Genomic DNA, 55,852 nt, shown 5'->3' with positions numbered 1-55,852 from the left:
GCGGTGCTGCACGCCGTACGCGAGGGTGTGATCATCGTCGGCGGTGACGGCTGCCTGCTGCTGGCCAACGACGAGGCGCGCCGGCTGCTCGACCTGCCGTCCGAGGTCGAGGGGCGGCCGGTCACCGAGCTGGGACTCGACCCCGCCACCGCCCATCTGCTGGCCTCCGGCCGGGTCGTCACCGACGAGGTCCACCCGGTCGGCGACCGGCTGCTGGCCGTCAACCAGCGCTCGACGGACCAGGCCGGGGGACCGCCGGGCAGCGTCACCACGCTGCGCGACACCACCGAGCTGCGGGCGCTCACCGGCCGGGCCGACGTGGCCCGCGGCCGCCTCAAGCTGCTCTACGACGCCGGTACGGAGATCGGCACCACCCTGGACGTGGTGCGCACCTGCGAGGAGCTCGTGGAGTTCGGCTCCACCCGTTTCGCCGACATCGTCACCGTCGACCTGGCCGAGGACGTGCTGATCGGTGAGGAGCCGACCCCGCCCTCCGGCGCGGCCGTGGAGATGCGGCGCACGGCGCTCAGCGGCGCGCCGCCCGAGAGCGGCCTCTACCCCGTCGGCCGGCTGATCCGCTTCGAGCCCGCCACCGCCCTCGGCGCCAGCCTCCTGAGCGGGCAGGCGGCCCTGGAGGCGGATCTGGCGGCGTTCACCGGCTGGCATCTGCAGAGCCCCGACCGGGCCAGAAAGATAGTCCAGCACGGCATCCACTCCAGGATCGCGGTGCCGCTGCGGGCCCGCGGCGTCATCCTGGGCGTGGCCATCTTCTGGCGCTCCAACGTGCCCGAGCCGTTCGAGGACGAGGACCTGTCCGTCGCCGAGGAGCTGGTCGCGCGCGCCGCGGTGAGCATCGACAACGCCCGCCGGTACACCCGCGAGCACACCATGGCCGTCACCCTGCAGCGCAGCCTCCTGCCGCGGGCCCTGCCGGAGCAGAACGCGGTCGAGGCGGCCTACCGCTATCTGCCCGCCCAGGCGGGGCGCGGCGGACTCGGCGGCGTCGGCGGCGACTGGTTCGACATCATCCCGCTGCCCGGCGCCCGGGTGGCGCTGGTCGTCGGGGACGTCGTGGGGCACGGACTGCACGCCGCCGCCACGATGGGCCGGCTGCGCACCGCGGTCCACAACTTCGCCAATCTGGACCTGCCGCCCGACGAGATCCTCTGGCACCTCGACGAACTCGTCACCCGCATCGACCAGGACGAGGGCGCCGAGGGGTCGGTCACCGGCGCCACCTGCCTCTACGCCATCTACGACCCGGCGTCCGGGAACTGCACCATGGCGCGCGCCGGGCACGTCCAGCCCCTGCTGCTGCGGCCGGACGGCACCGCCGAGGTCGCCGACGTGCCCGGCGGCCCGCCCCTCGGGCTCGGCGGGCTGCCGTTCGAGACCTGGCACCGGCAGCTGCCCGAGGCGAGCCGTCTGGTGCTGTTCACCGACGGCCTCGTCGAGGACCGCAACCGCGACCTCGACGAGGGCATGGCCCTGCTGAGCCGCACGCTGGCCGACCATCCCGCGCGGACGCCGGAGGAGACCTGTGAGGCCGCGCTCGGCGTGCTGCTGCCGGAGCGCCCCATCGACGACATCGCCCTGCTCGTGGCCCGCACCCAGGTGCTGGACACCGCGCACGTCGCCGAGTGGGAGGTGCCGCCGGACCCCTCGGCCGTGGCCCACATACGCGCCACGGCGGTCCGCAAGCTGATCGAATGGGGCCTGGCGGACGCGGCGTTCACCGCCGAGCTGATCCTCAGCGAGCTGGTCACCAACTCCATCCGGTACGCGGCCGGCCCCATCGGGGTGCGGCTGATCCGCGACACCGCCCTGATCTGCGAGGTCTCCGACCGCAGCAGTACCTCACCGCATCTGCGGCAGGCCGCCACCACGGACGAGGGCGGCCGCGGCCTCTTCCTCGTCGCCCAATTGGCCGAACGCTGGGGGACCCGCTACACCGCGAGCGGCAAGGTGATCTGGACGGAACAGGCCCTCACCGGCGTCGATCTGGTAGCGCTGGACGTCGACCTCGACGATCCTTGACGTGAGGGACGGATGAGCTCGGGGCTACCGGCGTCACAAGGAGGCCGCGATGGACTACCCGCTGCTCAACGCGTTCTGGACGATGTGCCTGATCTTTCTGTGGATCCTCTGGCTGATCCTGCTCTTCAGGATCATCGGTGACATCTTCCGGAGCCGTGACATCAACAACTGGGCCAAGACGGGCTGGCTCGTCCTGGTGATCGTGCTGCCCTTCCTGGGCGTCTTCATCTACGTGATCGCGCGCGGCCACGGAATGAGCGAGCGGGAGTACGCGCAGGCCGAACGGCAGCAGAAGCAGCTGCAGCACTACCTCCGGGAGACCGCAGGGACCGGTGACGAGACCGCCCGGCACGCGGATTCCCTGGCGAAGCTCGCCGAGCTGAAGAACCACGGGGACATCACCGAGGAGGAGTTCCAGAAGGCCAAGGCGAAGGTACTCGCCTGACCGCCGGGCCCCGCAGGCCGAGTGCCTGCCGCCGGACTGGGCCGAACCGGCGACGGACGGGTCATCCCTTCGGGGCGAGCGGTCCGCGATGAGCGGACGCCCGCCCCGAAGGGGTGCCTGGGGCCGCGTCCGGCCGTGAACAAGCCGTCTGTGCAAGGGCGTTGGGGGTTCCGGTCCTCCGCGTGGGATCGGCGGGCCGGGAGCCGGGGCCGGACACACGCCGGGTAAAAACCAGGCAAGCCGTTACGCCGACTCGCGTAATTCAGGTTGAAGGGGGTTTTGGGAGGTTCTGCGAAGGTGATCACTGAAAAGGTCGATATACCCCTTTGATCCTCCCAAGGAGCAGACATGCGCATTCGCGCCGCGATCGCAGCCAGCGCCCTGGCCACCACCATCGTCATGGGCGGTGCGAGCGCCGCCCTGGCCTGCAACAAGGGCCACCACCACAACAACCACGGCCGCGGTCACGGCCACCACGCCGCCTGCTGGCTCTCGGCGGGCGTCCTGGACCGCGTCGGCCCCGTGTTCAGCGAAGGCTGCGAGCGCAGCGGCTGGGGCTTTGACGGCCGCCGGAGGTAATCAAAGCTGACGGCCGGCGCCGGTTTGTGTGCGCGGCCGTGCGCCGGACCGGCACGGGGCCGGGCCGTCGCTCACCCGTCGAGGAACGCCAGCAGATCGGCGTGGAAGTCGTCCTTGTACGAGCCGACGGCGAACAGGCCGTGCGGCGCACCCGGATAGACCTTCAGCGTGGCGTCCTTCACCAGCTTCGCCGACTTCTGGGCGGAGGCCACGAACGGCACGATCTGATCGTCGTCGCCGTGGATGATCAGGGTGGGGACATCGAACCGCTGGAGGTCCTCGGTGAAGTCGGTCTCCGAGAACTGCCTGACGCAGTCGTACGACGCCTTCAGCCCCACCTGCATGCTCCACAGCCAGAACGCCTCGCGCACGCCCTGGGAGACGGCGGAGCCGTGCCGGTTGGCGCCGTAGAAGGTCTCGCTGAGGTCCTTGTAGAACTGCGACCGGTCACCGGCCACACCCGCGCGGATCCCGTCGAAGATCCCCAGCGGCAGCCCCTCCGGGTTGGCCTCGGTCCTGAGCATCAGCGGCGGCACGGCACCGAGCAGGACCACCTTCGCCACCCGGCCGGTGCCGTGCCGGCCGATGTAGCGGGCCACCTCGCCGCCGCCGGTGGAGTGCCCGACCAGCACCGCCTCCCGCAGGTCCAGCGTGTCCATCAGCCGCGCCAGGTCGTCCGCGTAGGTGTCCATGTCGTTGCCCTGCCAGGGCTGGCCGGAACGGCCGTGGCCGCGGCGGTCATGGGCGACCGCGCGAAAGCCGCGGGAGGCGACGAGATGCAGCTGGTCGTCCCAGGCGTCGGCGTTGAGCGGCCAGCCGTGACTGAACACGACGGGGCGGCCCGTCCCCCAGTCCTTGTAGAAGATCTCCGTGCCGTCGGCCGTCGTGAGGGTGGGCATGGCGTGGTGGTCCTTTCTGCCGTTCGCCGGTGTACGGACAGGGGCCGCGGGCGTAGCGGGCCGGGGCGCGGCGGTCAGCAGCGGTCCGTCGGCGGGGCGGAGCCCCGGCGCCGCCGGGCGCTCGCGACCAGCGCCGCACCGGCCACCACGGTCAGCCCGGCCATCGTGCCCAGGCCCATGAAGACCAGCGGCTTGGTGGGCGTCGTCACCGGGGCGGAGCGCGCGGGGGCCGTGGCGGTGAACACCGGGGCGCCGACGGGCCGTTGACCGGCGGCCGGTACGCGTACCGCGCCCCGGTGGGCGGCGACGGCCGGTCCGGCGGCGCACCACATCGCGAGGAGGGCCACGGCGAGGGCCTGCCCGAGCCGGTACCGGTTCAGGGGGCCAGGGGCGGAACGTGCGGCCATGCGTCTCTCACTTCTCCGCCCCCGAGGAGGCGGCCGGATCGGGAACTGCCGGATCCCAGGGTTTCCGGCCACCGCCCCGGCGGCGTGCCCACAGCGGCAGGAGAGTGAAGACGGCACGCCGTACGGGTGGTGCCCGGCCGTGCCGGGTGTCCGGCGGGCGCACGGCCCCGGGGCCCGCCCCGCCCCGCGCCCGAGCGATCTGGACGGGGTCCGCCGCGCTGCCCTCGGCCGGCACTTCTGCGTGGGCGCGCTGCCGGCCGCGGCCGAGGTGGAGACCGGCGTCAACCAGCTGCTCGACGCGTTCCCCGCCATGGCATTCGCGGACGGTCCCGCCCCCGCCGACGGTCAGTCCTCGCCCGCCGGGGGCCGCCGCAGGACGTAGAGCCCGACGGCCACGGTCAGCACGATGACGCAGGCGGAGAAGGTCAGGCCGGCGCCGCGCAGGCCGAGCACGAGGGTGAGCGCGCCGACGCCGACGACCGGCAGGGAGATCCCGAGATAGGCGACGAGGAAGAAGGCCGAGATGGTGCCGCCGCGGTGCGCGGCCGGTGCCGCCCGGCCCACCGCGGTCAGCCCGGCGCGGAACGCCAGGCCCTGGCCGATGCCGCCGCAGACCGCCCCGGTGACCAGTACCGGCAGCGATTCCACGGCCAGCGAGGTGGCCACCAGCACCAGGCCGACGACCAGCACCAGGCACCCGACGGGCAGCGCCCTGCGGGTACCGATCCGCTCCGTCAGGGACTGGCCCGTGGTGGACCCCAGGAACACGGTGAAGACGATCAGTCCGTCGACGGCCAGGTTGTGCACGCCCAGGGTCTGGCCGAGGAAGCTCGGCGCCACCGCGGTGAACAGACCCAGCAGCGAGAAGCCGGCGAAGGCGGCGACGGCCGAGGGGGCGAAGACGCCCCGGACCTCCGGCGGCAGCTCCAGGCCCTGCGGCCGCAGGGACCGGGGGCGGTGCGGCCGGGCGACGGTCTCCGGGAGCAGCCAGGTGGCGACGGCCGCCAGGGCCAGCAGTGCGAGGTGCACCATGAACGGCAGCCGCAGCGGCCAGGGCGCGTACTGGGCGAGAAGACCCGACAGCAGCGGGCCGCAGCCGAGGCCGCCCATGTTCGCGGCGGTGGCGGCGAACCCCGCCCGCACCTCCTGGCCGGGCTCGGCGAGTTCCAGCACCGTCGCGGTGGCGGCGCCGCTGAACAGCCCGGCGGCGAAGCCGGACAGCACCCGTCCGAGCAGCAGCATCGGCAGCCCGCCCTCGAAGAGGAAGCACAGCGCGCTGGCCGCGGACAGCCCCAGCGCGACCAGCAGCACCGGGCGCCGCCCCACCTCGTCTGAGACGTTGCCCGCGAGCAGCAGCACCGTGATCACACCCAGCGCGTACACCGCGAAGACCACGGTCACCATCAGCTCGGAGAACCCGAGCTGCGCGCGGTAGAGCCCGTACAGCGGGGTGGGAAGGGTGGTGCCGGCCATGCCGATGGCGAACACGCCCGCCGCCACCGGGTAGCCGAGCCGCCGCCTCCCGCCCGTGCGATCAGTGATCATGGGCTTCAACCTAGCCGGACGCGGAGCGTGGTGCCCCCGCGGCGTGCGGGGGCACCACGCGTGCCCGGACCCCGGAGGATCAGTGCTGGGCGGAGGGCGAGTTGGCCGCCGTCACGTTCACCGCGGACCAGGCCTTGTTCACCGTCTTGTACTCGGTGCTGGAGGCGCCGTAGAGGTCCTTGGCCGCGTGCAGGGTGGCGACCCGCGCGTCATGGAAGTCGGTCGTGGAGACCATGTACCGGGTGAGCGCCCGGTAGAAGATCGCCGTCGCCTTGGTCCGCCCGATGCCGGTCACCTTGGAGCCGTCGTGGGTGGGGGAGTCGTAGGCGACGCCGCTGATGGTCTTCTTCCCGCTGCCCTCGGCCAGCAGGTAGAAGGCGTGCGAGGAGATGCCGGAACCGGCGTGCACCTCGGTGTCGTAGGCCGCCTTCGACCAGTAGTCGACGGTGCCCTCCAGCTTGTCCAGGGAGGGCTTGTCCAGGCGGCGCAGGAACTTCTGCTGGAGCCCGAGCTTCTCGCCCATCAGGTAATTCGGCGGGTTCTTCGGGTTGTTGGCCGAGAACTCGACCGCGCTGCCGAAGATGTCCGCCAGCGACTCGTTGAGGGCGCCCGGCTCGCCGTACTGGTTGCCCTCCTCGTCGACGCGGGTGGGCCGGAGCTTGGCCGTCGCGTCGACCACGCCGTGGGTGAGCTCATGGCCCGTGACGTCCAGGACGACCAGGGGCTTGGCGAACGTCGCGCCGTCACCGTCGCCGTAGAGCATGCAGCCGCAGTCGGACGACCAGTAGGCGTTGCCGACCTTCTTGCCGAAGTGCACCAGGGCGTGGGCCCCGCGGCCGTCGTTCTTGATGCCTTTGCGGCCGAACGTCTTCTTGTAGAAGTCGAGGGTGCTGCTGATGCCGTACTGGGCGTCCACGGCGGCGGTGGCGCGGCTGCTCGTGGTGCCGTTGCCCCAGCGGTTGGTGGTGCTGGTGAACGCCTTGCCGTCGGAGAACTTCTCCGCTTCCTTGTTGCCGGCGTCCCGGGTCTCGGTGTTGCCGCGGGTGGAGTCCTTGAGGGTGAAGGACTTCTTCGCCGTCCGGGTGGTGGACAGCGGCACCTTGCCGACGAACAGGGACGAGCCGGTGCCCTTGGCCGCGGCCGGGAACCCGGGGGTCGCCGCCGCCTCGGTGCTGACGGGCGCCGCGGGGGCGGCCAGCCCGGTCGTGGGGTTGAGGTGCTCGCCCCGTGCGCGCAGCTTCTTCTGGAGCGCGGGGGACAGGAAGGAGTCGTTGGCCGGGGTGTTGCTGAGCACCGCCCCGGTCGCCGCGTCGAGGATGACGGTACGGGCACCGTCGGCCTCGGCGGTGCGGCTGTCGTCCACCTGCACCTGGTAGGCGAGCGTGGTCCGGTCGTCGCGGGCGTCCACGATCAGTTCGGCCTCGCCGGCCTGGCCCTTGGCCACGGAGGCGGCCTTCGACTGCGCCTCCGTCGCCGACAGCTTCGGGTCCGTGTCGGCCACGTCGACCTGGTGGCGGTAGGCGCGGGTGACGCCCTCGTACGCCGACTTGGCGGTCAGGTGGACGACCAGGTCGCCGCCGAGCACCGGGAGTCCGCGGTGGGTCCGGACGAAGCGGACGTGCTGCCGGCCGTCGGGGTCCACGAGGGTGTCCGTGGCCTTGAGGGTGTCCTTCTTGCCGACGCCGGTGGCGGCGGAGTGCGCGACGGCGGCGTCGCGGGCGGCGTTCACGACCTTCTGGAGGGAGGACGTCGCGGCGGGCGCAGCGGCCGGTGCGTGCTCCGTGGTGGCGGTGGCGGCGCTCGCCACCCCCGCGGTGAGCGTCGCGGCCGTCGTCACGGCGACGGCGATCGCCAGACGGTGTCTGCGTATGTGGGGTCTACGCACAGCTTGAGGTCCTTAGCGCTGTGGGGGCGGCCGGTCGTGCCAACCGCCCGTACGCGCAGTGCTGTTGTGCACCACGGGGGCCGTGGGGCCCCGCGCAAACCCTGGTATGTCTGGCATGGGCATGTAAAGAGAAATGATCAGTATGCGAGATTCCTGGGCGAAATTTGACAATTGATCAGCTTTGAGTAGCCGCAAGGTGACCAACTGTGCTCCCTGGAGGAGACATCAGATGGCGGGAATTGGTTGCTTCCCTGTCGCAGCGATCTGCGGGCTGCTACGGGGAGGCCGCCGCTGAGGACGGCGAGCCGCGGTCGGGGAACACGCGGGAGCGGCCGGGGACTCACCCGTCGGCACCGGAGAACTCGCCTGCGGGCAGCGGGCCTTCATGGCAACGCTCCCGGCCTCAGGACGAGACGGGAGCGGAGTGCGGGGAGTGCGGGGAGTGCGCGGAACGGCCGGTGGACCCGTCACCGGCGTCGCGCGGTCACTGCTGGAAGAGCTCCTCCAGTGAGGCCTCGGCCCGTTCGCCGCCGCGGGCGGCCTCGACGACGGCCTGGTGGAAGGACCGGCTGGCTTCCTCGGATGCGCACGGGACGGGGCTGCCGGCCATGGTGTACCAGTCGGTGGCCCCGGTGTACTGCACCGCTACATGGGCCTGATTCTCCGACCAGGTCGTATGGATGGTCAGATCGCCGTTGATCACGCCGATCTCCGCGGTACGCACCGCGCCGGGTAGCGCGTGTATCCCGACAGTGGTCCAAGATGCCCAGGTCATGGTGGTCCCCTCGGCGACAAGGGCTCCGGCTGGCGGCCGGGCGCGGTGACTCAAGTTTGGCACCGGAGGTCCAGTAGCGCACCGCATGCGGTGCCACGGATTCCGCTCGGCGCACGGGAACCACGGCGCCCACGGCTCTCACCTGCCACCGGTTGCTGTGGGCACGCACAAGTCACCGTCCGTGCCCGGCTTCCGGGCGGCACGATCCGCCCGGAAACCGGGTGGCGGCGACGCCGACCGCACGGGCAGTTGCCGCGGAGCCGAGGGCGGCGCACCGGAGACCGGCCCGTGGTGCTCCGCCCGCACGAGCCGTACCGGGTCCGTGCGAAGGTCGCCGACGGCCGGGCCGCGGGCCGCGGGCGCGGGGGCGGAATCTCAGTCGATGACCGTATGGAAGAAGGTGACGGCGGCGCCGAAGGCCGCGCCGCCGACGAGCGTCGCGGAAGCCGGGGTGCCGCCGTTGACGAAGGTGAGTACTCCGGCGCCGACAGCGGTGAGGGCGCCCAGGAGAAAGATCACGGCGGCGCGCTGACTCAGCAGGGTTGATCTGTTGTCGGACACATCAACTCCGATCTGCGCGGGAGCGAGGAATCGCTCGGTGCGGATGCTGATGCTCTTACTGATCATCTCATCCTTCACCAAGGAATCCCGGCAGCACACGAGGGAATTCCGCAAAGGCCACGCAATGCAGCAACGCCGGGGTGGTGGCGGCGCGGCCGTCGTCGTGCGCCGGGATCAGGTCGCTCGTCGCGGCCTCCGGTCAGCGTCCGGGGCTGTTCCCGCCGTTGCGGAACCTCCGGCGGCCCTCCGCCTGCCGGCCGATCGCCAGCACCGCCATGTCGTCGTCGCGGGGCCCGCCGGTCCAGCGTTCGACGTCCCGCACCAGCACGTCGATCAGATCCTGCGGGCCGCGGAAGGGGCCGCGGCCCGACAGCTGTTCCGCCGGGTCGTAGAACGTGCCGGTGCGGTCGCGGGCCTCGGTCACGCCGTCGGTGACCAGCAGCAGGGTGCTGCCCGCCGGGAACGGCCAGTCGGCCGGCGCGGTCCGCGGCGCGCCCAGCGTCCCGATGCCCAGGGGCAGGCCCGGATCGCGGGCCTCCAGGGGACGCACCTCGCCGTCCTGGCAGAGGTAGGGCGCCGGGTGGCCGCAGTCCAGCAGCCGCAGCCCGCTGCCGCCCGGGAGGACCTCGCAGATCAGGGCCGTGATGAAGCCCTCCAGATGGTCCTCCTCCGAGGTCTGCTCGCTCTCCCGCAGCAGGGCGCGCTCCATCCGGTCGGCCACCGCTGTCAGGTCCGCTTCCTGCTCGGCCGCCTCGCGGAACGCGCCCAGCAGCACGGACACCGCGCTCACCGCGCCCATCCCCTTGCCCCGTACGTCGGCGATCAGCAGCCGGACGCCGAACGGGGTGCGCTGCACGGCGTAGGCGTCCCCGCCGATCCGGGCCTCGCCCTGGGCGGCCCGGTAGCGGGCGGCGATGGTCAGCGGGCCGATGCGTTTCGGGGGCGCGGGGAGCACGGCGCGCTGGGCGGCCTCCGCCACCGTGCGGACGACGTCCAGGCGGCGTCCGTAGCGGGCGACCACCCGGTTGACGCCGATGCCCATGAGCGCGGCGAAGAAGGTGTTGATCAGCTCCACATACCCCACGATGTCGCCGGCGGTGCCGTCCTTCACCGTCAGCACGAAGACACCGACGATGATCACGGCGCCGATCGTCACGGTGTGCCGCAGCGAGAGCAGCGCACCGGCCGTCACGCTCGCCGCGATGAGCATCGGGTCGCCCCAGTAGTCCGCGGGCGAGAACAGGTCCCACAGGAGTCCCGCGGCGACCAGGACGGTCGGCGCGAACTCGACGTAGCGGGGCCACTCCGGGGACGGACGGGACATGGGGATTCCTGACCAGCCCTTCCTGACGCGTGGGCGCCCGCCGTGCCGCCGATCCCGCACGCGCGGCGGCGCCCGTGGGCCTGCGGTGTCCGCCCGGCGGCCGGTGCCCCGTGCGGTGCGCTGACGGCCTTCAGCCTTCGGCCCCCGGCCCTCCCCGGCCACCCGGACGGCCCGAACGTGTGTCACCCCGTTGCTGCCGGGTCCGCCGCTCCCGCCACCCCGGCGGTCACCGTCCAGCTCAGCGAATGCGGCCGCCCGGGGTCCGTGTCGCCGGGGTGTCGGCGGTGGCTGCCGATAGCGTCGAGGCCCACCACGGCGCCACACCGCCCCGCCCGAGGACCGGCGCGGCACCTCTCCCGGTGGCCGGGTGCCCGACGAGGAGGTGGGCGCGTGGCCCCATGGCCGTCCGTGGTGTTCGCGCTGCTCGCGGCGGCCAGCAACGCGCTGGCCACGGTGCTCCAGCGGCGCGCGGCCCGTACCGTCCCGCTGTCCGCCGGGCTGCGCCTGGGGCTGCTGGTCGATCTGCTGCACCGTGCCGTCTGGATCGGCGGGATGCTCGCCGTCGTCGCCGCGGCGTGCTTCCAGGCGCTGGCGCTGTCGCAGGGGGCGCTGTCGGTGGTGCAGCCGCTCTTCGTGCTGGAACTGCCACTCGCGTTGCTGATCGGCCGGGTGCTCCTGGGCGGACGGATCCCCCGCAGCGGCTGGGTGGGGGTGGCGCTGCTCGTCGTCGGACTCGGCTCCGCCCTCGCCGCCGCCGCGCCCACCATCGGCACCGCCCACGCCCCGTTCGGCCGCTGGGTGCCCGCCCTCGTGGTCTGCGCCGGGGTGATCGCGGCGGCCGTCCTCGCCGCGCTGCGCCGGGGCGCGGGCGGGGTACGGGCTGCCTGCTTCGCCGCCGCCACGGCCGTCGCCTACGCGCTCACCGCGGCCCTGATGAAGGACGCGACCCACGCGTGGCAGGTCGGCGGCCCCGGCGCGTTCTTCACCGCGTGGCAGACCTACGGGTTCGCCGTGGTCGGCGTGATGGCCATCTTCCTCCTGGAGAACGCCATGCAGTCGGGGCCGCTGACCGCCTCGCAGCCGGTGCTCACCCTCGGGGACGCGCTGGTGAGCCTGTCGCTGGGCGTCACCCTCTACGACGAGCGGGTCCGGACCGGCTGGTGGCTGCTGCCCGAGGCGCTGGGCGTCGCCCTGGTGCTGTGGGGCGCGATGCTGCTCTCCCGCGTCGCACTGGCCCGGGATCTGACGGGTGCGCAGGACACTCCCGCCGCGGCGTCCGGCGGGGGCGCCGCCGAAACCGAGCCGCCGTGCCCCTGAGCGCCGCACCCCTGAGAGCGGGGCCTCTGAGTGCGCGGCTCCTGAGCGCGGGTCCCGGCCGCCGGCTCACAGCATGACGTGCTTGACCTGGGTGTAGTCCAGCAGCCCGGCCAGGGACAGATCGCTGCCGTAGCCGGAGTGCTTGACCCCGCCGTGCGGCATCTCCGAGACGGTGGTGCCATGGGTGTTCACCCAGACGATCCCGGTGTGCAGCGCCCGGGTGGCCCGCATGGCCCGCCCGTGGTCGCCGGTCCACACGCTCGCCGCCAGCCCGAACCGGACCCCGTTCGCCAGCCGCAGCGCCTCCTCCTCGTCGGCGAAGGACTGCACGGTGACGACCGGGCCGAAGATCTCCTCCTGCACGATCTCGTCGTCCTGCCGCACCCCGGCGACCACCGTGGGCTCGTGGAACCAGCCCGCCCGGCCCACCGCGGCCCCGCCCGTCACCACCTCGGCGTGCCCCGGCAACCGGCTCAACAAGCCCTGTACGGAGGTGAGTTGAGCCTCGCTGTTGAGCGGGCCGTAGTCCGCCGGGGCCTCGTCGGGCGGCCCGGTGCGCAGCGCGCGCGCCCGGGCCGCGAACGCGGCGACGAAGGCGTCATGGCGCCGCCGGTGGACCAGCAGCCGGGTGGGGGCGGTGCAGTCCTGCCCGGCGTTGAAGTAGGCGACGGCCGCCAGTTCGGCCGCGGCGGCCTCGACGTCCACATCGTCATGGACGATCACCGGGGCGTTCCCGCCCAGCTCCAGATGCACCCGCTTGAGGTCCGCCGCGGCGGTGGCGGCGATCTCCCGCCCCGCCCGGACGCTGCCGGTGACCGCGATCAGCCGGGGCACCGGGTGCGAGGTCAGCGACCGGCCGGTGTCACGGTCGCCGCAGACCACGTTGAGCACCCCGGGCGGCAGCCGCTCCGCCGCGATCCGGGCGAGCAGCGCGGCGGACGAGGGGGTGGTGTCGGCGGGCTTGAGCACACAGGTGTTGCCGGCCGCCAGGGCTGGGGCGATCTTCCACGCGGCCATCATCAGCGGGTAGTTCCAGGGGGTGATCTGGGCGCAGACCCCGACCGGTTCGCGCCGCAGCACCGAGGTGCGGCCCTCGGTGTACTCGGCGGCGGCCGCCCCCGGGAGATTGCGCGCCGCCCCGGCGAAGTAGCGGAAGGTGTCGGTGACCGCGGGCAGTTCCTCGGACCGGAACTGCCCGGGCGGCTTGCCGGTGTCCCCGACCTCGGCGGCCACCAGGGCGTCCGCGTGGGCCTCGATCGCCTCGGCGATGCCCAGCAGGGCCCGCTGCCGCTGGGCGGGGGTGGTCAGCGACCAGCCGTCGAGGGCGGACTGCGCCGCCGTGCAGGCCGCGTCGGTGTCGGACGGCCCGGAGCGCGGCGCGCCGCCGTGCACCGCGCCGGTGGCGGGGTCGACGAGCGGCATCGAGGCGCCGGAGGCCGACGGCCGGTCGGCTCCCGCGATGTGGTTGAGGACGGGGGAGGGGGCGGCTCGCTCAGCCATGGCGCAGCACCTCCCGCGCCGCCGCGCGCCCGGTGCGCACCGCGCCCTCCATGTAGCCGGCCACCCACTGGTCCGATCCGCAGACGTAGAAGGGCGGTTCATGGGTGCCGTGCAGCGGGCCGACCGCCATCACGTCGCCGGGGCTCCAGTGCGTGACATAGCCCTGGGTCCACGGGTCGGTGCCCCACATGCGCAGATACGAGGTGAACGGCTGGAGCGCCTCCGGTCCGTAGAGCCGGGCCACGTCGGCCAGCAGCTCCTGGTCGCGGACCGCGGCGGGCATCCCCAGCAGGACGCCGTAGCGCTCCGGGGGGATCAGCGCGGACAGGATGCCCTCGCTCTGCGGCCAGGTGCTGCCGAGCACCCCCTCGCATTCGGAGAGGCCGTTGAGGTCCAGGCTGCGCCAGAACGGCTTGTCGTAGGCCGCCGCGAACTTGGCGGCGACGGCCTGGCGCTGACGGTGCAGCGAGGAGAGGCGGGCCTCGGAGACCCCGGTGACCGCCACCGAGCGGAGCGGGCCCACCGGCAGCGCGCTGACCACCGCGTCGGCGGTCAGGGTCTCCCCGCAGGCCAGGCGTACCCGGCAGCCGCCCGGGCGGATCGCGACCTCCGCGACCGGCGCCGAGAGGCGGATGCGGTGGCCGAGTTCCGCCGCCATCCGCAGCGCCACGGTCGCCGAGCCCTCGGCCACCCGCAGCCCCTCCCAGTCCTCGTAGGCGTAGGGGTCGTCACCGGGGACGGCGGCGTGCTTGCGCAGCGCGGCCAGCAGGGAGGTGCGCTCGTAGGAGCCGCTGGCCAGGGCCAGTTGGCCGATCTCCCAGAGCCGTACGACGGCCGGGCTCGCCCCTTCGCCGCGCAGCCAGGCGCCGACCGACAGCCGGTCGAGGGCCGCGGCGTGCGGCAGCGACCAGGGGTCCTCGGGGTCGACGGTCCGGGCCAGCGCCACGAACGCCTCGGTGACCTGCTCGTGGCAGGCCTGGTCGCCGGGGCCGAACCAGTGCGGCGGGTCGCCGGCCGAGACCCCTTCCGCGGTGGCCCGCGCCATCCGGCCGGGCTCGGCGACATAGCTGGGCACGAGGGTCAGGCCGAGTTCCGCGGCCAGTTCGAGGTAGGCGGTGTGCGCCCGGCCGACCACCTCGCCGCCGAGCTGGACCAGCCGGCCGTCGGGCAGCACGGCCTGTTCGACGCGGCCGCCGACCCGGTCACGGGCCTCGACGACGAGCACATCGGCGCCCGCCGCGCTCAGGTCCCGTGCCGCGGCGAGTCCGGCGAGGCCGGCGCCGAGCACGATGACGTCGTGGTTCATCAGGGAGCGTTCCTTTGCTGTCGGTGGGGCGGCGGAGGGCGGCCGCAGCCGGCCCGGCGGACCGGGCCGGGTCGAGTCGGATGGGCCGGGTCGGACCGGCCCGGTCGGCTATTCGAGGACCAGGCAGTGCTCGGGCCGCCAGCCGATCTCCACGCTCTCGCCGCCGCACCAGCGGTCCTCCATGCGGGAGCGGTCGGTGTTCTGCTCCAGCACGGACACCGTGACGTCCGGGGCGAGTTCGATCAGATACGTGGTGGTGGGGCCGGAGTAGACGGTCTCGCGGACCACTCCCCGCACCAGCGCCATGCCGGGTTCGAAGTCGGAGAGCCAGATCTTCTCCGGCCGGACCGACAGGCTGACGGCGGCGCCGTCGGCGACGCCGTCGCGCGGGCCGACCGGCAGGGCGGGACCGCAGTCGAGGACCACCTGCCCGTCGCGGTAGGTGCCGGGGACGAGGTTGGACGTCCCCATGAAGGAGGCCACGAAGCGGCTCGCGGGGTGTTCGTAGACGTCCTCCGGTGTGCCGCACTGCTCCACCCGGCCCTCGTTCATCACCGCCACCCGGTCCGACATGGTCAGGGCCTCGTCCTGGTCATGGGTGACGAAGACGAAGGTGATGCCGACCTCGCGCTGGATCTGCTTGAGCTCGACCTGCATCCGGCGCCGCAGCTTGAGGTCGAGCGCGGCCAGCGGCTCGTCCAGCAGCAGCACCTGGGGGCGGTTGACCAGGGCGCGGGCCAGCGCCACCCGCTGCCGCTGCCCGCCGGAGAGCGTGCCGGGCTTGCGGTCGCCGAGCCCGCCGAGCTGCACCCGCTCCAGCATCGCCGCCACCCGGGTGCGGATCTCGGCCCGGGCGACGCCCTTGCGCTTGAGGCCGAAGGCCACGTTGTCGGCCACCGAGAGATGGTCGAAGAGGGCGTAACTCTGGAAGACCGTATTGACGTTGCGCTTGTCGGGCGGCAGCGCGGTGACGTCCTCGCCGCTCAGCAGGACGGTGCCGGCGCTGGGGTCGGTGAAGCCGCCGATCATCCGCAGCGAGGTGGTCTTGCCGCAGCCGGACGGGCCCAGCAGGGAGAAGAACTCACCGGGGGCGATGTCCAGACAGAGGTCGTCGACCGCGGTGGAGTTGCCGTAGGTCTTGCTGATCCGGTCGAGCCGGACCGCGGGTGGGGCGCCGGCCTCGGCCGCACCGGCTCGGGGGGTGTCGATGGAGGTCATGGGTGTCACTTCCCGGAGAGCAGATCGAGGCCACCGCGGCGGCCGAAGAGCCGCGGGATGGCCAGGGCGAGCGCGATGAGGCCGATGGAGCCGGCCAGCATCAGCGTGCCGACGGCGTTGATGGTGGGCTGCACCCCGAACCGGATGGCGGAGTAGATCCGTACCGACAGCGGCTGCGGGTCCACCCCGGTGGTGAAGTAGGCCAGCACGAAGTCGTCGAAGACCAGGGCGAAGACCAGCACCGCCGATGCCAGGATGCTGGGCAGCAGGGCGGGCAGCGTCACCAGCCGCAGGGCCTGCCAGCGGGTGGCGCCCAGATCCATCGCGGCCTCCTCGACCTCCGGGTTGAGGGCGGCGATCCGCGAGCGCAGGATCACCGTCACATAGGAGATGGAGAACGTGATCTCCGCGAGCATCACGGTGCCGGAGGACAGGGTGATGCCCATGCCCTTGAAGAGCAGCATCGCGGCGACACCGGTGACGATCTCCGGGGTGATCAGCGGCACCAGCATGATCAGACCGGCCAGCGACCCCAGCCGGGTGCGGCAGCGCACCAGCCCCAGGGCCAGCGCCACCCCCAGGAGCACCGAACCGGCCATCGCCACCAGGGAGATCCGCAGACTCATGCCGAGCGACTCGATCAGCACGTTGTCGTGGAAGAAGGCGGTGTACCAGCGCAGGCTCAGCCCCTTGAAGACGGTCAGGGACTTCTGGGCGTTGAAGGAGAAGAGGACGACCACCCCGATGGGGAGGTAGAGCAGCACGAAGAAGACGGCGGTGACCGCGAGGGCGAGCCGGGGGCGGCGGTCGGTGCCGCGGCGGTGCCGGCGGTGCAGCGGGCGGAGTGTCATCGGGCGGCCTCCGCCTCGTCCTTGCGGGTGCGCCGCAGATAGCCGAGCATCCCGACGAACAGCACCGCCATCATCAGCATGGTGAGCGCCGAGCCCAGCGGCCAGTTCTGGCCCTGGAAGAACTTGTCCTGGATCAGGTTGCCGATCATGATCTGGTCCGGTCCGCCCATCAGCTGGGCACTCACGAAGTCCCCCATCGCGGGCAGGAAGACCAGGACGGCGCCGGCGGCCGCGCCCTGCCGGGTGGCCGGGAGGGTGACGAAGAAGAAGGTCCGCAGCGGCCCGCCGTACAGGTCGCGGCCGGCCTCGATCAGCGAGAGGTCCATCCGCTCCAGTGCCGCGTACAGCGGGATGATCATGAAGACGATGAAGCCGTAGACCAGCCCGGCGATCACGCCGACGCCGCTCTGCAGGATCCTGGTGTGCCCGTCCGCCAGCCCGACGGCGCGCAGCACCTTCAGCACCGGGCCGTCGTCGGACAGCACCACCGACCAGCCGTACATCCGCACCAGGTAGTTGGCGAAGAACGGCACGACGATCGCGGCGATCAGCAGATGCTTGAACCGTCCGCCGTGCAGCGCGATGGCGTAGGCGACCGGGTAGGCCACGACGAGGCAGACGGCGCAGGCGATCAGCGCGAACACCAGCGACCGCAGCAGCACGATGCGGTAGGCGGGGTCGGCCAGCGCCGTGATGTTGTCGAAGTTGAGGCCGAACCGCGGGTTGCCGAGCGGGTCGGTGGTGCCCAGCGCCAGGGTGGCCACCAGGATCAGGGAGGCGATCAGGAACCCGGTCATCCACAGGGTTCCGGGGAGCATCAGCCAGGTCCACAGCCGGGTGCCGGACGCGGAGCGGCGGCGCGGGGGCCCGGGCGGCCCGGAGGGGGTGCGTAGTGCCATGTCAGCCGGCTTTCACGTGGGTCCAGGCGGTATCGCGGGCCTGTTCGCCCTTGGGCGAGGCATTGCGGAAGAACAGATCGGCCTTGAGGTCGTCGGGGGAGACCAGGCAGTGCGGGAACGGCCGCACCAGCGCGGCGTAGACGTCCTCGCTGCCGTGGACCGGCATGGGGTAGCCGATGTATGTGACGTTCTTGCGGACGTTCTCGGGCCGCAGCATGTAGTCGATGAAGAGCATCGCGGTGCCGGGGTGGCGGGCGTTGGCGGGGATGGCGTAGCAGTCCGAGTTGATCGGCGCGCCCTCGCGCGCCACCTCGAAGCCGAGCACGGAGGGGTCCTTCGCCTGCCCCAGCATCGCGGCCATGTCGCCGCTCCAGGCCTGGGTCATCGCGGCGTTGCCGTTGAGCAGGTTGTTGTAGCTGTCGCTGGAGAAGCCGCGCAGCCGGGGGCGGAGGTCCTTCAGCGTGTCGGTGATCCGGGCGAGGTCGCGCGCGTCGGTGGTGTCCAGGTTCAGGCCGAGCTTGAGCGCGGCCATCCCGAGTACCTCGTCGCGGTCGTCGAGGACGAAGACCTGGCGCCTGGCCCGGTCGTTCCACAGGTCGTCCCAGGAGCCGGCCAGGTCGTCGCCGATCCGGTCCTTGCGCCAGCCGATGCCGGTCTTGTACATGGTGAAGGGGACGGTGTGCGCCGAGCGGCGGTCGTACCAGGGGTCGGCGAAGTACTGGTAGTGGTCGAACACCGCCCCGCTGTTCTTCAGCCGGGAGTGGTCGATGCGGCGCAGCCGGCGTCCCTGGGTGAGGCGCTGGGCCCATTTCGCGGTGGGGAAGATGATGTCGTAGCGGTTGCCGGCGTTGAGCTTGGCGGCCATGCCCTCCATCGAGTCGAAGTTGGACTGGATGACCTTGACGCCGTATTCCTTCTCGAACCCGTCGAAGACGGCCGGGGCGACGAAATCCGCCCAGTTGAAATACACCAGGTCACCGTCGGGCTTGACGTCGATGGGCCGGTCCGGGTCGCCGAAGGCGTTGCGGTCCTCGGGCAGAAATCCGCACCCGGCCAGGCCCAGGCCGAGGCCCGCGGCGAGGCCCGAGCGCAGCACCGCACGGCGGGAGGGGGGTGGGGTTTCCTCGGGGGACATGGGGTCCTCTCCGTAGGGATGGAGCTGTTCCAGGGCACGGTCGCGAGGACACGGAGGCCCTGTCCTCCGTGCGGGACCAACAGCCGTGGCGCGTGGCGGCGCGCCGTGGGGGACGGCTGGTACAGCTGCCTCAGCCGCGGGGGTCAGCGCATCGGGCCCCCGAGGTCGGTGCGTATCCGGTCGGCGAACCAGCCGACCGCGGCCTCCCGGCGGGAGAGCGGCCCCGGCTCAAAACCCGGTGTGCCGAGGCCCTTTTGCACCCGGGCGACCAGCTCGACGTCTTCGTCATTGGTGATCCAGCCGATGTGGATGTTGAGCCGCCGGGCGAGCCGGGTGCGGGCACTCGTCCCGCGACGGGTGTAGAAGGCGCCCGGGACGGCGACCCGGTCGACCGCCGTGGGTATGGCGGTCCAGGCAAGCACATGGTCGGGGTAGAAGTCGATGAGTGTGTTGGGGTAGATCACCGCGTACCGCCAGACCCGCCTGTCCTCTTCCCGCAGGCCGGGCATGGGGGAGGCGAGGCGCTGGTAGAGCCGCTCGGCCCAGTTCGAGGAGGGTTTGTCCCGCAGCGGTGAGGCGAAGAGCGCGTAGGAACCGGCGGTCTCGCAGGTGTAGCCCTGGTAGTCGAGCAGGCGCATCAGACCGGGGTGGGCGACCGGGACGTGATAGCCCTCCAGGTAGTTGTCGACGGCGACCTTCCAGTTGGCCGGCTGCACCTCGGCGCCGGCCAGGTCGTGGATGCGGCTGCGGCCCACCGGCACCAGGTCGGCGCCCGCGTAGTGGCCGACCGCCTCGGCCAGCCCGGCGCACTGTTCGGCCAGCGGCACCGCGTCCGGGTCGAGGTTGGCGAAGACGAACCCGAGGAACGACTCGACCCGGACCGGGAAGAGACCGAGCGCCGGCTTGTCCAGGCAGGGGATCTGACGGGCCTCGGGGGCGCCGACCAGCCGTCCGTCGAGCTTGTACGTCCAGCCGTGGTAGGGGCACCGGATGGCCTTGCCGGACGGTTCGGGGGCGGAGACCAGACGGGTGCCGCGGTGCCGGCAGACGTTGAGATGTCCGGCGAGGGTGCCGTCCCCGGTGCGCACGACCAGTACCTCGCGGTCGGCGACGGTGGCGGCGAGCCGCGCGCCGGGGCCGGGGAGGTCGGATTCATGGCACACGAGCTGCCAGGACCTGGCGAAGATGTGCTGCGTCTCGGCGGCGACCAGAGCCGGGTCGGTGTAGTAGCGAGCGGCCAGGGCCTGCCCGGGGGCGTCCTGTACGGGGACCGTCGTGGTGGCTTCGGGGCGCATCGGGTCACTCCTCCATGCCGCACGGGTGAGTGGTCGAGGCGGTGGTGGCCGAGGTGAACGGCCCGTAACCGGTGTGCCGGATCCCGTGCTGACTAATTGGTCAGTCAGATTGCTGGCGAGTGTCGGCGAAGTCAAGACTTGTGTCCTGACTAATTGGTTAGTTAGTCTAGTGGAAGCGCCGCTCCGGTGCTCCGCCGCACGGATCCCGGACGCGAGCGACATCCCCCCACACCCCGATCCGCCGGCCGGCCGCCGTGAACGGCACCGCGCCACCGCACCGCCGTACCCGGCGGCGGGCACGGCGCCGGCACCCCACCCTCTCCCCGGAGGCACGCATGAGCGGTCGACGGAGCCTGGTCTGGCTAGGGCTCACCCCCGAGCCGGAGCGGGAGCTGCCCACCACCGTCGCGGCCCTGCGCACCGGCGCGGCGGATGTGACCCACACATCCGCCGAGGCGGCCACGGCCGAGCGGCTCCGCGTCGAGCGGCTGATCCTGCACGGCACCGAGCAGCGCTGGCTCCGCTACCTCGCCGAGGTGACCGGACTGGTGACGGCCGTCGCCGGCGGCAATCGGCCCGGCGACCGGCGGGCCGCGCTCCGCGCGGCCGAGGTCGTGCTCGACCACCACCGCATGCTGATCGGCCTGCCCGGAGGGGGCTACGGCCGCACGGCCACGGACCGCAGAGCCCTGGAAAGCGCGGTGCGCACCCTGCGCACCGCCCCATCGGACGGAGACCGAGGATGACCCGGATCGACTCCCTGACACCCCGGGAGACCCCCGGAGTGCTCGGCGCCGCGCCGGGCGTCACCGAGGACGCCGAGGCGTACGCGGCCACCGGCGGCTACCGCACGAGGACCGCACCGGCCGAGCTGCTCGCCCGCGTCGAGGCCGCCGGGCTGCGCGGCCGCGGCGGCGCCGGCTTCCCCACCGCGATCAAGCTGCGCGCCGTCCGCGACGCCGGCGAGCCCCCCGTCGTCGTGGCCAACGGCGAGGAGGGCGAGCCCGGCTCGGTCAAGGACCGCTGGCTGCTGCGGGCCCGGCCGCACCTGGTCCTGGACGGGCTGCTGCGGGCCGCCGAGATCACCGGTGCCCGGCGCGGCTATGTGTACCTCTCCGACGCCACGGCGGCCGGACGGGTGCGCCGCGCGCTCGACGAGCGGCCGCCGCGGCTGCCCGTGGAGGTCGTCGAGACGCCCCACACCTACGTCGCCGGGGAGGAGTCCGCGGTGGTCCGGCGGATCAACGGCGGTCCCGCCCTCCCCACCGCCAAGCCGCCCCGCGCCTACGAGGAGGGCGTCGACGGCGTCCCCACCCTCGTCGCCAACGTCGAGACGCTGGCCCGGATCGCGCTCATCGCCGCCCGGCCGGACGGCCGCCACCACACCGCGCGCAGCACCCTGGTGACGCTCGCCGGCGCCGGCACCGACCCGCTGCTCGCCGAGGTCTCCTACGGCCGCACCCTGCGCACCCTCGCCCGGGCCCAGGGCACCCCCGAGCCGGCCGGCGTCCTCATGGGCGGGATGTTCGGCGGGCTGATCGGGCCGCACTTCCTCGACCTCGCCCTGGACCCCGACACCCTCACCACCGCCGGCACGGCCCTGGGCTGCGGGGCGATCCGCTTCCTCGGGCCCGACGAGTGCCCGGTCTCGCTCGCCTCCGCCGCCCTGGCCCACCTCGCCGCCGAGAGCGCACGGCAGTGCGGCATCTGCGTCACGGGCACCGGCTCGATCCGCGACGAGGTCGGCTCCCTGACCACCGGCACGGCCGCCCCCGGGCTGGTCTCCCGGCTGCACCGCCGGGTCACCGCACTGCCCGGGCGCGGCGCCTGCGGACTGCTGGACGCCGCGGCCGGCACCGCCCGCAGCCTCCTTCAGGTCTTCCCCCACCTCGTCCGCTCCCACCTCGACACCCCCTGCCCGTCCTGCGTGGCGCCCGCCGCCCCGCTGACCGTGGCCGTCCCGCACGTCGCCGGCCGCGCCGTGCCCCGACCGCGCACCGCCCCCTGCCCCCGCTGAAAGGACGCACCCGTGAAACTCCGCCTCGACCCCACCCGCTGCCAGGGCTACGGACTGTGCCAGGAACCCGCCCCGGACCTCATCGACATCGACGACTTCGGCTATGCCTCCGTCGTCGCCGATCCCGCGCCGGGCACGTCCGAGGACGCCGCCCGGGCCGCCGTCGAAGCCTGCCCCAACTCCGCACTCCGCCTGGAGAGGTGACCATGGGACGTGATCTGTCGGCCCTGTTCGACCCGAAGTCGGTCGCAGTGGTCGGTGCCAGCAACGACCCCGCCAAGTACGGCCACGCGGTCGCCGCCCAGGCACTGCGGGCCCCCGAGCGCCGCCCCGTCCACCTCGTCAACCGGCGGGGCGGCACGGTCCTGGGGCGCACCGCGGCCACCTCCCTCGCCGAGATCGGCGAACCCGTCGAACTGGTCGTGATCTCCGTACCGGGCAGCGGCTTCGAGGCCGCCGTCGACGACGCGCTGGCCTGCGGCGCCCGCGCCATCGTCGGCATCACCGCCGGCTTCGCCGAGACCGGCCCGCCGGGGCTCGCCCGCCAGCAGGCGCTGGCCGCGAAGGTCCGCGCCGCCGGCGCCGTCCTCGTCGGTCCCAACTGCCTCGGCATCGCCGACAACACCACCCAGCTCTACCTCGCCTCGGACCGCTTCGCGCCCGGCGGGATCGCCCTGCTCAGCCAGAGCGGCAACCTCGCCCTCGAACTCCAGCTCCGCTGCGCCCCGCACGGCCTGGGCTTCTCCCGCTTCGTCTCGCTCGGCAACCAGGCCGACGTCACCCTCGTCGACCTCGTCGAGGACGCCGCCCGGCACGACGCCACCCGGGCCATCGCCGTCTACGCGGAGGACTTCGGCGACGGCCGCGCCTTCGCCGAGGCGGCCGCCACGGCCGGCAAACCGGTGGTCCTGCTCACCGCCGGGCGCGGCACCGCCTCCGCGCGCAGCGCCCAGTCGCACACCGGCGCCCTGACCACCTCGGCCGATGTCGTGGCCGCCGCCTGCCGCGACGCGGGCGTCGAACTCGTCGCCACCCCGCACGAGATGACCGTCGTGCTCGCCGCGCTGAACGGCACCCCGCGCGCCGGCCGCGGCCGCACCGCGGTCTGCACGGACGGCGGCGGCCACGGCGCCATCGCCGCCGACGCGGCCGAATCCGCCGGGCTCACCGTCCCCGAACTCGGCGCCGCCGCCCAGGAGAAGCTCTCCACCCTGCTGTGGGAGCAGTCCTCGGTGCGCAACCCCGTCGACCTGGCCGGCATGGGGGAGCAGAACCCCCACTCCTACGGCGACACCGTCGGCGCCCTGCTCGCCCTGGACGAGGTCGACGCGGTCCTGCTGACCGGGTACTTCGGCGGCTACTCCGCGGCGACCGGCGGCCTGGGCGGACCGCTCGCCGACAGCGGCACCGCCGGCGGCGGCAGCGCGCTCGCGGCCGGTGAGCTGGAGACGGCGCACCAGATGGCCGGGCACGCCGCGCGGCACGCCAAACCCCTGGTCGTGCAGTCGATGTTCCCGGACGCGCCCAGCTGCCGGACGCTGGCCGAGGCGGGCATACCGGTGTTCTCCGCCAGCGAGGACGCGGCCCGGGCGCTGGCGGCCATGTCCGAGCCCGAGGCGGACGGCCCGCGGGGCGTGCACCCGCTGCCGCCGGCCGCGCCCCCGCTGCACGACACCGGCTACCACGGCCTGCGCACCCTGCTGACCGCCGCCGGGGTGCCGTTCCCCGCGGCCCGAGAGATCACCGACGAGGCCCAACTGCTGGCCGCCGCCGAGGAGTTCGACGGCCCCTACGTCCTCAAGGCGCTGCACCTGCTGCACAAGTCCGACGCCGGCGGGGTCGCCCTGAACCTGCCCGACAAGGACGCGCTCCTCGCCGCCCACCGCGAGATGCACGCCCGGCTCGACGCCGCCTCCTACTCCGTCGAGGCGATGGCCGATCTGACGGACGGCGTCGAACTGATCGTGGGCGTCAACCGCGACCCCCGCTTCGGCCCGGTCGCCATGGTCGGGCTGGGCGGCGTACTCACCGAGGCGCTGCACGACGTCGCCTTCGCCCTGGCACCCGTGTCCGCGGCCCGCGCCGAGCAGCTGCTGGAGGGGCTGGGAACTGCCGCGCTCCTCAAGGGCGTCCGCGGCCGTCCGCCGGTCGACGTGGCCGCCGCGGCGGCCGTGATCGAGCGCATCACCACGCTCGCCGCCGCCCACCCCGAGATCGCGGAGATCGAGATCAATCCGCTGCTGGTCCGCCCGGACGGGGCCCTCGCCCTCGATGCCCGCGCCGTACCGGCCTGACGCCCCGCCCGCCGTCCCGGAGGACACCATGGACTTCCGCTACACCCCCCGACAGGCCGACCTCAAGGCCCGCGCCGCGGCCTACACCGAGCTGCTGTACCCGTACGAGGACCAGGCCGAGGAGGCCGGCGGACCGCTGCCGGCCGAGACCGTCCGCGAGCTGACCCGGGCCGCCATCGACGCCGGTGTCTATGCCCTCAACATGCCCGAGAAGTGGGGCGGCCCGGGCCTGTCCCTGCTCGACCAGGTCATCGTCGAGGAGGAATTCGGCAAGGTCACCAACTGCCTGTGGGACATCCCCTGGCGGCCCGCCAACGTCCTCGTTCACGGCACCGCGGCCCAGCGGGAGAAGTATCTGCTCCCGGTCATCCGCGGCGAGCGCTTCGACGCCTTCGCGGTGACCGAACCGGGCGCCGGCTCGGACCCCTCCTCGGGCACCAGCACCGCCACCCGCACCGACGGCGGCTGGCTGCTGAACGGTGAGAAGTGGTTCGTGACCTGCGGCGACATCGCCGACTTCCTGCTGGTGCAGGCCGACGCCGGACCGGAGCGGGCGGCCACGCTCTTCTTCGTCGACAAGCAGGCACCGGGCGTGCGGATGACCCGGGTCCCGCGGTTCATGCACTCCGCCGTCAACGGGCACCCCGAATTCACCTTCACCGATGTCTTCGTGTCCGACGACGACGTCCTCGGCGGCGTCGGCAACGGCTACGAGCTGACCAAGGAATGGTTCACCGACGAACGGCTGATGATCGCCGCCCGGACGACCGGGGCCGCCGAACGGGCCCTGCAACTCGCCCGGGACTGGGCCGTCCAGCGCCGGCAGTTCGGCTCGCCGATCGCCGACTTCCAGCTGGTGCAGGGGATGCTGGCGGACTGCGCGGTGGACATCGCGGTCAACCGGGCCTACACCCACCAGGTCGCCTGGGAGGCCGACCAGCCCGAGACCGACCGCAAGACCCTGCACGCCAAGGCCTCGACGGCCAAGCTCGCGGCGAGCGAGGCGGCCGGCCGGGTCATCGACCGCTGTGTGCAGATCTTCGGCGGCCGGGGCTATGACCGCTCTTACCCGGTCGAGCGGCTCTACCGCGAACTGCGGGTGGACCGCATCTGGGAGGGCACCTCCGAGATCCAGCGCCTGATCATCGCCAACGAGCTCATCAAGCGCGGCACCCGCGCCCTCGACCTGCCCCTGCCCTGACCCGCGGCCACCCCCGACCCGGCTCCACCGACCCCCGAGGACTGACATGGACTTCCGCCTCACCCCCCGACAGGCCGACCTCAAGCGCACCGCCCGCGAACTCACCGAGACCCTCACCGCCTACGAGACCGACTGCGAGGAGAACAACGGACTGACGGCGAAGGACCACGCCGCCATCCGCGACGCCGTCCTCGCCAGCGGCCTGCAGGCCGTCAACATGCCCCGGGAGTGGGGCGGCGCGGGCCTGACCATCCTGGAACAGGCCATCGTCCAGGAGGAGTTGGGGCAGCTGACCGGCGCCCTGTGGGACACCGTGTGGCGCCCCGCCAACGCCCTGCGCTTCTGCACCCCCGCCCAGCGCGAGCGCTACCTCGAACCGGTCATCCGCGGCGAGCGCCGCGACTGCTACGCGGTGACCGAACCCGAGGCCGGCTCCGACCCGCAGAACCTGGCGACCACCGCCACCCGGACCGACGACGGCTGGGCACTGAACGGCGAGAAGTGGTTCGTGACCGTCGGCGACCACGCCGACTTCATGATCGTCCTGGCCGCCGCGGGCGAGGACCGGGCACCGACGCTGTTCCTCGTCGACAAGGACACCCCGGGCATCGAGATGACCCGGGTGCCCCGCTTCATGCACACCTTCGTCTACGAGCACCCCGAGTTCACCTTCACCGACGTACGGGTGCCCGAGGACGCCGTCCTCGGCGGCCTCGGCCAGGGCTACGACATCACCCGCTCCTGGTTCACCGAGGAGCGGCTGATGATCGGGGCCCGCACGACGGGCGCCGCCGAACGGGCCCTGCGACTGGCCCGGGACTGGGCGGTGGAGCGGCGGCAGTTCGGTTCGCCGATCGCCGATTTCCAGCTGGTGCAGGGGATGCTGGCGGACTGCGCGGTGGACATCGCGGTCAACCGGGCCTACACCCACCAGGTCGCCTGGGAGGTGGACGAGGGCACCGCCGACCGCAAGACGCTGCACGCGAAGGCGGCCATCGCCAAGCTCGCGGCGAGCGAGGCGGCCGGCCGGGTCATCGACCGCTGTGTGCAGATCTTCGGCGGGCGGGGCTACGACCGCTCCTACCCGGTCGAGCGGCTCTACCGCGAGCTGCGGGTGGACCGCATCTGGGAGGGCACCTCCGAGATCCAGCGCCTGATCATCGCCGGCGAACTGGTCAAGCGGGGCACGGGAGTGCTGGAGATACCCACCGGCACCTGACCCCGCCCCGGTGTGCCCCGGCCCCACCGGCCGGGGCGCACCGGCCCCCGCACCGCCGCACCGCGGCGCGGCCACCGCGCCGCGCCACCCCGCACGCCGACCGAGGAGGACCGATGTCCGCACCCGCCGCCGAAGGAGCCGCCGTCGCACGCGTCGGGGTCGTGGGCTGCGGCCTGATGGGTGCGGGAATCGCCGAGGTGTGCGCCCGGGCCGGCCGGGACGTGACCGTCGTGGAGACCGCGGCCGCCGCCGCGGACGCCGGGCTCCGCCGGATCGCCGCCTCCCTCGGACGGGCCGCGGCGGCCGGGAAGCTCTCCGACGAGGACCGGGACGCCGCGCTCGCCCGGATCACCGTCACCGCGGACCTGGCCGCGCTCGCCGACCGCGATCTGGTCGTCGAGGCCGTCGCCGAGGACGAGGCCACCAAGCTCGACGTCTTCGCGCGGCTGGATGGGGTGGTGCGCCGGCCGGACGCCATCCTCGCCACCAACACCTCCTCGCTGCCCGTCATCCGCCTCGCCGCCGCCACCGCCCGCCCCCAGCAGGTCATCGGCCTGCACTTCTTCAACCCGGTGCCGGTGCTGCCGCTCGTCGAGCTGGTGCCCTCGCTGCTCACCGGCGACGACACCACCCACCGGACGCGGGCCTTCGCCACCGGGGTCCTGGGCAAGGAGGTCGTGCACGCCGCGGACCGCGCCGGGTTCATCGTCAACGCCCTGCTCATCCCCTATCTGCTGGACGCGGTGCGGATGGCCGAGTCCGGCACGGCCTCGGCGGCCGACATCGACCGGGGCATGCGGCTCGGCTGCGCCCACCCGCTGGGCCCGCTCGCCCTGGCCGACCTGATCGGCCTGGACACCACCCGGGCCATCGCCGAGTCGCTGTACGCGGAGTTCCGCGAGCCGCGCTACGCACCGCCGCCGCTGCTGGCCCGGATGGTCGAGGCGGGCCGGCTCGGCCGCAAGACGGGCCGCGGCTTCCACCACTACCCGTGAACACCGGCCACCGACGAGCGGCGGAGACGATGCGGGAAGATGGAACCGGACGGGCCCGCCGCGCCCGCCGACACCAGCGACACCGAACCGGGGAGCACTCACGTGGCCAAGGCCGAACGCACTCTCGAAACGCGGGAACGCATCCTTGCCGCCGCGTGCGAAGTGATCGCCGAGGTCGGCTTCGAGAAGATCCGTATGCGGATGGTCGCCGAGCACGCCGGGGTGTCGACGGCGCTGCTCCACTACCACTTCGAGAACCGCGAGCGGCTCTTCGCCGAGGCGATGACCCATTCCTTCGGCCAGACCGGCACCGAACTCGAACGGGACGCCGACACCGTGCCGGCCTCGGTGGTCCTGGCCCGCATCCTGCACAACATGCTCCCCACGGACCCGGAGCTGCGGCAGGACTGGCGGCTGTGGCAGGAACTGTGGGTGCGGGCGCTGCGCGACGAGACCGCCCAGCAGCTCGCCGTCGACCTCTACGACCAGCTGCACACCTGGCTCGCCCAGGCCATCCGGCGGGGCATCGAGTCGGGCGAATTCCATGACTGCGACGTCGACGCGACCAGCACGCTGCTGCTGGCGCTGAGCGACGGCTTCGGCATCCGGCTGATGCTGGGCGACCCCAGGATCGACCTCCCCGCCGCCCAGGCCGCCATCTGGCGGGCCGTCGCGGGCACGCTCGGCGTCCCCGAGACCTTCCCCGCGATCTGACCCCGGCCGGGGCGCCGCGGGGGGCGCGTCCGGGACACGACCTACGGCGACAGGACCGTGAGCGCCTCCTGCGAGCGGGCGACGGCGGCGGCGTGGCCGAACAGGCCGGGCAGCCCGCCGGAGTGCAGCAGCACGGTGCGCCGCCCGGGTGCCACCGAGCCGTCCCGCACCGCCGCCCGCAGCCCGGCCAGCGCCCGCCCGGTGTAGACGGGCTCCAGCGCGAGGCCCTCCGTGCGGCCCGCCAGCGTCAGCGCGTCCATCGACTCCTCGGTCAACGCGCTGTAGCCGGCGCCGACTTGGTCGTGTCGCAGGCGCAGGTCCCCGGGGGCGTGGACGGTGCCGGACAGCCCGGCGACCAGCCCGGTCACGGTGCCCGCCGGATCGTCCACCGCCCCGCAGTCGACCCCCAGCACCCGGCCGGGGCCAAGGGTGTCCACCAGACCGGCCATCATGCCGCCGGAGCCGAGCGTGGCGACGACGGTGTCCAGGTCCGGGGCCTGGTCGAGGAGTTCGCGCCCGCACTCGGCGTAGCCGTACGCGCCCACCGGGCTGGAACCCCCCAGGGGGATCACGCAGGGGACGGCGCCCCGCTGCCGGAGCCCTTCCGCCACCCGCTCGGCCGCGGCCGCCAGCTTCGCGCCCCGCACCTTCCCGGCCCAGACGACGCCGGCCCCGAAGAGGCCGTCCAGGACGAGGTTCCCGGAGGCCGACGAGTCGGGTGAGCCGGCCAGCACCAGCACCACGTCCAGTCCGAGCCGGGCGCCGGCCGCCGCGGTCAGCCGGGCGTGGTTGCTCTGCGCGGCGCCGGTCGTCACCAGCGTCGTGGCGCCCTCGGCGAGCGCCGCACCGCACAGCCACTCCAGCTTGCGCACCTTGTTCCCGCCGCCGCCGAGCCCGGTGAGGTCGTCGCGCTTGACCCAGAGGTCGTCCGCGCCGAGCCCCAGCGCGCGGGCCAGCCGCGGCGCCGGTTCCAGCGGGGTCGGCCACGTCCCGAGCGCCGCCCGCTGCCGAGCGCCGTCGCCCACACCCATCGTCGGCATCCTTCCGTCCGCCTGTCCTTACCGGTCAGCGGCCAGCGTGCCATGTCCCCGGGGCCGGCGGGGCGCCGCGGCCGGAAGAGGCGGTGCCGGGCCTAGTCCCCGGAAGCCGAGGCCCCCGGATGCCGAGGGTGGTACGACGTGGCCGGTTCCAGCCGCTATGCTTGCTGGATACAAGCAATGTATTCAGCGGGTCGACGACACCACCGCGAGGGATCACGACGATGAGCAAGGGCACGGTCCATACCTGCGACCGGGCTGCCGCGCAGGTCACCGCCTCATCGAGGCTGGAGGAGGCCGCCGCCGGGCTGGGAACGGAGATCGTCCGCTTCTCCCGGCTGATGGCGGCATGGAAGCAGCGCGCGAAGACCGACGGCGGCGCGGCCGACCGGGTGCTGCTGGCCAGGCTGGTGGTCGGCGGCGACCAGCGGGCGACGGATCTGGCCGCCGACGCCTTCCTCGATCTGTCGACCGTCAGCCGCCAGGTGCGTTCGCTGGTCGAGCGGGGCCTGGTCACCCGGCGCCCCGACCCGGAGGACCGCCGCGGCTCGCTGCTGGCCGCGACGGATGCCGGGCGGGCCGCTTTCGCGCAGTACCGCAGTCAGCGCGACGCCGAACTCGCCGCGCTCCTTGAACCGTGGACGCCCCAGGACCGGGCCGATCTGATCCGGCTGCTGGGCCGCCTCAACGAGGACATGGCAGAACGACAACACACACGGCTGGGTCCCGGGGGAGACCAGGGCGCCGCCGTGGAGCAGGGAGACATTCGTACATGAGCACAGCCACCTCTCCGCCCGAGGCGTCAGCCGCGGCGATACCCGCCCCCGGCTTCCTGAGCCACCGTCAGATCCTCACCATCCTCAGCGGCTTGATGCTGGGGATGTTCCTGGCCGCCCTCGACCAGACCATCGTCAGCACCTCGATCCGGACCATCGCCGACGATCTGCACGGCCTCAGCCAGCAGGCCTGGGCGACCACCGCCTACCTGATCACCTCGACGATCGCCACCCCGCTGTACGGCAAGCTGTCCGACCTGCACGGCCGCAAGCCCTACTACCTGGCCGCGATCACGATCTTCGTCGGCGGCTCGGTGCTGTGCACCTTCTCCACCTCCATGACCGAACTCGCTGCCTTCCGGGCCGTCCAGGGTCTGGGCGCCGGCGGTCTGATGTCGCTGGCGCTGGCGATCCTCGGTGACATCGTCCCGCCCCGGGAGCGCGCCCGCTATCAGGGCTACATGCTCGGCACCTTCGCCACCTCCAGCGTGGCCGGGCCGCTGATCGGCGGGGCCCTGGCCGGTCAGGACCAGCTGCTGGGCATCACCGGCTGGCGCTGGGTCTTCCTGGTCAACGTGCCGATCGGCATCATCGCGCTGTTCGTCGTCGCCAAGGTCCTGAACATCCCGCACACCCGCCGCGATCACCGCATCGACTGGTGGGGCGCGGTCACCCTCTCGCTCGGTGTCGTGCCGCTGCTGCTCGTCGCCGAGCAGGGCCGGGAGTGGGGCTGGGACTCGGGCCGGTCGATCGCCTGCTATGCCGTCGGCGTGGTCGGCATCATCGCCTGGATCTTCGTCGAGCGGCGGATCGGGGACGACGCGCTGATCCCGATGCGGCTGTTCCGCAACGGCACCTTCAGCAAGACCAGTGTGATGTCCGTGCTGATCGGTATGGGCATGTTCGGCGGGATGCTGATGATCCCGCAGTACCTCCAGATCGTGAAGGGCGCCAGCCCCACCAAGTCGGGCCTGGAGATGCTGCCGCTGATGGCGGGCATGCTGATCGCCTCGGTCGCGACCGGCCAGATCACCGGCAAGACCGGCCGCTACAAGCTCTTCCCGATCATCGGCACCGCGCTGATGGTCGCGGCGATGCTGCTCTTCCACTTCCAGGTCCAGTGGGACACCCCGCTGTGGCAGACCATGGTCTACATGCTGCTCTTCGGCCTCGGCCTGGGCTGCTGCATGCAGACGCTGGTGCTGTCCGTGCAGAACGCGGTGCCACCGCGGGACATGGGCGTGGCCACCTCCTCGGCCACGTTCTTCCGGCAGATGGGCGCCACCGCCGGTACCGCGATCTTCCTGTCGGTGCTGTTCAGCACGGTCGGGGAGAAGATCTCCGCGGCGTTCAAGGACGCCGTGCACACCGAACGGTTCCAGGCCGCGCTGCACGACCCCGCGGTGCTGCACAATCCCGCGAACAAACCCGTGCTGGACATGCTCCAGCACCCCGGCAACGGCAACTCCTCGGGCGTGCTGAGCGACTCGTCGTTCATCCAGCAGCTCGACCCGCGGCTGGCGGAGCCGTTCAAGCGCGGCTTCGCAGACTCGATGCACACCGTGTTCCTGATGGGCGCGATCGTCGTGGCGCTGGCCTTCGTGCTGATGTGGTTCATCAAGGAGATGCCGCTGCGGCAGCTCTCCGGCCTCCAGGCACGGGCCCAGGCCGAGGCGGAGGCCGACGCGGCGGCGCGGCCCGCCGAGAGCGCGGCTGACGCCACGACGCCGCTCGACATCGTCGATCCGCTCGCCGCGGCCGGACCGGCCGCCACCCCGGCGGGCCCGCCCGCACCCGTCCTCACCAAGTCCCCCGCGGGCTCGGTGACCGGCGCGACCGGCCCCGAGATCCGGGGCACGGTGCGCGACGGCGACGGCCGGCCGGTGGACCGGGCCGCGGTCACCCTGATCAGCGTCGGCGGCCGGCAACTCGGCCGCGCCTCGACCGGGGCCGACGGCGGCTACTCCCTGCCCACGACCGGCGCCGGCACGTACGTGCTGATCGGCTCGGCCGGAGCCCGCAAGCCGCAGGCCGCCACCGTCGTGGTGGGCGAGGAGCCGATCGCGTTCGATCTGACCCTCAGCGGCGCCGCCGGCCTCTCGGGCGAGGTCCGGGAGGACAAGGGCGACGACCCGGTGCCCGGCGCGCTCGTCGTGGCCACCGACGTCCGCGGCGAGGTCGTGGCGTCCGGGGCGGCCGGCCAGGACGGCGGCTTCGCCTTCGCCGAACTGAGCCCGGGCAGCTACACCCTGGCCGTCAGCGCCGAGCACCACCGGCCCGCCGCCCTCCAGGTGGAGGTCGTCTCCGGCGCCCGCAACTGGTACGAGGTCCGGCTGACGCCCGGCGCCCAGGTCCGGGGCACCGTCCGCACGGCCCTCGGCGGTCCGGTGGACGACGCCCGGGTGACCCTGCTGGACCCGGCGGGCAACGTGGTGGGCACCGCCACCAGCGGCCGGGACGGTGAGTACGTCTTCACCGACCTCGACAGCGGCGACTACACCCTGATCGCCAGCGGCTACCCGCCGGTGGCGACCCCGCTGACCGTGGGGGCCGCCGGGCACGGCGAGTGCGACATCGAGCTGGGCCACGACCCGGTGACGTGACGCCCGAGGAGTGAGACGGAGCCGAGGGGCCCGGCGCGACCGGCGCCGGGCCCCTCGTGACCCGTGCGGGGCGGTGCTCCGCACGGCGGCCGCGGACCGCGCGCCGGCCGGGTTTGGCGCTGCCGCCCCCGGCTACGTACAGTTCCGCCGAAGCATAAATAGAACACGCGATCCCAGGGGAAGCAGCAGCGGCGATGACGGTGACCGAAACAGGCATGGCCGCGGACGCGGGTATCGAGGCGGAACGGATGGCGGTCTGCCTCAGCGTGCTGGAGGAACTCGACGGGCTGCCCCTCGACCACCCCGACGCCATCGCGATCCGCCGCGCCACCGCCGGGATCTACCGCAAGGTGAAGCAGCGCCGCCGCCAGGAGCGCCGGGCGGCCAAGACCGCCAACGACAGGGCGGTGACCGCGGCCACCGCCACCGGCGCCCCCGACCGGATCGACGACGAGACGCAGGGCCTGGCCCTCAGCAGCTCCGTGACGACCGAGATCGCCGGCATCCTGGAACGCCCCCGCTCCTGCTACACCTGCAAGAGCCGCTACGTCCAGGTCGACGCCTTCTACCACCAGCTCTGCCCGCCCTGCGCCAAGGAGAACCGGGCCCGCCGCGACGCCCGCACCGACCTCACCGGCAAGCGCGCGCTGCTCACCGGCGGCCGGGCGAAGATCGGCATGTACATCGCGCTGCGGCTGCTGCGCGACGGCGCCCACACCACCGTCACCACCCGCTTCCCCAACGACGCCGTCCGCCGCTTCAAGGCCATGCCGGACAGCGCGGAGTGGCTGCACCGGCTGAAGATCGTCGGCATCGACCTCCGGGACCCCGCGCAGGTCCTCGCGCTCGCCGACACGGTCAGCGCCGACGGCCCGCTCGACATCCTGATCAACAACGCCGCCCAGACCGTCCGCCGCTCCCCGGAGGCCTACGGACAGCTGGTCGCCGCCGAGTCCGCGCCGCTGCCCGCCGGGGAGCTGCCCGCCTCGGTCGTCCTCGGCCACTTCGGCAGCGGCGCACCCGCCGCCCTCCCCGCCGTCGCGGCCGGCTCCGGCGCCCTGACCGCCGAGGACATCACCGCGCTGGCGCTGACCACCGGCTCCGCCACACCCGCCCGGATCGAGGCGGGCACCGCGATCGACGCCGGCGGGCTCGTCCCCGATCTGCACGCGACCAACACCTGGATCCAGAAGGTGGACGAGGTCGACCCGCTCGAGCTCCTGGAAGTCCAGCTCTGCAACATGACCGCCCCGTTCCTGCTGGTGAGCAGGCTGCGCCCGGCGATGGCCGCGGCCACCGCCCGCCGCAAGTACGTGGTCAACGTCTCGGCGATGGAAGGCCAGTTCAGCCGCGGCTACAAGGGTGCCGGGCATCCGCACACCAACATGGCCAAGGCGGCGCTGAACATGCTCACCCGCACCAGCGCCCAGGAGATGCTGGAGACCGACGGCATCCTCATGACCGCCGTCGACACAGGCTGGATCACCGACGAGCGCCCGCACCCCGACAAGATGCGCCTGGCCGACGAGGGCTTCCACGCCCCGCTCGACCTGGTCGACGGCGCCGCCCGGGTCTACGACCCGATCGTCCGCGGTGAACTCGGCGAGGACCTCTACGGCTGCTTCCTGAAGGACTACGCCCCCGCGGCCTGGTGATCCCCTCCGCGACCGGCCGGGGGCATCAGCCGCCGGCCGGTCGCGCGCGGGAGGGTGGCCCGCCGCGCCCCTCAGCCGTCCAGCCCGTGGCGCGCCAGCAGCGGCTCGATCCGCGGGTCCCGGCCGATCACCGCGCGAAACGCCCCGAGCGCGTCGACGCTGCCGCCCTTGCTCAGCAGCTCCCGGCGGAAGATCTCCCCGCTCTCGCGCACGGTCTTCCCGTTCTCCCGGAACCAGCGCACGGTGTCGGCGTCCAGCACCTCCGCCCAGCGGTAGCCGTAGTACCCGGCCGCGTAGTCGCCGTGGAAGACATGGGCGAAGTAGCCGGTGCGGTAGCGCGGCGGGATCGCCGCCATCGCCAGCCCGTGCCGCTGAAGGGTGGCGGCCTCGAAGACCTCGGCGGCGTCCTCGTCCGGCACCTGGTCGGGGGAGAGGCTGTGCCAGGCCCAGTCGAGCACCGCGGCCGCGTGCTGCTCCACCATCCGGAACCCCGCGCCGAAGGCCTCCGCCTCGCGCAGCCGGGCGGGCAGTTCGGGCGGCATCGCCTCACCCGTGACGTGGTGGCGCGCATAGTGCGCCAGCACCTCGGGCCAGTCCGCCCACACCTCGTTGACCTGGGACGGGAACTCGACGAAGTCACGCGGCACCTGGGTGCCCGACAGCGACGGGTAGCGGACATCGGAGAGCAGGCCGTGCAGCGCGTGCCCGAACTCGTGGAACAGCGTGAGGACCTCACGCCACGTCAGCAGCACCGGCTCGCCCGCCGGCGGCTTCGCGACATTCAGATTGTTGACCACCACCGGCCGGTGACCGAGCAGCCGGGACTGTGCGACCAGCGCGTTCATCCAGGCACCGCCCCGCTTCGACGCCCGGGCGTGGAAGTCGCCGATGTACAGGCCCAGCGCACCGCCGTCGGCGTCGTGCACCTCGAAGACGCGGGCGTCCGGGTGGTACGCCACGAGATCGGGGCGCGCGGTGAACGTGAGGCCGTAGACCAGCCCGGCGGCGTGGAAGACACCGTCGTGCAGCACGGTCTCCAGCTCCAGATACGGCCGCAGCTCCGCCGCGTCGAGGTCGAAGCGCTCCTTGCGCACCCGCTCGGAGTAGAACTGCCAGTCCGCCGCGCCGATCTCGGCGACGCCGGCCACCTCGGCCAGGGCGGCGCCCTCCCGCTCGGCGTTGGCGACGGCGGGCGCGACCAGCCGGCCGAGCAGGTCCTCGACGGCGTCGGTGGTCTTGGCGGTCCCGTCGGCGACCTCCCAGGCGGCGTGGCTGGGGTAGCCGAGCAGCGCGGCGCGCTCGGCACGCAGCCCGGCCAGGGCGACGGCCACCGGGCCGTTGCTGTCGGCGCCGCGCCTGAGCGAGGCGGCCAGCAGCCGCGCGCGCAGGGCGGGATCGGTCAGCGCGGCCAGCTCCGGCTGGTTCGAGACGTTCTTCATGCTGAGCACGAACTTCCCCTCGTGCCCGAGCGCCTCGGCGTTCCGCGCGGCGGCCGCGATCTGGTCCGCGGGCAGCCCGGCCAGCTCCTCGGCACGGTCCAGCACCAGCGCCGCGGCCGCGTCGGCGGTGCGCAGGTTCTGTGCGAACTCGGTGCACCGGGCGGCGATTTCGGCGTTCAGCGCACGCAGCCGCTGCTGCTGTTCCGGCGCGAGCCGGGCACCGGCGCGCACCCGACGCGTGTGCTGGCGCTCCAGCAGCATCCGCTGCTCCTCGTCCAGCCCGAGCCGCTCACGCCGCTCGAAGAGCGCGTCGAGCCGGGCGAACAGCGCGGGGTCGAGCAGCAGCGCGTCCTCGTGGGCGGCCAGCCGGGGTGTGATCTCGGCCTCCAGCGCCTGGATCTCGTCATCGGTGTCCGCGGCGGCCTTGTTGAAGAACACCCGGCTGACCCGGTCCAGCACGGCGCCGCTGCGCTCCAGCGCCGCCGCGGTGTTCTCGAAGGTCGCCGGCTCGGCGGCCGCGCCGATCGCCGCCACCTCGGCCAGTTGCTCATCCATGCCGCGGACGAAGGCGGGCAGACAGTGCTCGTTGCGGATCCGCGCGAAGGGCGGCAGCTCGTAGGGCAGGTCGCTCGGCGCAAGGAAGGGATTCGACGTCACGTCCGCCGACATTACGCCCGACACCCGGCCCGGGTCCGGCGGTCACCCGGAGAACACCGTGTGCGCGCCGGTAGTTGAGACGGCAAGGGGTTGCTGCGACCCCGCATTCCGCCCGTATTCCGCCCGGCTTCCGGTCCACACCCCGCCCCGCTCCCGGTGAGCGACGCCGGTCCATCCGTGATGTGATCGAAGGCAAGGCGAACCACACTCCTGAGACAGGAGGAATCATGGCCAGCAAGCTGCGTGCGCGGGACATCATGTCCGGCGGAGCGCACTGTGTAGGAGCACACGAATCCTTGCGGGACGCGGCGAAGATGATGCGCGAGCTGGGCGTCGGCTGCCTGCCCATCTGCGGTGACAACAACAAGCTGATGGGGATGATCACCGACCGTGACATCGTCGTCTCGTGTTGTGCCGACGGCATCGATCCGGCGACGGTACAGGCCGGTTCCCTGGGCGGACGGCTGCACTGGATCGACGCCGAGGCGGACGCCACGGAGGTGCTGCGGACCATGGAGCAGCAGCACATCAAGCGCCTGCCGGTGATCGACGTCCAGGGCGGCCACCAGCTGGTGGGGATGATCACCGAGGCCGATCTCGCCAAGAACCTCACCGACGAACAGATCGCGGAGTTCGCCACCCGCGTGTACGCGACGGCCTGACCGGGGGCGACAGCGGCAGCCGCTCGGGACCGGCTGTCGGTGGCCGGGTACATCGCGATGCGGCCGGATTCCCGGTCAGTACGGTGGTCGTCTCCGATTCAGAACGTCACCGCTACCTGGCCATTCGGAGCGCACCGATATCGGCAGGCGCCTCTGGCACCGCTGGTATGCGGTGCCAGAGGCGCCTGCCGTGCCCACAGTGGGTTCACCATGGTTTCTCGCTGACCGCCGGTTGTGGGATGCCTCGGGGAGGCGCCGCACAGCCCGGAGTAGGTCGCGCCACGGGCTCTGACCTTCCGTCCCGAGCGCATCTCCTCTCGGGGCGTGCGGCAGCGATTCCGCCTCTGGCGGCTGTGGTTCCCGTCTAGCAGCCGCAGCACCGGATGAAAGCCATCTCGCCGGGCTCGCTGAAGCCGGGGATGGTGGCGATGACAGTGTTGGTGGCGGTGTTGATCACCGAGACCGTGTTGCTGACGGTGTTGGAGACGTAGGCCCTGGTGCCGTCCGGGCTGATCAGCACGCCGTTGGGCCCCGCGAAGCCGGGGATGGTGGCGATGACGGTGTTGGTGGCGGTGTTGATCACCGAGACCGTGTTGCTGGCGGTGTTGGTGACGTAGGCCCTGGTGCCGTTGGGGGTCACCGCGATGGTGCTGAACTGTCCGGTGCCGACGCCGGGGATGGTGGCGGTGACGGTGTTGGTGGCGGTGTTGATCACCGAGACTGTACCGGCGGTGCCGTTGACCACGTAGGCCTTGGTGCCGTCGGGCGAGAACGTCACGCCGTAGGGGCCCGCTCCGACAGGGATGGTGGCGATGACGGTGTCGGTCGCGGTGTCGATCACAGCGACTGAAGCGATGTTGCGGAGGACGACGTACGCCCTGGTGCCGTTGGGGGACACCGCCACTTGGACTGGGGCCCCGGCGACGGGGATGGTGGCGATGACGGTGTTGTTGGCGGTGTTGATCACCGAGACCGTGTGGCTGACGTTGTTCGCGACGTAGATCTTGGCACCGTTGGGGGTCACCGCGAGACCTTCTGGCCCCGAGCCGACCGGGATGGTGGCGATGACGGTGTTGGTGTTGGTGTCGATCACCGAGACCGTGTTGCTGACGTTGTTCGTGACGTAGGCGAACGGTGCGGTCGTCGAGGCCGCGACGCGCCAGGGGGTCGAGCCCACTGCGGTCGGCGACCCGGTGATGGTGAGGGTCTGGGTGTTGAAGTACGACACCCTTGCGAGGTTGGAGTTGGGGACGGCGATGGTGCAGTTAGAGGTGCCTGTGTCCTGGTAGGTGTAGTTGACGGCGTTGCTGGTGCCGAGGGGGGTGGTGACGGTGACCGCGACTGTGCCGGAGCCGGCCGGTGCGACGGCGCTGATCTGCGTGTCGGAGATGACGGTGAAGCTGGTGGCCAGGTTCGGACCGAAGTGCACCGCGGTGGCGCCGGTGAATCCGGTGCCGACGAGCAGGACGGTGTTGGCGCCTGTGAGCGGGCCGGTGTTCGGCATCACCACGTTGAGCACTGGTGCGGCGGGTGCGGCGGCGTAGGTGTAGTTGATGGCGTTGCTGGTGCCGAGGGGGGTGGTGACGGTGACGGGGACTGTGCCGGTGCCGGCGGGTACGACGGCGGTGATTTGTGTGTCGGAGACGACGGTGAAGCTGGTGGCGGGGTTGGGGCCGAAGTTGACGGCGGTGGCGCCGGTGAATCCGGTGCCGACGAGGAGGACGGTGTTGGTGCCTGCGGCCGGGCCGGTGTTCGGCACTACAGCGTTGAGCACTGGTGCGGCGGGTGCGGCGGCGTAGGTGTAGTTGACGGCGTTGCTGGTGCCGAGGGGGGTGGTGACGGTGACGGGCACCGTACCCGTGCCGGCCGGCACAACGGCGGTGATTTGTGTGTCGGAGTTGACGGTGAAGCTGGTGGCCGGGTTCGGACCGAAGTTCACCGCGGTGGCGCCGGTGAAGCCGCTGCCGACGAGGAGAACGGTGTTGGTGCCTGCGGCGGGGCCGGTGTTCGGCACCACGGCGTTGAGCACTGGTGCGGCGGGTGCGGCGGCGTAGGTGTAGTTGACGGCGTTGCTCGTACCCACCGGCGTGGTCACGGTGACCGGGACCGTACCTGAACCGGCGGGCACCACGGCGGTGATCTGCGTGTCGGAGATGACGGTGAAGCTGGTGGCGGGGTTGGGGCCGAAGTTGACGGCGGTGGCGCCGGTGAAGCCGGTGCCGACGAGGAGGACGGTGTTGGTGCCTGCGGCCGGGCCGGTGTTCGGCACCACCGCGCTGAGCACCGGTGGGACGGGGGGCGGCGCGGCGTAGGTGTAGTTGACGGCGTTGCTGGTGCCGACGGGGGTGGTGACGGTGACCGGGACTGTGCCGGTGCCGGCGGGCACGACGGCGGTGATCTGTGTGTCGGACACGACGGTGAAGCTGGTGGCGGGGTTGGGGCCGAAGTTCACCGCGGTGGCGCTGGTGAAGCCCGAACCGTTGATGGTGACGATGTTGCCGCCCGCGGGCGGGCCGGAGGGCGGCACGATCGAGGTGATGACCGGCGGCGCGGTGGGGCGGCCGATGTAGATGTACGGGAAGCCGTTGCTCGTGCCGGCTGGGGTGATGACGGTGACCGGGACGATACCCACACCGGGCGGCACGACCGCCGTCATCAGGATGTCGGAGACCACGGTGAAACTCGTGGCCGCCATCAGGCCGAAGCGCACCGACGTGGCGCCGGTGAACCCGGAACCGAGAATGGTCACGGAATTCCCGCCGGCCCCGAGGCCGGTCGGCGGCACCACGGCCAGAACGAACGGTCCCGCCAGAGCCAGGGCGGTTGAGGCCTGCGGCTCGATGCCGGACTGGGAGACTGGCAGCGGCGGTTGGATGTTCGCGGTCATGCGGAACCCCTTACTCGGAGATGAGTGGGGCTACCGTCGGTCTCGCAACAGGCGCTGGGCGGCGCCGAGCATAGGAGACCGCCCCCATTCCGGGGGTAACGCAGACGTGGCAATGAGGCCATGGGGCTGCCCACCCCCGGGAAAGGGATGGGCAGCCCACCGGTTTGACTCCAGTAACCCAGCGGAGGGCATCGTCAGCCACGTTCTTGACGGCAATCTACCCAAATGGGCTAGCGAGTGAAGGCGCCACATCACAAGCCGCTGCCTCGGCTTCCGGCCACTGCCGCCTCACAGCGCGGAGGCGCCGGCGCCTCTTGGAGGGTGCGCAACGCTTCGTCGGACTCGCTCAGGCCGACGGCAACGCGCTCGTACAGCGACGACGTTCCGGCGGCGTCGACCGCACCGAAGCGCCGGTACATCCGAGCCGGTCTGCCGGTCCGCTCCACGCGTGCGACGCACCTCCCGTCGGCTTCGACATCCCTACGATGTGTGACGCTATCGAGAGCGCGGATGACCGTCGGCGAGAAGTGGGGGCACGGGGCGGATGGACACTGACGACTGGCTGGACGACACACGGGCGTCCTACGACGCCGGCGCCGCGAGTTATGCGGACTACGTGCGTCACCTCTTGGAGAAGACACCCGAAGAGCGCGCGATCCTGGCGCAGTTCGCCGAGCTGGTGAGCGCCGGTGGCGGGGGGCCGGTCGCCGATGTGGGATGCGGGACGGGGCGGATCACCGCCCACTTGCGGCAGCTGGGGGCGGACGCGTTCGGGATCGACCTGTCGCCCGGAATGATCGAGGTGGCTCGACGCGACCACCCCGGTGTCCGGTTCGAGGTCGGCTCCATGACCGGTCTTGACCTCGCAGACGGTTCGATGGCCGGCCTGGTGGCCTGGTACTCGCTCATCCACATCCCCGACGAGGAGATCGGCACGGTCTTGTCGCACTTCCGGCGAGTACTGCGGCCGGGCGCGCCACTGCTCCTCGGCTTCCACGTCGGCGAGGGGGCACGGTGGAAGACGCAGGGCTACGGCGGCCGTGCGATGAAGCTCTGCGTCCATCGACGGCAGCACGGTCAGATGGCTACCTGGCTCGACGCGGCCGGTTTTGTCGTCGAGGTGCGCCGGACGGTCACCTCCGCCGAGAGCGCGCTCGGCGGAATGCTCCTCGCGCGTCGGCGGCTCGATGCCCGGTGAGGCCGGTCCGGCCCGGATAAGTCGACTGACACGGAGGAGGGCGCAGGCCATGCTGGTGCGAGCCTAGGCCTGACGAAGGACGGGAAGATGACCACGCAGCTCCACCACGTCGACCGCGAACTCATCGAGGCCGCGGCGGATGTCGCGCGCACTCGCTGTCGGGGCGACAACCACACCATGGCGGCCGCGGCCCGCGCCCGGGACGGTCGGATCGTGACGGCGGTGAACGCCTACCACTTCACGGGAGGCCCCTGCGCCGAGTTGGTCCTCATCGGCGCGGCAGCCGCCCAGGGCGCCTACGAGCTGGACACCATCGTCGCCGTGGGCGACCGCGACCGGGGGGTCGTTCCGCCGTGCGGCCGGTGCCGCCAGGTCCTTTTCGACTACTTCCCCACTCTCAAGGTCATCGTCGGTGCGGGCAAGCGCGTCCGCGCCGTCCCGGTCGCCGACTTGCTCCCCCACACCTATGTCTGGGCCGACCACCAGATCGACGAGACGGATCAGATCGATATGCCAGACGTAACGGACCAGTTCGACCGGATCGGTGACCGGCAGGCCGCTGAACCGGGGGAGCAGGGGCCGCAGTCACCGGCATCCTGAGCGAGCGTGCGGCGAACGCACCTTACGGTGGCTCGTCCGGCCGGACGAGCCACCGTGCCGTTCAGGGGCGGAGTATCAGGGGATTTCCCCGGCCGGAGCGCCGGCTGCCGGGCCGGGGAAATGCCCTGCATTCAGGCCGTGTTCAGTGTCCGGACCGCCGCGGCACGGCCAGCCGCATTCCGGGGAAAATGAGGTCCGGATTCGCCCCGATCACCTTTCGGTTCAGCCGGTAGAATTCCTGCCAGCGGTATCCGTGTGCAGAGGCGAGGCCGCTCACCGTGTCCCCGGCGTTGACGACGAGCGACCCGCCGGTACTCCGATGGGGCCCCTCTTTGTGGCGCTTTTCGTGAGTCTGCGGATGCCGTACCCGGCTGTGGGCCGCTGCCCCGGCGTGCCGCTTCGGGGTGAGGTGCGCGGTGCGTGGCGCGCTGTGCCGGGTGGCCGAGTTGAGGCCCAGGGAGGCCGAGCAGGCCGGCCAGGCGCCCCAGCCCTGACGGGCCAGCACCCGCTCGGCGACCTGGATCTGCTGGGCCCGGGTCGCCCGCGCGGCCCGTGACGCGTAGCTGCCACCGCCGAACGAGTGCCAGGTGGAGTGCGCGAGTTGCAGGCCTCCGGAGAAGCCGTTCCCCGTGTCGATGCGCCAGTTTCCACCACTCTCGCACCCGGCCAGACGGTCCCAGGCTCCGCTGCCCCGGGCCTCGGCCGGCTGCCCGGCCGCGAGGTTCAGCGTGCCGGCCGCCAGCAGGACGGCCGCCGCGGTGATGCTCCGGATCCCGTGGCCCCGGAATTCATTCCGGGCCGCCGATTCCGATGCCTGACGAAATTCCATGCGGGTACTCCCGTCGCCCGCCGCGCAGTTGCCTGGCGGCATCTGAGAAACCCGGCGCCGTATTGACGTGCTGTTCGAGTCGCACTCGAACCGCATTTCCGTACGGCGCCGTGAATTTGACGGGGACGAGACAACCATGCCCCGAGTTGGCCCCGGCAGAGCGCGCGGTAGCGCCGTCGCCGACCGCCTTGCCCCCTTGCCTTCGGTGCGCGGCCGTGCCTGCGTGTGGCGCGCCTGATCAGAAGGGCCGGGGCGCACCGCTCCCGCCCGAGGCGCATGACACCCACGGGCGCCGCGATCACCTGCCCGGCCCCGGGGTGTCCGCCGAGCGCATCCGGCGCACGTGATGCACGCGCTGCGCAGGTCCGCACGCACCGCGCACGGGCGCCGGCGCGATGCAACGACCCGTCCGGGACTTGGTGAGGAGGCCGGAGCCGGGCCGGAGCGCGGAAGAGCCGGACGGCCGCCCCGACGGCGCCCTCGGGCAAGGGCCTGGCGAGCGCCCGGCAAGCCCCCCTCAAAGACCCGGGCAAGGACCCGGGCAGCCCCCCTTCAAGGACCCGGCAAGCACCCGTGCCCGCACGCCGGCACGAAATGGACATCGGTCCGGCCCCGTGCTGCATTGGAGGGGAGCGGATCTCTCGACCGCGCGACAGCTCGATGCGACAGTTCGACTGGAGGCAGGGCCGTGGCCGACGTGGACGTGCTGGTCGTGGGAGCCGGGCCGGTCGGGCTGACCGCCGCCGGGGAGCTGCGGCGCCGGGGCGTGGAGTGCCGCGTCATCGACCGGCTGCCCGCACGCCAGCCGTACGCCAAGGCCGTCGGCATCCAGCCCAGGACGCTGGAGATCTGGGACCGGATGGGGGTGGTCCGGGAGATCCTGGCGGCCGCGGCGCCGATGCGCGGCCAACTGGTCTACGTCAACGGCACCGAGCAGGCGCGGGTGGAGCTGACGCTGCCGCCGCAGGTGCCGTACGGATTCGCCGTGCTTCCGCAGAACGACACCGAGCGGATCCTGGAGGACGTGCTCGTACGTGGCGGGGGCCGGATCGAACGCGGCACCGAGCTGGTCGGCTTCGAGGAGCACGCCGACGGGGTCCGGGCGGAACTCGCGCTGCCCTCCGGCGCCCGGGAGCAGGTCGAGGCCCGGTATCTCCTCGGGTGCGACGGCGCCCACAGCATCGTCCGCAAGATCCTCGGATTCGGCTTCGAGGGCGCCGCGATGCCCGAGGAGTACATGCTGGGGGACGTCGAGGTCGACTGGGATCTGCCGGCCGGCTACGCAGTCCGCTCCATGCACCAGCGCGACGGGCGCACCGACGATCTGCTGGTGTGCATCCCGCTGCCCGGCCGCAACCGCTACCGGATGTCGATGCTCGTCCCGCCCGAACTCTCCCGCGCCCGGCCGGACGGCGAGGAGGGCGTGTCGCACGGTCTGGAGGGCGGCCCCGCCCCCGGCCTGGAACACCTCCAGGCAGTTCTGGACCGGCTCGCGCCCGAGCCCACCACCGCCTCCCGCCTGCGCTGGTCCTCGGTCTTCCGGATCAGCCACCGCCTGGTGGACCGCTACGGAACGGACCGGGTGTTCCTCGCGGGGGACGCCGCCCACATCCATCCGCCCACGGGCGCCCAGGGCATGAACACCGGGATCCAGGACGCCTGCAACCTCGCCTGGAAGGTCGCCATGGCGGTGCGTTCGACGGCGAGCGCGCAGCTCCTGCCGAGCTACGAGGCCGAGCGCCGCCCCGTGGGCGAGGAGGTGGTGCGGCGGACGGTGCGGCATGCCGCCGCCGGTGTCCAGGCGGATCCGGAGGACCCGTCGACGCTGATCCAGCGCGAGGCCCAGCTCCTCGTCGGCTACCGGGGCAGCCCGATCGTCGGGCCGGACCCGGCGTCGCCCCCGGGTCCCGCGCCCGGCGACCGGGCGCCGGACTGCGGGGGCCTGCGCTTCGGCCTCACCGCCTTCCCGTCCCGCCTGTTCGATCTGCTGCGCGGCCAAGAGCACACCCTGCTGCTCTACGCGGACCAGGAGGCGCAACTGTCGGCCTGCGAGGAGGCGGTGGCGGCGGCGCGCAGCGCGGCGCACGGCCGGCTGGACGTGTGGGTGATCGTGGCTCCGGGCACCTCGGCGGACGGCCTGCCGCTGCCCGTCGTGGAGGACGCGCGGGGCGAGTTCCGGGAGAGCTACGGTGCGGCCGGCGGCGCGGGGCTCGTCATCCGGCCGGATGGTTACGTGGGTCTGCGCGCCGCGCGGATCAGCGGGCCGGAGCTGGTGTCCGGTCTCGCGGCGGTCTTCCGGCCGTGAGTGGTGGGGCGGCTCGTACCGCCCCGGCCGGAGCGGCCGTCATGCGTCGCCGCCGACGGTCGCTCCCGGTGCCGCCGCCGGCGGCTACTCGCTGACCGCGGCCTGCCAGGCCGCGACCTTCAGCCGGCCCTCGCCGTTCTGGTCCAGCGCCGAGAAGGCCGCGTCCGCCTGCGCGGCCGAGTACCCCGCCGCCTTGTGCAGTGTCGCGAAGTCCTCCCGGCTGACCATGCCGTCGCCGTCGGTGTCGGCCAGGGCGATGGTCGCGGCGATCGACGGGCCCACGACCGTGCCGATGGCCCCCGACGTGGCGGCGCGGGTGAACGCCTTGATGAACTGCTCGCGGTCCAGGCGCCCCGCGCGGTCCACGTCGGCCAGGTCGGCGAGCTGCTCGAAGGTGTGGCGCATCCCCGTCCGCAGCGCCGCCGCCTTGTCCGAACTCTCGGGCTCACCCACCGCGTCCGCGAGGATCCGGGCCCGCTGGGTGAAGTCCTGGGCGGTCAGATAGCCGTCGCCGTCGGTGTCGTACGTGGTGAAGCGCTGCTCGTACTCCGCGCGCAGGGCATCGGTGATCATGGGGCGTCCCTTCTGGGCGAGGTGCTCCTGGCGGAGCCTGGGGCGGTGGCTCTCCGCGGGCGCCACGAAGAGCCACCATGGGCACATTAAGTGACCGGTTGCGTGCGGATGGTCATCGTCGGGTGTGTCCGGCGTGGCTTCCCGGGAGGTGGGGCGGCCGGTCGTATGCGAATAAACATTCGGTTCGGTGGGTGGAGATCGCATATGATCACGAGCTACATCGCATATCTGCCGTAGTCGTCCGCATCAGCGGATATGTCTCCTCCGCTCGGACCGGGGCGGCTGCGCAGGGGGGAAGGAAATCGATGAAGTCATCCCGTCTCCGGCGTCGCCTGGCCGGCACCGCGGCCGTCACCGTCCTGGTCGGCGCCGGTGCGCTGGCCGCGGCGCCGGCCGCGTTCGCCAAGGCCAACGTCCTGGCGATCGACAAGGTCGCCCTGCACGCGCCGGGCCTGCAGGTGAAGGTCACCTACTCCTGCGACCCCGGCATGAACCATCAGCTGGTCGCCAACGTCGCCAAGGTCTCGACCGGTCACGACCTCTCGGAGGCCGCCGGGACGATCAAGAAGGACAAGCTCGTCTGCGACTACGCCGACCACACGGTGCAGCTGAACCTCAAGGTGGCCGAGGGGTCGCACTTCGGCAAGGGCGACAAGGTGAAGGCCACCGTCTACTACTTCGACGACGACGGCTTCAGCTACGCGCGGCAGGAGACCGTCGCGGTCCTCTGAGCGTGCGGGCCCCCGGGGGACGGCATGTTCGCCTGTCCGTCGGGGGCGCCACCGCCGGGAGTCGGGGCGTGCGGATCATGGTCGCCGGGGGGCGCGTGGTGCCGTCGGGGGCGCACGGTGACGTAGCAGATATTTCGGGTCGGTCACGTCTGCAACCGGCGAGTCGGGCAGACAGTCCTACCGGGCATGAAGAGACGACTGAACCTGCGTGTGCGGCGGTCCGCCGCCGGCCGCCGGGTGGGCGCCGCGCTCGCCTTCACGGCGCTGACCGTTCCGCTGACGATGGCCTTCGGCTCCACGGCCCAGGCCGCCACCGCGTCCTCGTGCACCGCCGCCCGCGGCCCCTACCAGAAGCAGGCCGAGAAGTTCCTCGGGCGTCCGGTGGACGGTCGGCAGTCGGCCGCCGACTGCCGGGCGATCCGTGACTTCCAGACCAGCCACGGCATCTCCCCGAACATCGGCTACGCGGGCCCCGTCACCTGGGGCGTGATGCAGGTGGTGGCGCAGCAGAAGGCGGCGGGGAGCAACCCCAACAAGGCACACAAGTGCCCCACCAACAAGGGGCGGATAGCCTGCGTCGATCTGACCCGCCAGCTCAGCTGGGTCCAGGACGGGTCGAAGCTGGTGTACGGGCCGGTGCCGATCCGCACCGGCCGCGACGGTTACGAGACCCGCACCGGCGCCAAGAAGATCTACTGGCGCAACCTGCACCATTACTCGACGCTCTACCACGTGGCCATGCCGTACAGCCAGTTCTTCGACGGCGGCCAGGCGTTCCACTCCATCAGCGGCAGCGTCTGGTCGGCCCCCGGCTCGCACGGCTGCGTGAACATGCGCACCGGCGACGCCAAGAAGTACTGGTCGCTCCTGAAGAACGGCGACGACGTCTACGTCTACGGCCGCAAGCCCGGCACCTGATCCGGCCCGGCAAAGGGGGAGCGCCCGATGGCCGAGAGCCACCGGGCGCCGGGCCCTCCGCACACCGACCGGGCCCGGCCCGGCCCGTCCCGGATGAGCCCCTAACGGGATGAGGGCATCGCACAGGCCGCCGTGCCGCCCGGCAGCCGGTGGCGGTTGCGGGCGATCAGGCGGTACGCGCCGCGAGCCGGCCGGCGCAGGGGCGGGAGGGTGAGCAGCGCTCCCACGACGGGCCACCCGCCGCGGGAGCGCAGCAGCAGCTTCGCCACGGCCTGGGCGCCACCGTGCACCTCTCCGGTCGGCGTCACCCACAACACCTCCTGCTCCGCGCGCTGTTGGGTGACGCCCAGTCCCGCGAGGTCGGCGAACTGCCAGGGCGTGGTGGTACAGCGCGGCCGCAGCCGGCGCTCGGCGAACCGTACGCAGGACGTGCAAAAGGCACAGTCGCCGTCATAGACAAGTACGGGCTGCCGCCGCATTTCCCGCCACCCCTCGCGCGATCGGAATCCAGGCGTACTTCTGACGACCATGGTATTCGCCTCGCCGCGCAAGGGGGTTCCGCCCCGGTTTCCGTTTCCGGTGTTTATCCAGAGCCGGTCAGCGGGCCAGCAGCTTGTAGAGCGCCATCGGCGTCACATAACCGGGCCAGCGGCCGTCGGCGAAGAGGTGCACACCGGCGTCCTCGTAGCACTGGTCGACGAGTTGGGAGCAGATCATGTGCCGGGTGCTGGCGACATAGCGGCGCAGCCCCGGAAGGGGAAGGTGGAAGCGGTGCGCGGCGATCGCCAGATAGTCGAGGAAGCTGTACGGCACCCCGGTGTAGCGGGTGGCCGCGGCGCAGACGGCGGCGCGCTGCCGTTCGGTGAGCCGCTCCGGGCACACGTAGCGCACCTCGGTGCCGTCGTAGGTGTCGAGCGCCACGATGCGCGCCCCGCCCGGCTCGGCCTCCAGCAGCCGGTCGTCGGGCAGGACCAGAAAGGCGTGTTCGTAGTCGGCGAATCCGTCTCCGTTGATCCATTGTCCGAAGCGGATCAACCGGCCGGTGATGCCGGATATGCGGGTGAGTCCGATGTCGCCGGGCAGGGGGTGAGTGTGCTTCATGAGCAGCTCCCGGGAGCCAAAGGGGGGTTCTCGGGGTTCATACCCGCCGGGACTTCGCCCGGACCGTACGGCAACGCGGCGCAGCCGAATTCCGGCCGCCGTCCGAGCGGACGCGGAACGTCAGGAATCCCCTCGGTACGTCGAATATCGAATGCCGAATGAGGAATGCCGTGGGAATGCGGACGGAGTGCGGGAGGCCGCCCTCGCCCCGATTCCGCCCGCATCGGGCTTCTCCCTGCGGCAGATGGCAGAGGGTGAGGGGCAGCGGGCCTCCGGCGGGGTAGGGGTCACCGGACCGGGAAGCGGGCCGGACGGCCGAGCGGGAGGAGTGCGCGCAGATGGGTACCGCGGAGAGCGAACACCCCCAGGAGGCGTCCCCACGCGCCGCCAAGGCGGACGGGGGCAATGGCCGGATGCCGCTGTCGGGCACCGTGGCGCTGGTGACCGGCGCCTCCAGCGGCATCGGTGCGGCCACCGCGCTGGCGCTCGCCCGGGAAGGCTGCGCCGTCGCCCTCGTCGCCCGCCGCACCGGGCGGCTGGACGAGCTGACCCGGTCCCTCGGCGCACACGGCGGCACGTCCCTGGTGCTGACCGCCGACCTGCGCGACGCGGCGCAGCCGGCGGAGGCGGTCGAGCGGGCCGTGGCGCACTTCGGGCGACTGGACATCGTGGTGAACAACGCGGGCTTCGGCGCCCGCGGCCCGCTCGCGGACAGCGACCCCGAGGACTGGGACCGGATGATCGACCTCAACGTCAGGGCGGTGCTGCGGATGTCCCGTGCCGCGCTCCCGCATCTGCTGCGCGCGGCGGAGCAGGGGCCGCGCGGCGTGGCCGACCTGGTGAACGTCAGCTCGGTGGCGGGCCGCGTCCCGCGCAAGGACAACAGCGTCTACTCGGCCACCAAGCACGCGGTGTGCTCTTTCAGCGAGGCGCTGCGCCGCGAGGTGACGGGGTGTCAGGTTCGGGTCGGGTTGGTCGAACCGGGGATGACCACGACGGAGATGACCCGCGGCGGCGGTCAGGCCGCGTCGGCCCACGGGCTGCCGCCGGAGCGCTGGCTGCGGGCCGAGGACATCGCCCGCTCCCTCGTCTTCATGGTCACGCAGCCGGCGCATGCCGCGGTCAACGAGATCATGGTGCGGCCGACCGCCCAGGAACACTGACCGCCGAGGAGAGCCCCGTGCGTCTGCTGCTCGTCTCCGACACCCATCTGCCCCGGCGTGCCAAGGCGCTGCCGCCGCAGCTGCTCGACGAGGTGCCGCGCGCCGATGTTGTCGTGCACGCCGGTGACTGGGTCGACGCCGCGACCCTGGACCTGCTGGAGGCGCGCGCGGCCCGGCTGATCGGGGTGTACGGCAACAACGACGGCCCGGAACTGCGCTCCCGGCTGCCCGAGGTGGCCCGCGCGGAACTGGGCGGAGTGCGGCTGGGCGTCGTGCACGAGACGGGCCCGGCACAGGGGCGGGAGCGCCGGTGCGCCGAACGCTTCCCGGATCTGGACGTCCTCGTCTTCGGCCACAGCCACATCCCCTGGGACTCCACGGCCGGCGACCGGCTGCGCCTGCTGAACCCGGGCTCGCCGACCGACCGCCGCCGGCAGCCGTACTGCACCTATATGACGGCGGAGATCGCGGCGGGCCGGCTCACCGCCGTGGAGCTGCACCGGCTGCCGCCGCGGAGCTGAGGCCGCAGGTCCGCCCGGCTCCTCAACGGCCCAGCAGTCCGCGGACGTAGGCGGCCTGCCCGGCGTGCTGGAGGTCGTCGGCGACCACGCTGACCAGACGGACCCCCAGGGTGACGGGCGGGGTCCAGGCGCGGTCGATGACCCGCTTCATGTCCTTGTCATCGATCCCGGCGAGGTATTGCACCGTGTTGTCGTGCACCGCGCCGTGATAGCCCGTCAGCAGCTCCCCGCTCAGGTCCCGTACGGCTGCCACGTCCTTGCCGGAGTGGGCGAAGCCGGTGTCGTCGGCGGCGAAGGGGAGCCCGAAACGGTCGTACCAGCCGTCCGCGGTCCAGATCTGCTCGGTGCCGGCCACCCCGGCCAGATGGTCGTCCTGGATGCGGGTGAGGTGCCAGACCAGCCAGCCGATGGAGTTGGCGTCGTCCTCGGGGCGGGTGCCGAGTTCGTCGGGGTCGAGCCCGCTGACCACGTCCTCGACGACCTCCTGGATCCGGCCGAAGGCATCGACGAGCAGGTCCGTGCTGGCGTTCATACAGGGCTCCTTTGCGGCGACGGAGGTCTTCGCGCGGAAGGTCCGCGGCTGCCGGTACCGGTGACCGGTCCGCGCGCTCCGGCGGCGGTCGCACACCCGGCGGGCGCCGGCCCCGGCAGTTCCCCCATGGTCGCAAGCCGGGCGGAGGAATCGGCGGGGGCAGGCCGACGGGCGGCGTTTTCCGCGCCGTACCAACTCGTTCGGCAGGGGGCCGCGCCGCGAGCCCCGCCCTCCGGGCGGACGACGGGACTTTACGGACACGACCTAGCGGGCGGCGGCGGGAGCCCGCACCATCAGATGGCGGTGGAGGAACGGTCCGAGGAGGGTGATGACGGTGGTCAGCCCGGCCGCCACGGCCAGGTCGGGGTCGGTCATCGAGCCCTCCAGCAGCCAACTGGCGCCGAGGGCGAGGGCGACCAGGGCGACCTTGGCGGCGGCCAGCCGGACGAACGACAGCCGGAACCGGCGCGGCGGGCGCCGGGCGGCGCGGCGGCCGCGCGCCAGATGCAGCAGCGGTGCGCCGACGAACAGGACGACCAGCAGTTTCACGGCGTGTTCCCACAGCGGTGCGCCGTGGTTCCAGGCCCAGATGCCGCCCATCACCAGCCCGGCGACGAGATAGAGCCGGGCGATGTCCCAGGGCGGGGCCGACGGACCGGACGGGGTCGACGGACCGGACGGGGTCGACGGACCGGGCGGGGTCGACGGACCGGGCGGGCCGGGCGAGGAGGGGCGCTCGGGCGTGGGCAAGGGGCCTCCGAGGGTCACTCGTACGAGGGCGGGCGGGGCGCGGTCGCCGGTGCGGTGGCACCGGACTCCCGCGCGGCGGCCGGGAGCGGCGGGTCAGCCGAGCCGGAGCGGAAGCCGGCTCAGCCCCCGCAGCGTGATGTGGTCCTTCCACTCGGGCTTGCCGGCCAGCCGCAGCCGCGGGGCGCGGGCCAGCAGCGTCCGCAGGGCGATCTGCGCTTCGAGGCGGGCGAGCGGTGCGCCAAGGCAGAAGTGGATGCCCTGGCCGAAGGCGAGGTGCCGCGGGGGTGTGCGGCCGATGTCCAGTCGCTCGGGGCGCCCGTACGCCGCGGGGTCGCGGTTCGCCGCACCGATCAGCAGCAGAAGCGTGGTACCGGCCGGGACCGCGACCCCGGCGACCTCGGCGTCCTTCAGGGCGTAGCGGAGCGTGAGCTGGACCGGCGAGTCGTAGCGCAGCAGCTCCTCGACGGCGTTGTCGATCAGGTCCGGCTCGCTGCGCAGCCGAGCCAGCTGGTCGGGGTGGCGCAGCAGGGCCAGGGTGCCGTTGCCGATCAGGTTGACGGTGGTCTCGTGACCGGCGATCAGCAGCAGCGTGCAGGTGGCCAGCAGTTCGTTCTCGGTCAGCGCGTCGCCGTCGTCGTCGTGCACGGTGACCAGCGCCGAGAGCAGGTCGTCGCCCGGTGCGCGGCGGCGCTCGACGACGAGTTCGCGCAGGTAGTCGGTGAACTCGCGGCGGGCACGCGCCTCTTGTTCGGCGGCGCCGGGCGGCAGCAGGAAGTCGGGGACGAGGGCGCGGGCGACCGCGTGCGACCAGGTCAGCATCCGATGGCGGTCGGCCGTGGGGATGCCGAGCAGTTCGCTGATCACCGCCACCGGCAGGGGAGTGGCCAGGCCCTCGATGAGGTCGACCGGTCCCGGCGCGCGCTCCATGGCCGTGCACAGCTCCTCGGTGAGCTGCTCGATCCGCGGGGCGAGACGCTCCACCCGCCGGCGGGTGAAGGCCTGGGCGACCAGGGCCCGCATCCGGGTGTGGTCGGGTGGGTTCAGACCCAGGAAGCCGCGTACCGGATGGCCCTCGTCGTCGACGAGTACGGCCAGGGACGGGCGGTCCCGCTCGGCGAACCGGGGGTCGTCGGCCTCCGGGTGCCCGAACCGCCCGTCGCGCAGGACCGCGGCGCAGTCGTCGTAGCGGGTGAGCACCATCAGCTGCTCGTCGAGCCGCGCGAGCGGGGTCCGCGCCCGCCAGCGGGAGTAGAGGGGATAGGGGTCGGCCTGGTGCCGGGGGTCGAGCAGGTCCTGGAGCGACGGCAGCGCGGCCGTGGCGTCGACGTGCTTCATCGGTTCTCCTCGGGCCGGTCGGCGGCCGCGGGGTCGGCCGCGGCCGAGGTGTCGTCCGTGCTGCCGGGCCCCGGGGCGCCGGCGGTGTCGCCGGCCGCGATCCCGGCGAACAGCCACTGCATCGCCTGGCCCAGCAGGTCGTCGGGCACGCTGGCGGGGTCGATCCGGCGCTGTCGCAGCAGGCCCTGGAAGAGCGCCATCGCGATGGTGGCCACCGCGTCGGCGGGCGCGGCGCCCCGCGCCCCGTTGTGCTCCAGCGCCTTGACCATGAGGTCCTCCAGCGCGGCCCGGGGGCCGCGGAGTTCCTCGGCCAGCGTCTCCAGCAGCGCTGGGTTGCGCACCGCGTAGAGCCAGAACTCGGCCTGGAGCGGCGCGAAGTCCGGGTCCTTGTCGGCGGCGTTCGCCAGCAGCCGGCCGAGCGCGGGTACCGGGTCGTCGCCCGCCTGGGCGTCGGCCACGATCTTCGTCGCCCGGGACACCTGCTCGCTCGCGCGCTCCTTCAGCAGCGCCACGAACAGCCGGTCCTTGCTGCCGAAGTTCGAGTAGACCGCGCCGATGGAGAACCCCGCGGCCTCGGCGATCTCCTCCACGGAGGCGCCGGCGAACCCCTTGCGCGCACACGTCCGCGCCGCCGCGTCGAGCAGCAGCCGGCGGGTGCGGGCCTTGGTCTCCGCTCTGGTCGGTCGGCGCGGGGGAGGGCGGTCGGCATCCGGGCTCATGTCCTCCACAGTAGGGATATCGTTCCCTATGTCAATAGCGAGCGATATGTGAAGGCGTGGGCGCGGCGGGCTCCGGCGGCGCCACGGGAGTCCGCCGGAGCGCCGGTGACCTGCGCGGATCCATCCGGTCCGGCCGCTCGGTGGGCGGCGCGGGCGGCCGGACACGGCAACGCCGCGGGCGACGCCGGAACGGCGTGCACCCGCGGCGCGATGCGGCGGCGGTACGGCCGCGCGGTGCGGACCGGTGCCGGGACCGGTCCGCCGCGTCGGTCGCGGCTCAGTCCTCCTGGGGACCGGCCATGGCCGCCAGGACGGAACGCCAGTCCTCGCCCGGCTGCTCGGCCAGGGACGGGGCCAGCCGCCCGGAGCGGTAGTGCCAGCGGTGGTCGAGGTCGGGATGGACCTCGTCGGTGTCCCGGATCTCGCTGTCGCTGCCGAGCAGCGCGGTCAGTTCGGTGGCGAGGTCCCGCCAGGAGACGTGTCCGCTCACGGCGTTGGCGACACCGTGCACGGGGGCGTCCAGGCAGGAGACCACGGCCCGGGCCAGCGCCGCGGCGTGCACCCAGGCCGCGCCGTACCAGTCGTGACCGCCGGTGCCCGGCCGCGGCAGGGCGATCGGCCGGCCCTCCCGCGCGGCCTGGTAGAGCAGCCCGGTGGCGCCCCAGCGCAACTGGTCCCGCAGCCGCTGGTGGGCTCCCCACACCAGGGGGGAGCGGACGGCGCTCGCGCCGCCCCGGCCCCCGGCGCCGGCGGCCCGCAGCAGCAGACCCTCGCAGTCGGCCTTGGCCTGCCCGTAGGCGCTCAGCGGCGCCTGTGGGGCGGACTCCTCCGCCACCCACGCACTGCCGGGATGCCCGTAGGCGTCCACGCTGCTGACGAAGACGAACGGGCCGCGCGACCAGGCGCCGATCATCGCCGCCATCGCCGTCACATCGACCTCGGGCCGGGTGAAGGTGCAGGCCGCGTGGATCACCGCGTCGGCGCCGTCGACGGCCTTGCGCAGCGAGTCCAGGTCGCCGAGGTCGCCCTCGATGACATCCACGCCCTGCGCGGCGACCAGATGCGCCGATTCGGGGCGGGCCAGCGCCAGCACCGGCCGTCCTTGGGCGGCCAGTTCGCGCAGTACGAACGCGCCGACCCCGCCGGTGCCGCCGGTGACCAGGACCGTGCCCTCACGTGTCCGCCGCGGGCGGGCGGGGGCGGCCGCCGGGGCGGCGGCCCGCTCCGCCTCGCGGGCGTCCAGCAGCGCGGTGACCGCGCGCGGGGTGCGGGCCTGCATGACGTCCAGCCCGGTCAGCGGCAGCGTCAGCGCCTGGCGCAGCCGCTCGGCGAGCTGCACGGCGATCAGCGAGTGGCCGCCGAGCAGGAAGAAGTCGTCGTCCGGCCCGGGCGTCTGCCCCAGCAGCGCGGCGAAGCCCTCGGTCACCGCCTCGGCCCGCGCGCCCTGCGGAGCGGGTGCCGACGGCAGGCCCGGCAGCCGGGTCACATCGACCGTGCCGGCGGCCGTGCGCGGCATGGCGTCCAGCAGGGTCACCGCGGCGGGCACCAGGTCGGGGGCCAGCGACGCGCGCAGATGGGCGCGGAGCACGGCCGGCGCGGGGCCGCCGGTCTCCCGCAGGACGGCGTAGGCCAGCAGCGGGCCGACCGCCGGTTGAACGACGACGGCCTCGGCCACCTCGGGGTGGGCCCGCAGCAGCGCCTCGGCCGGGTGTGCGTCCGCCTCGCCGCGGCGGGCCGGCGGCTCACCCGGCATCCGGGACAGCCGCAGGTCCGGGTCGGCGGCGACCGCGGTGAGCAGGGCCGCGTGGTGCGCACCCAGCGCGGTCGCGGCGTCCTCGTCCAGCGCGGTCCGGCTGTACTGGACCAGGGCGGCCGGCTCGGCGCCGTCGACCAGGCCGAAGGACAGGTCGAACTTCGCCTCCCCGGCGCTGACGTCGACGTACTCGCCCTCGGTACCCGGCAGGTGCAGGGTCGTCGGGGTGCCCAGGACATCCGCGGTCACCCGCACCAGCGGGGCCCCCTCGGCGTCACGGGCGGTGGCGCCGAGCCGCTCCAGGATGAGGTCGAAGGGCACCTCACGGCCCTGCTGGGCGTCGAGCAGGGCGTCCCGTACGCGCCCCACCAGGGTGCCGAACGACGGGTCCCCGGCGGTGTCGACCCGGACCGGGAGGGTGTTGACGCACAGTCCGACCAGGCCGCGCATGTCGGGGCCCTGCCGGTGGGTGCCGGCCACGCCGATCACCAGGTCGTTGCGGCCGGTGAAGCGGTGCAGGGCGGCGAAGGCGCCGGCCAGGGCCACGGTGAAGAGGGTGGCGCGGTGTTCCTGGCCCAGCGCCCGCAGCGCGGCCGGCACGCTCGGGTCGAGCGCGACGGTGCGGGTGGCGGCCGGGCGGTCAGCGGCGTCGGCGGGCGGCTGCGCCGGGGGCGGCACCGGCAGCGGTAC

Annotated in this window: 48 protein-coding genes and 2 pseudogenes (1 of these 50 cut by a window edge); 24 read left to right on the top strand and 26 right to left on the bottom strand. The window is 72.9% G+C overall.

Annotation, left to right across the window (positions count from 1 at the left end):
* The 3 genes from IEY78_RS25420 to IEY78_RS25410 form a co-directional block, all read left to right on the top strand.
* On the top strand, nucleotides 1–2,037 hold the 3' portion of the coding sequence (locus tag IEY78_RS25420; protein WP_189102057.1) for a SpoIIE family protein phosphatase. The gene continues 672 nt to the left of window position 1, outside the view; 2,037 of the gene's 2,709 nt are visible here — the last part of the coding sequence; the start codon falls outside the window, past its left edge; the stop codon is at nucleotides 2,035–2,037.
* 49 nt (nucleotides 2,038–2,086) lie between these two features.
* Entirely contained in the window at nucleotides 2,087–2,482 is a 396-nt protein-coding gene (locus IEY78_RS25415) for an SHOCT domain-containing protein (RefSeq protein WP_189102055.1), read from the top strand.
* A gap of 348 nt (nucleotides 2,483–2,830) precedes the next feature.
* On the top strand, nucleotides 2,831–3,061 hold the full coding sequence (locus IEY78_RS25410; RefSeq protein WP_189102053.1) for a hypothetical protein: 231 nt from the start codon (nucleotides 2,831–2,833) through the stop codon (nucleotides 3,059–3,061).
* A gap of 71 nt (nucleotides 3,062–3,132) precedes the next feature.
* On the opposite strand, the gene IEY78_RS25405 is transcribed toward IEY78_RS25410, so the two are convergent.
* A complete protein-coding gene (locus IEY78_RS25405; RefSeq protein ID WP_189102051.1) occupies nucleotides 3,133–3,960 on the bottom strand; it encodes an alpha/beta fold hydrolase in 828 nt (275 codons plus the stop codon).
* Between the two features lie 74 nt (nucleotides 3,961–4,034).
* Entirely contained in the window at nucleotides 4,035–4,367 is a 333-nt protein-coding gene (locus tag IEY78_RS25400) for a hypothetical protein (protein ID WP_189102049.1), read from the bottom strand.
* A 220-nt stretch (nucleotides 4,368–4,587) separates the two neighbouring features.
* Here IEY78_RS25400 and IEY78_RS25395 point away from each other — a divergent pair.
* Nucleotides 4,588–4,749: pseudogene (locus IEY78_RS25395) on the top strand (cytochrome P450); the annotation flags it as partial.
* On the opposite strand, the gene IEY78_RS25390 reads toward IEY78_RS25395, so the two are convergent.
* The 5 genes from IEY78_RS25390 to IEY78_RS25370 form a co-directional block, all read right to left on the bottom strand.
* The gene (locus tag IEY78_RS25390; RefSeq protein WP_189102047.1) at nucleotides 4,713–5,912 is read right to left on the bottom strand and encodes an MFS transporter; all 1,200 of its coding nucleotides are present in this window, start codon (nucleotides 5,910–5,912) and stop codon (nucleotides 4,713–4,715) included. The pseudogene IEY78_RS25395 and the gene IEY78_RS25390 sit on opposite strands and share 37 nt — an antisense overlap.
* Before the next feature lie 79 nt (nucleotides 5,913–5,991).
* On the bottom strand, nucleotides 5,992–7,797 hold the full coding sequence (locus tag IEY78_RS25385; RefSeq protein ID WP_189102045.1) for a M4 family metallopeptidase: 1,806 nt from the start codon (nucleotides 7,795–7,797) through the stop codon (nucleotides 5,992–5,994).
* 484 nt (nucleotides 7,798–8,281) lie between these two features.
* Nucleotides 8,282–8,572 carry a hypothetical protein gene (locus IEY78_RS25380; protein WP_189102043.1) on the bottom strand — a complete coding sequence of 97 codons (291 nt, stop codon included), beginning with the start codon at nucleotides 8,570–8,572 and terminating at the stop codon, nucleotides 8,282–8,284.
* 375 nt (nucleotides 8,573–8,947) lie between these two features.
* Entirely contained in the window at nucleotides 8,948–9,199 is a 252-nt protein-coding gene (locus IEY78_RS25375; protein WP_189102041.1) for a hypothetical protein, read from the bottom strand.
* Between the two features lie 133 nt (nucleotides 9,200–9,332).
* Nucleotides 9,333–10,457, bottom strand: a complete 1,125-nt coding sequence (locus tag IEY78_RS25370; RefSeq protein ID WP_189102039.1) for a PP2C family protein-serine/threonine phosphatase — start codon at nucleotides 10,455–10,457, stop codon at nucleotides 9,333–9,335.
* 390 nt (nucleotides 10,458–10,847) lie between these two features.
* On the opposite strand from IEY78_RS25370, the gene IEY78_RS25365 reads away from it, so the two are divergent.
* Nucleotides 10,848–11,774 (top strand): DMT family transporter, encoded by a 927-nt coding sequence (locus IEY78_RS25365; protein ID WP_189102037.1) that lies wholly within the window; start codon nucleotides 10,848–10,850, stop codon nucleotides 11,772–11,774.
* Nucleotides 11,775–11,840: 66 nt separating this feature from the next.
* On the opposite strand, the gene IEY78_RS25360 is transcribed toward IEY78_RS25365, so the two are convergent.
* From IEY78_RS25360 to IEY78_RS25330, 7 genes are all read right to left on the bottom strand, one after another.
* Nucleotides 11,841–13,274, bottom strand: coding sequence for an aminobutyraldehyde dehydrogenase (locus IEY78_RS25360; protein ID WP_189102035.1), 1,434 nt, complete (start codon nucleotides 13,272–13,274; stop codon nucleotides 11,841–11,843).
* Nucleotides 13,267–14,580 carry a flavin monoamine oxidase family protein gene (locus IEY78_RS25355; RefSeq protein WP_189102033.1) on the bottom strand — a complete coding sequence of 438 codons (1,314 nt, stop codon included), beginning with the start codon at nucleotides 14,578–14,580 and terminating at the stop codon, nucleotides 13,267–13,269. Before IEY78_RS25355 ends, IEY78_RS25360 begins: the two co-directional genes overlap by 8 nt.
* A 108-nt stretch (nucleotides 14,581–14,688) precedes the next feature.
* A complete protein-coding gene (locus IEY78_RS25350) occupies nucleotides 14,689–15,798 on the bottom strand; it encodes an ABC transporter ATP-binding protein (protein ID WP_189102031.1) in 1,110 nt (369 codons plus the stop codon).
* Between the two features lie 5 nt (nucleotides 15,799–15,803).
* Nucleotides 15,804–16,649 carry an ABC transporter permease gene (locus IEY78_RS25345; protein WP_189102029.1) on the bottom strand — a complete coding sequence of 282 codons (846 nt, stop codon included), beginning with the start codon at nucleotides 16,647–16,649 and terminating at the stop codon, nucleotides 15,804–15,806.
* Nucleotides 16,646–17,548, bottom strand: coding sequence for an ABC transporter permease (locus IEY78_RS25340; protein ID WP_189102027.1), 903 nt, complete (start codon nucleotides 17,546–17,548; stop codon nucleotides 16,646–16,648). Before IEY78_RS25340 ends, IEY78_RS25345 begins: the two co-directional genes overlap by 4 nt.
* A 1-nt stretch (nucleotide 17,549) precedes the next feature.
* A complete protein-coding gene (locus IEY78_RS25335; protein ID WP_189102025.1) occupies nucleotides 17,550–18,683 on the bottom strand; it encodes a polyamine ABC transporter substrate-binding protein in 1,134 nt (377 codons plus the stop codon).
* Nucleotides 18,684–18,826: 143 nt separating this feature from the next.
* Complete coding sequence (locus IEY78_RS25330; RefSeq protein WP_189102023.1) at nucleotides 18,827–19,978, bottom strand: aromatic ring-hydroxylating oxygenase subunit alpha; 1,152 nt, start codon at nucleotides 19,976–19,978, stop codon at nucleotides 18,827–18,829.
* A gap of 335 nt (nucleotides 19,979–20,313) precedes the next feature.
* Between IEY78_RS25330 and IEY78_RS25325 the strand changes: the two genes are divergently transcribed.
* The 8 genes from IEY78_RS25325 (at nucleotide 20,314) to IEY78_RS25290 (ending at nucleotide 28,418) form a co-directional block, all read left to right on the top strand.
* Complete coding sequence (locus IEY78_RS25325; protein ID WP_189102021.1) at nucleotides 20,314–20,724, top strand: hypothetical protein; 411 nt, start codon at nucleotides 20,314–20,316, stop codon at nucleotides 20,722–20,724.
* Nucleotides 20,721–21,995: an NADH-ubiquinone oxidoreductase-F iron-sulfur binding region domain-containing protein gene (locus IEY78_RS25320; protein ID WP_189102019.1), complete on the top strand. Its 1,275-nt coding sequence runs from the start codon at nucleotides 20,721–20,723 to the stop codon at nucleotides 21,993–21,995. Before IEY78_RS25325 ends, IEY78_RS25320 begins: the two co-directional genes overlap by 4 nt.
* Before the next feature lie 12 nt (nucleotides 21,996–22,007).
* Entirely contained in the window at nucleotides 22,008–22,199 is a 192-nt protein-coding gene (locus IEY78_RS25315; protein ID WP_189102017.1) for a ferredoxin, read from the top strand.
* 2 nt (nucleotides 22,200–22,201) lie between these two features.
* A complete protein-coding gene (locus tag IEY78_RS25310; RefSeq protein WP_189102015.1) occupies nucleotides 22,202–24,289 on the top strand; it encodes an acetate--CoA ligase family protein in 2,088 nt (695 codons plus the stop codon).
* A gap of 28 nt (nucleotides 24,290–24,317) precedes the next feature.
* A complete protein-coding gene (locus IEY78_RS25305) occupies nucleotides 24,318–25,490 on the top strand; it encodes an acyl-CoA dehydrogenase family protein (protein WP_189102013.1) in 1,173 nt (390 codons plus the stop codon).
* A gap of 46 nt (nucleotides 25,491–25,536) precedes the next feature.
* Nucleotides 25,537–26,709 carry an acyl-CoA dehydrogenase family protein gene (locus IEY78_RS25300; RefSeq protein WP_189102011.1) on the top strand — a complete coding sequence of 391 codons (1,173 nt, stop codon included), beginning with the start codon at nucleotides 25,537–25,539 and terminating at the stop codon, nucleotides 26,707–26,709.
* A 113-nt stretch (nucleotides 26,710–26,822) separates the two neighbouring features.
* Nucleotides 26,823–27,704: a 3-hydroxybutyryl-CoA dehydrogenase gene (locus IEY78_RS25295; protein ID WP_189102009.1), complete on the top strand. Its 882-nt coding sequence runs from the start codon at nucleotides 26,823–26,825 to the stop codon at nucleotides 27,702–27,704.
* 39 nt (nucleotides 27,705–27,743) lie between these two features.
* Complete coding sequence (locus IEY78_RS25290) at nucleotides 27,744–28,418, top strand: TetR/AcrR family transcriptional regulator (protein WP_229700166.1); 675 nt, start codon at nucleotides 27,744–27,746, stop codon at nucleotides 28,416–28,418.
* Between the two features lie 41 nt (nucleotides 28,419–28,459).
* Here the strand turns inward: IEY78_RS25290 and IEY78_RS25285 are convergent, their stop codons facing one another.
* Nucleotides 28,460–29,449 carry a pyridoxal-phosphate dependent enzyme gene (locus tag IEY78_RS25285; RefSeq protein ID WP_189102006.1) on the bottom strand — a complete coding sequence of 330 codons (990 nt, stop codon included), beginning with the start codon at nucleotides 29,447–29,449 and terminating at the stop codon, nucleotides 28,460–28,462.
* 230 nt (nucleotides 29,450–29,679) lie between these two features.
* On the opposite strand from IEY78_RS25285, the gene IEY78_RS25280 reads away from it, so the two are divergent.
* The 3 genes from IEY78_RS25280 (at nucleotide 29,680) to IEY78_RS25270 (ending at nucleotide 34,489) form a co-directional block, all read left to right on the top strand.
* Nucleotides 29,680–30,231, top strand: coding sequence for a MarR family winged helix-turn-helix transcriptional regulator (locus IEY78_RS25280; protein ID WP_189102005.1), 552 nt, complete (start codon nucleotides 29,680–29,682; stop codon nucleotides 30,229–30,231).
* The gene (locus IEY78_RS25275) at nucleotides 30,228–32,834 is read left to right on the top strand and encodes an MFS transporter (RefSeq protein ID WP_189102002.1); all 2,607 of its coding nucleotides are present in this window, start codon (nucleotides 30,228–30,230) and stop codon (nucleotides 32,832–32,834) included. Before IEY78_RS25280 ends, IEY78_RS25275 begins: the two co-directional genes overlap by 4 nt.
* A gap of 194 nt (nucleotides 32,835–33,028) precedes the next feature.
* Nucleotides 33,029–34,489: an SDR family oxidoreductase gene (locus tag IEY78_RS25270; protein WP_189102000.1), complete on the top strand. Its 1,461-nt coding sequence runs from the start codon at nucleotides 33,029–33,031 to the stop codon at nucleotides 34,487–34,489.
* Between the two features lie 71 nt (nucleotides 34,490–34,560).
* Here IEY78_RS25270 and IEY78_RS25265 read toward each other — a convergent pair whose 3' ends face one another.
* Entirely contained in the window at nucleotides 34,561–36,585 is a 2,025-nt protein-coding gene (locus IEY78_RS25265) for a M3 family metallopeptidase (RefSeq protein WP_444544923.1), read from the bottom strand.
* A 227-nt stretch (nucleotides 36,586–36,812) separates the two neighbouring features.
* Here IEY78_RS25265 and IEY78_RS25260 point away from each other — a divergent pair, with 227 nt between their 5' ends.
* Nucleotides 36,813–37,247 carry a CBS domain-containing protein gene (locus tag IEY78_RS25260; RefSeq protein ID WP_189101996.1) on the top strand — a complete coding sequence of 145 codons (435 nt, stop codon included), beginning with the start codon at nucleotides 36,813–36,815 and terminating at the stop codon, nucleotides 37,245–37,247.
* Between the two features lie 364 nt (nucleotides 37,248–37,611).
* On the opposite strand, the gene IEY78_RS25255 is transcribed toward IEY78_RS25260, so the two are convergent.
* Entirely contained in the window at nucleotides 37,612–40,134 is a 2,523-nt protein-coding gene (locus IEY78_RS25255) for an IPT/TIG domain-containing protein (RefSeq protein WP_189101994.1), read from the bottom strand.
* 544 nt (nucleotides 40,135–40,678) lie between these two features.
* On the opposite strand from IEY78_RS25255, the gene IEY78_RS25250 reads away from it, so the two are divergent.
* Complete coding sequence (locus IEY78_RS25250; RefSeq protein ID WP_189101991.1) at nucleotides 40,679–41,332, top strand: class I SAM-dependent methyltransferase; 654 nt, start codon at nucleotides 40,679–40,681, stop codon at nucleotides 41,330–41,332.
* Between the two features lie 87 nt (nucleotides 41,333–41,419).
* Nucleotides 41,420–41,824, top strand: a pseudogene (locus IEY78_RS25245) (cytidine/deoxycytidylate deaminase family protein); the annotation flags it as partial.
* Between the two features lie 250 nt (nucleotides 41,825–42,074).
* Here IEY78_RS25245 and IEY78_RS35040 read toward each other — a convergent pair.
* Nucleotides 42,075–42,761: a LysM peptidoglycan-binding domain-containing protein gene (locus IEY78_RS35040; RefSeq protein WP_189101988.1), complete on the bottom strand. Its 687-nt coding sequence runs from the start codon at nucleotides 42,759–42,761 to the stop codon at nucleotides 42,075–42,077.
* Between the two features lie 688 nt (nucleotides 42,762–43,449).
* Here IEY78_RS35040 and IEY78_RS25235 point away from each other — a divergent pair.
* A complete protein-coding gene (locus IEY78_RS25235; RefSeq protein WP_189101986.1) occupies nucleotides 43,450–45,066 on the top strand; it encodes an FAD-dependent monooxygenase in 1,617 nt (538 codons plus the stop codon).
* An 84-nt stretch (nucleotides 45,067–45,150) separates the two neighbouring features.
* Here IEY78_RS25235 and IEY78_RS25230 read toward each other — a convergent pair whose 3' ends face one another.
* Nucleotides 45,151–45,639, bottom strand: a complete 489-nt coding sequence (locus IEY78_RS25230; RefSeq protein WP_189101984.1) for an EF-hand domain-containing protein — start codon at nucleotides 45,637–45,639, stop codon at nucleotides 45,151–45,153.
* A gap of 305 nt (nucleotides 45,640–45,944) precedes the next feature.
* Between IEY78_RS25230 and IEY78_RS25225 the strand changes: the two genes are divergently transcribed.
* Together IEY78_RS25225 and IEY78_RS25220 are read left to right on the top strand one after the other, a co-directional pair.
* A complete protein-coding gene (locus IEY78_RS25225) occupies nucleotides 45,945–46,370 on the top strand; it encodes a hypothetical protein (RefSeq protein WP_189101983.1) in 426 nt (141 codons plus the stop codon).
* 186 nt (nucleotides 46,371–46,556) lie between these two features.
* Entirely contained in the window at nucleotides 46,557–47,288 is a 732-nt protein-coding gene (locus IEY78_RS25220; protein ID WP_189101981.1) for a L,D-transpeptidase family protein, read from the top strand.
* Nucleotides 47,289–47,389: 101 nt separating this feature from the next.
* Here the strand turns inward: IEY78_RS25220 and IEY78_RS25215 are convergent, their stop codons facing one another.
* Both IEY78_RS25215 and IEY78_RS25210 read right to left on the bottom strand, forming a co-directional pair.
* Nucleotides 47,390–47,767, bottom strand: a complete 378-nt coding sequence (locus IEY78_RS25215; protein WP_189101979.1) for a thiol-disulfide oxidoreductase DCC family protein — start codon at nucleotides 47,765–47,767, stop codon at nucleotides 47,390–47,392.
* 118 nt (nucleotides 47,768–47,885) lie between these two features.
* Nucleotides 47,886–48,389: a C40 family peptidase gene (locus IEY78_RS25210; protein WP_189101977.1), complete on the bottom strand. Its 504-nt coding sequence runs from the start codon at nucleotides 48,387–48,389 to the stop codon at nucleotides 47,886–47,888.
* Nucleotides 48,390–48,727: 338 nt separating this feature from the next.
* Between IEY78_RS25210 and IEY78_RS25205 the strand changes: the two genes are divergently transcribed.
* Nucleotides 48,728–49,552, top strand: coding sequence for an SDR family oxidoreductase (locus IEY78_RS25205; RefSeq protein WP_189101975.1), 825 nt, complete (start codon nucleotides 48,728–48,730; stop codon nucleotides 49,550–49,552).
* Nucleotides 49,553–49,569: 17 nt separating this feature from the next.
* Nucleotides 49,570–50,073: a metallophosphoesterase family protein gene (locus IEY78_RS25200; protein WP_189101973.1), complete on the top strand. Its 504-nt coding sequence runs from the start codon at nucleotides 49,570–49,572 to the stop codon at nucleotides 50,071–50,073.
* A 22-nt stretch (nucleotides 50,074–50,095) separates the two neighbouring features.
* Here IEY78_RS25200 and IEY78_RS25195 read toward each other — a convergent pair whose 3' ends face one another.
* From IEY78_RS25195 to IEY78_RS25175, 5 genes are all read right to left on the bottom strand, one after another.
* Nucleotides 50,096–50,605 (bottom strand): mycothiol transferase, encoded by a 510-nt coding sequence (locus IEY78_RS25195; RefSeq protein WP_189101971.1) that lies wholly within the window; start codon nucleotides 50,603–50,605, stop codon nucleotides 50,096–50,098.
* 264 nt (nucleotides 50,606–50,869) lie between these two features.
* Nucleotides 50,870–51,355 carry a hypothetical protein gene (locus IEY78_RS25190; RefSeq protein WP_189101969.1) on the bottom strand — a complete coding sequence of 162 codons (486 nt, stop codon included), beginning with the start codon at nucleotides 51,353–51,355 and terminating at the stop codon, nucleotides 50,870–50,872.
* Between the two features lie 93 nt (nucleotides 51,356–51,448).
* Complete coding sequence (locus IEY78_RS25185) at nucleotides 51,449–52,690, bottom strand: cytochrome P450 (RefSeq protein WP_189101967.1); 1,242 nt, start codon at nucleotides 52,688–52,690, stop codon at nucleotides 51,449–51,451.
* Entirely contained in the window at nucleotides 52,687–53,409 is a 723-nt protein-coding gene (locus IEY78_RS25180) for a TetR/AcrR family transcriptional regulator (RefSeq protein WP_189101965.1), read from the bottom strand. Before IEY78_RS25180 ends, IEY78_RS25185 begins: the two co-directional genes overlap by 4 nt.
* 277 nt (nucleotides 53,410–53,686) lie before the next feature.
* The coding region (locus tag IEY78_RS25175) for a condensation domain-containing protein (protein ID WP_189101963.1) at nucleotides 53,687–55,852 on the bottom strand (2,166 nt) is incomplete at its 5' end.

The sequence above is a fragment of the Streptomyces kronopolitis genome, from assembly GCF_014646275.1.
Lineage (GTDB): Bacteria > Actinomycetota > Actinomycetes > Streptomycetales > Streptomycetaceae > Streptomyces > Streptomyces kronopolitis.
Note: the sequence above shows the minus strand (reverse complement) of the source record. Positions and strands in the feature narration are given on the sequence as shown.

Excerpts from the sequence above, each read along its gene's own strand:
- IEY78_RS25210 (WP_189101977.1), bottom strand. The coding sequence starts at position 48,389 with ATGAAGCACACTCACCCCCTGCCCGGCGACATCGGACTCACCCGCATA.
- IEY78_RS25225 (WP_189101983.1), top strand. The coding sequence starts at position 45,945 with ATGAAGTCATCCCGTCTCCGGCGTCGCCTGGCCGGCACCGCGGCCGTC.
- IEY78_RS25260 (WP_189101996.1), top strand. The coding sequence starts at position 36,813 with ATGGCCAGCAAGCTGCGTGCGCGGGACATCATGTCCGGCGGAGCGCAC.
- IEY78_RS35040 (WP_189101988.1), bottom strand. The coding sequence starts at position 42,761 with ATGGAATTTCGTCAGGCATCGGAATCGGCGGCCCGGAATGAATTCCGG.
- IEY78_RS25255 (WP_189101994.1), bottom strand. The coding sequence starts at position 40,134 with ATGACCGCGAACATCCAACCGCCGCTGCCAGTCTCCCAGTCCGGCATC.
- IEY78_RS25400 (WP_189102049.1), bottom strand. The coding sequence starts at position 4,367 with ATGGCCGCACGTTCCGCCCCTGGCCCCCTGAACCGGTACCGGCTCGGG.
- IEY78_RS25230 (WP_189101984.1), bottom strand. The coding sequence starts at position 45,639 with ATGATCACCGATGCCCTGCGCGCGGAGTACGAGCAGCGCTTCACCACG.
- IEY78_RS25215 (WP_189101979.1), bottom strand. The coding sequence starts at position 47,767 with ATGCGGCGGCAGCCCGTACTTGTCTATGACGGCGACTGTGCCTTTTGC.
- IEY78_RS25405 (WP_189102051.1), bottom strand. The coding sequence starts at position 3,960 with ATGCCCACCCTCACGACGGCCGACGGCACGGAGATCTTCTACAAGGAC.
- IEY78_RS25270 (WP_189102000.1), top strand. The coding sequence starts at position 33,029 with ATGACGGTGACCGAAACAGGCATGGCCGCGGACGCGGGTATCGAGGCG.
- IEY78_RS25320 (WP_189102019.1), top strand. The coding sequence starts at position 20,721 with ATGACCCGGATCGACTCCCTGACACCCCGGGAGACCCCCGGAGTGCTC.
- IEY78_RS25285 (WP_189102006.1), bottom strand. The coding sequence starts at position 29,449 with ATGGGTGTGGGCGACGGCGCTCGGCAGCGGGCGGCGCTCGGGACGTGG.
- IEY78_RS25290 (WP_229700166.1), top strand. The coding sequence starts at position 27,744 with ATGGAACCGGACGGGCCCGCCGCGCCCGCCGACACCAGCGACACCGAA.
- IEY78_RS25195 (WP_189101971.1), bottom strand. The coding sequence starts at position 50,605 with ATGAACGCCAGCACGGACCTGCTCGTCGATGCCTTCGGCCGGATCCAG.
- IEY78_RS25205 (WP_189101975.1), top strand. The coding sequence starts at position 48,728 with ATGGGTACCGCGGAGAGCGAACACCCCCAGGAGGCGTCCCCACGCGCC.
- IEY78_RS25415 (WP_189102055.1), top strand. The coding sequence starts at position 2,087 with ATGGACTACCCGCTGCTCAACGCGTTCTGGACGATGTGCCTGATCTTT.
- IEY78_RS25390 (WP_189102047.1), bottom strand. The coding sequence starts at position 5,912 with ATGATCACTGATCGCACGGGCGGGAGGCGGCGGCTCGGCTACCCGGTG.
- IEY78_RS25345 (WP_189102029.1), bottom strand. The coding sequence starts at position 16,649 with ATGACACTCCGCCCGCTGCACCGCCGGCACCGCCGCGGCACCGACCGC.
- IEY78_RS25375 (WP_189102041.1), bottom strand. The coding sequence starts at position 9,199 with ATGATCAGTAAGAGCATCAGCATCCGCACCGAGCGATTCCTCGCTCCC.
- IEY78_RS25220 (WP_189101981.1), top strand. The coding sequence starts at position 46,557 with ATGAAGAGACGACTGAACCTGCGTGTGCGGCGGTCCGCCGCCGGCCGC.
- IEY78_RS25310 (WP_189102015.1), top strand. The coding sequence starts at position 22,202 with ATGGGACGTGATCTGTCGGCCCTGTTCGACCCGAAGTCGGTCGCAGTG.
- IEY78_RS25180 (WP_189101965.1), bottom strand. The coding sequence starts at position 53,409 with ATGAGCCCGGATGCCGACCGCCCTCCCCCGCGCCGACCGACCAGAGCG.
- IEY78_RS25335 (WP_189102025.1), bottom strand. The coding sequence starts at position 18,683 with ATGTCCCCCGAGGAAACCCCACCCCCCTCCCGCCGTGCGGTGCTGCGC.
- IEY78_RS25350 (WP_189102031.1), bottom strand. The coding sequence starts at position 15,798 with ATGACCTCCATCGACACCCCCCGAGCCGGTGCGGCCGAGGCCGGCGCC.
- IEY78_RS25330 (WP_189102023.1), bottom strand. The coding sequence starts at position 19,978 with ATGCGCCCCGAAGCCACCACGACGGTCCCCGTACAGGACGCCCCCGGG.
- IEY78_RS25250 (WP_189101991.1), top strand. The coding sequence starts at position 40,679 with ATGGACACTGACGACTGGCTGGACGACACACGGGCGTCCTACGACGCC.
- IEY78_RS25410 (WP_189102053.1), top strand. The coding sequence starts at position 2,831 with ATGCGCATTCGCGCCGCGATCGCAGCCAGCGCCCTGGCCACCACCATC.
- IEY78_RS25280 (WP_189102005.1), top strand. The coding sequence starts at position 29,680 with ATGAGCAAGGGCACGGTCCATACCTGCGACCGGGCTGCCGCGCAGGTC.
- IEY78_RS25340 (WP_189102027.1), bottom strand. The coding sequence starts at position 17,548 with ATGGCACTACGCACCCCCTCCGGGCCGCCCGGGCCCCCGCGCCGCCGC.
- IEY78_RS25380 (WP_189102043.1), bottom strand. The coding sequence starts at position 8,572 with ATGACCTGGGCATCTTGGACCACTGTCGGGATACACGCGCTACCCGGC.
- IEY78_RS25355 (WP_189102033.1), bottom strand. The coding sequence starts at position 14,580 with ATGAACCACGACGTCATCGTGCTCGGCGCCGGCCTCGCCGGACTCGCC.
- IEY78_RS25325 (WP_189102021.1), top strand. The coding sequence starts at position 20,314 with ATGAGCGGTCGACGGAGCCTGGTCTGGCTAGGGCTCACCCCCGAGCCG.
- IEY78_RS25300 (WP_189102011.1), top strand. The coding sequence starts at position 25,537 with ATGGACTTCCGCCTCACCCCCCGACAGGCCGACCTCAAGCGCACCGCC.
- IEY78_RS25360 (WP_189102035.1), bottom strand. The coding sequence starts at position 13,274 with ATGGCTGAGCGAGCCGCCCCCTCCCCCGTCCTCAACCACATCGCGGGA.
- IEY78_RS25185 (WP_189101967.1), bottom strand. The coding sequence starts at position 52,690 with ATGAAGCACGTCGACGCCACGGCCGCGCTGCCGTCGCTCCAGGACCTG.
- IEY78_RS25305 (WP_189102013.1), top strand. The coding sequence starts at position 24,318 with ATGGACTTCCGCTACACCCCCCGACAGGCCGACCTCAAGGCCCGCGCC.
- IEY78_RS25370 (WP_189102039.1), bottom strand. The coding sequence starts at position 10,457 with ATGTCCCGTCCGTCCCCGGAGTGGCCCCGCTACGTCGAGTTCGCGCCG.
- IEY78_RS25275 (WP_189102002.1), top strand. The coding sequence starts at position 30,228 with ATGAGCACAGCCACCTCTCCGCCCGAGGCGTCAGCCGCGGCGATACCC.
- IEY78_RS25295 (WP_189102009.1), top strand. The coding sequence starts at position 26,823 with ATGTCCGCACCCGCCGCCGAAGGAGCCGCCGTCGCACGCGTCGGGGTC.